We start from the raw sequence: 57671 nt of genomic DNA on the forward strand, positions 1-57671 counted from the left end.
CCCGCCGCCGCGCATGCGACGGTTACCCAATAGATGACCTGTGCCGCTTTCGACGGCTGATAGACCGGAAAGGCACGTTGCTTCGTGTCCGCGATCATGTACGTGGCGAGGAGGAGAGCGGCGATCGGTCCGGCAAGGGCCCAGCCTGCGACAGCGAAACCCGCGGAGCCGAGCGTGAGTGCGATGATCGCCAGAACCAAGCCCATGACGGCGACCGCGCACGCCGCGACGACACGCCCGACGGGAGTCTTGCCCTGCGAGAATCCGGACGAACGCACCGGTTGTTCGGAAGCGAACACATCGGTGGACGCGAATGCCGGCGAGGACGCTCCCGGCCCGAACGGATCCGGGTGGGAGCCGAAGGTCGGAGCGCTCCCCCATGCAGGTCCGCTCGGGGTCGTCGATGGTGTGTCTATCCCGTCTCGCGAACTCGAGTACTCGCTGAAATCGAACGGGTCGGACGGTGACTGCACAGGCTTCTCTCGGGGGCTAGCTTCGGACCGATTCCTGAGCGAGCGCACCCCGGCAGGTATCGGCGTTATTGATACTTCAATCGGGGGACACCCACACCCCGTTACGAGCGCTAATGGGATCGTTACCCCAACGTAATATCGTGCGCAGTTGGTCCCGTCGATGCAGAGGATTTGGCCCCTGCGGACGCTGAGATCTCGACGATTCGCCCCTTTTCCTCCCCATCCGACCGTCCATGCCATTCAGGCGGGACCGGTGGTTGATTTGTCCGGGTCGAGTGGCACACTGTGCCGACCATACGAAGGAGAACTCATGGTCCTACCTCTGATTCCGGCCGCGCTGATCGCCATCGGCGCCGTGACGGGCGGCGGCGGCGTCGCACTCAGCGGCAAAGGCATCGCCGACCGCAAGAAGGCCGCGGACCAACTGCGCAGGGCCCACGAGCAGTACACCAAGCGCCGCGACGCGATCGTGGAGCGCGTCGGGAAGACCAATGCCCAACTCGAGACGCTGGGCGGTCAGCAGCAACAGGCGTTGACCGACGTTGTCATCCGCATGGCGGAGTTCTTGCGTCGACACGAGAAGCAGGTACGTGAGAACGAGCGGCTGTTGGCCGACGGTCTCCAGGCCGGCATCACGCAGGTCGACGGACCGAACGGCCTCGATCTGAATCTGGGAGGCTGGCTCGGTGGAGCCATGGCATCGGTTGCGACCGGTGTCGGCACCGCATCCGCAGTATCGGCGGCTGCCACGAGCTTCGGTGTTGCAAGCACAGGGGCCGCCATATCCGGTCTCTCGGGAGCAGCCGCACAGAGCGCCGCAATGGCATGGCTCGGCGGAGGCGCACTGTCGGCCGGGGGTGGCGGTGTGGCACTCGGCGCAGCAGCGCTGAATGTGGTGACGATAGGCCCCGCTCTCCTTATCAGCGGCTTCGTCATCAAGGGGCAAGGCCAGAAGGCACTCACCGAAGCAGCCGCGTTCCAAGCCAAGATCGACATTGCGAATGCCGAATTGGGCACCACCGACACTCTCCTGACCGCTGCCGACCACCGCATCGACGAATTGCGCTCCGTGCTCGGCACACTGACCGTCAAGGCAGTCGCAGCCCTGGACGTACTCGAGTCCGAGCCCTTCGATGCACGCGCTCATGCGTCGCGCTTCCAGAAGGCGATGGCGCTTTCCGTAGCCGTCCGGGACGTCGCCGCGACCCCCATTCTCGACGAAGACGGCGAGCTGACCGAGAACAGTGCGAATCTGACCGTGCGGTACCGCCCGATGACCGAAGGAGACGACCGTGGCGCCGAACAAGGCTGATCGGAAAGTGCACGAGGGCGAGGTATTGGGCTCGGTGAAACGCAAAATTGCTGCGGTCGACGGCTTCACAGCGCTCTCGCAGCTGGTCACCGCCGCGCAGGAATGCATCGAGATCCACGCTGTCGAACAAACGAAACGCACCCGTCTGCACACCTACGCAACCGCAGAAGTTCAGCGCATCAAGTCGGCCGAGTCCATCGTCAGGAACTACTTCGAGCAGTCCTTCGCCGAACGCCGCACAACCTTCGATGCCTTGTTCTCCCGACTGGATCAGGCACTGGAGCAAGAGAACTCACAGGTGATCAGCGAAGTCCTGCGAGGGATCGTCGACATCGCCAAGACCTCTCCCCTGGCCGACCTCGGTGATCTCGGACAGATTCGCGCGGCGCTCGATGATCCCGATCAGGTGTGGGATCTCTGAGACGTCTCATTGCCTCTCTCAGTCGACCATGACCGCAAAGCGACTCCAATCGGTGAATTCCCAATCCCATCGTCGACATACCCGCTCACGTGAGAGTTCAGGGCGGGAGGGATCAAGGATCATCAGTTTCGAATGACGTTCGGAGCCTACGACGATGGCGAGGAGGTAAGGCGCTGAACTGTTCAACATCAGTGACATCTCGTTGTTAGTCAGCGCGAAGCGAGCATCAAGCGAATCGACCTTTTTGACCTCGATATTCACCCGCTGCCCTGATGGGTCTGTACCTTCCAGGTCGTAACCGACGTTCTGTGTGCTCACATCCCGCAGCGACCAACCTCGCCCGTTCAGGTACTGCATCGTTGCGACTTCGGCGGTACGCCACTGTGTCATCACTGCGCCCATAGAGTTGGTTGCCGACGCGAGAGCGGAAGGACGACTCGCCACGACCTCACTTATCACGGACTGCGACTCCTGAGCGGGGAGCAATTCCACCAGCGCTTGTTCTGTAGGTGTCAGCGAGCGCCCATGAACCCGCGCCAAGTCCTGGAAATGCTTACCGAGGCGCGTACGCAGCTGTTCCGATAATTGAGAGGCGACTGGCCCGTCAACAAGTACCGACAGATCAAGCGTTTCCAACCCGAGAACTGCTTTGAAGGTCCTCGCCGCCGCTTGATTTGCAGCGGAGTACAGCGCTGCAGGCGCCCCGCTCGGGAAGATCGTCGATACATCTTCCTCTTCGAGAACAACGCTGGAGTACTTGAACGACGGTCGATGCTGCATCATCGCATCGCGCAGCGAACTCAGTAAGACTTGACTCGCACTTCCGCTCGCAGATACCAACAGGCTCCGGATGTCCTCGCCCTGCAGGATGAGTTCCCATAGCCGCTCGAATGTCGACGTTCCCGGATTTCTCAACGCATAAGCGATCGCTCTGGCGGCATCGCGCAAGACTCTGGTTGTCGACTCGTCTGCTACGACAGCGTGGGTTCTCGAGGGGTCGGTCAGCATGTCGCCGGAGATGATTACCGGAAGTCCCACTTCGTCATTGAGCGGCAAGAAGCATGCCAACCGCCCGCGGACCCTGGTGAGTGCGAGTGCGCGCGCATTCATGGGGACAGCTACGGTCGCGGTGCCCTCCCTCAAGATTGCGAAGTCGGCATCGCTGCCCGCGCTACGGACCACCACCCGGTCATTGGCTCGTTCGATGCTGACCTGCATTTCATCATCGCGAGACCGAACCAGAACTGTGCGCACGTTTCGGAGGAAGAGCAGACTGATCGGGTCGAGCTCACCCATGCCATCACCGGCATCAGGCATCCTCGTGACTGTGAACGATGCCCCTCCCAACCATGGGGTCCGTTCGATTCCTACTGGGATGCGAATCAACGGCACCGAATCGAGCGCTTGCTCGCTCAGCAACTCGGCGGCCAACACCTTATCGAAGCTGAAAGTGACGTCACCTGAACGAACTTCAATTTTGGAAGCTACCGCAGCCAGGGATTTGAAGCCGATTCCGCGATATCCGATGGCGGCCTCACCGCGAGTCTTTGTGGAGCTGGCACTTCGGCACAAAGACTCGATGTCGGCTCCGTCCATAACACGGCCGTCATTACTCCAGGAGAACGTGCCGTCAGGACTTTCGACGACTTCGACTGTCGAGGACCCGGCATCGTCGGAATTCTGAAGGAGCTCGTACGGAACTCGATTCCGGTAGGTCTCCGCCAAGAGACCCTCCATTCGAGCGATCTCCCGAAAGAGGCCCGGTGCCTGTAGGTGTTCGTCGATCAAAGTGTCCTGCAGCTGATGCAGGAACAAGTCCGTGGCACTCATTCGTCGGCATCCACGATGCGAACGACAACGCGGGTGGGCTTTCCGGACATGTCCTCCACATCCAGGTTGTCCTGCGCGACCCAACGAGGCGGTCGGCCCGGCAATTCACCGCCCTTCTGTACCCGGATATGCGCATAAGGTTGAAACCCGCTGGTGGCAACCAGGAACCCTTCGCCGTCGAGGACCTCGACTTCGATCTCAGGAACTCCTACCTCGAACGGGCACTCCCCTTCCAATGTAGGAGCCTCGTCCCGCCAATCGTCGTCGGCCACGTAGTCGTCGAGCAGCTGTTGTGCAGTACCGAATTCGAACACCCCCTCCATGTGAACGCGAAGAGTTTTCGAATAGCTTTCAGGAACGATCTGCGCAGCGACGTTCGACACCCGCGTCCTTACACCCACACGAGTGGTGTCGTCGATGAGGTTGACTTCTACTTCTGCACCCTCCCCCGTCGGGAGTTCGAAGTTGGAATCCACCTCCGAGATATCGAAAGCTGTGAGCCGAAGATGCAGATCGACAGGACTCAACGGCTTACTGCAGTCCCATTCTTGACTTGTCTCGGAGAACCTCAACGGACGTTTCCGCGCCTTCTTCTCCGTCTCGAAAAGGGCGCGCTCATAGGTAGGCGGAGTATTGCTGCCTTTCCGGCCGAACACCAGAAGGGGCGGCGGGGCATAGTCGCTATTCGTGAACTTGTCCGACCGATCCTCAGGTAGGAATCGCATGGTGCCGGACACAACGACCTCTTGTCGATGGTCCTTCTTGCCGTAGGTCTTGGTGACCAGTCGAGCCTGGACCTCGTCGACCTGCCACCCCACCAGGGACAGGGCCAGCTCATCCACCTCGACGTCGAGCGGTTCAGCACTCTTGTCTTTCCCCAAGGCCGTTCTCCTAGATCTATCCCGCCGGCAATGACTAGCGGATACTCCGCTTTGTCCGGCACCAACGACAGCGGCAATTCCGGTCGCGGATAACCTACGCAACTCCCGCCGGAATGACCAGATCATGTTCAGACTTCGAACGGAGCAAGCCGATGACAGGACGTCCCCACTTGGAACGAATCCCTGGAAACACGGATGACCGGTGGAGCCCAGGGTACGGACCAGGCGCGCACCGACTTTGAAAGATGAGTTTGTGGGTAGGCGGCGGAACCCGGTATCCGGACGTGTAACGCCTGAGTTGCAGATTGTGTCCCACTGACATGCCCCAATCAAGCGGAGGGTCGATAGTCGGCGTACACCTTCCGTATTAGCCTCGATCTTTCGTGCGGGTGACGCGCCGGCCTGAGCAGTTCAGATTGGGTGTGGAAACCTGCGGATCCGGTGTGCGGCCACGATCGCCTGCCCGACACGGTCGGGTGACGCCGGGGTCCACAGCCCCGAGTTGAGCGTCCTTTCGTCTCGATGAAGAAGATACGTGCAGGTCAAGCGGGTGCAGGTAGCGCCGTGAGCCTGTTCAAGCCGGCCACGAGAACATCGACGCCAGGAGCCGTCGCGGCCAGCCGCAGACGAACACGGCGGGCATGCCGGGCGATCTTCCCGGCGATCGACAGCAACCGCAGCCGTAGTCGTTTCGGTTCCCACCGCCGCGCTGGAACCTCGGTGAACGCGAGCATCTGCATCCACGCGGTCAGCTCGCATGCGAGTTGCACCAGCGCCAACCAGATCCGGTTCTGGTCGAAGCCGTGCAGCGGAAGATTCTGTAGCCCGGTGACTTTCGCTGACCGGATCCGGTCCTCGCACCGAGCTCGACGCCGGTGCCGCAACTCCAGGTCCGGGAGTTGCCCGCGGCGGGTGTTGGTCACGAACGCGGTCAACCGCAGCCCGTCACGGTCGGTGAACCGCAACTGCGCCCCCGGATGCGGGCGTTCCTTCCTGACGATCACGCGCATGCCTTTCGGCCACGTCGACAGATCGAGCAGGCCGGTGAGCTCGGTGACCCAGGCGCCGTCGCGGACCTGCCCGTCGGAATCGTAGGCTGGGGTCCACGCCTGTTCGGGGACCAGATCGAGGGCGGCGGTCATCGTGTCGGTCAACCCGAATCCGACCGAATACGAGAGTCTGCGCTTGGTCAGGTACTCGATCAAGGAGTGGGTGCCACCGGCTCCATCGATACGCACCAGCGCCTTCTTCCCGACCCGATATCCCGGGTCGAACGGCAACTGCGCGAGGGCGTCCTGTACGACGGTGATGTGGTCGGCGGCGGTGTTGGAACCGGCGTTACCGGGGCGCAGCAGCATCGCGACGGGTTCACCGGTGCCATACTCACCGTGGTCGACGAATGCGCACAGTGGATGAAACCCGTAGCCGCGTTTGAAGTTCGGGGCGGCGTGTTCTTTGTCGGAGTGGGCGGTGACGAGGGTGGCATCGATATCGATGACCAGTGGTTTTTGCTCGTCGATGGTGTGATCCGGTGCCGTGGAGCCGGCAGCGGTCCAGGCGTGGGAGCGGGCGGTGGCGCGGGCGCGGCCGATGGCAGCGAGAGCGGTGTCGGCGTCGGCGGCCAACACGCTGATCAGCCGGGAGACGGTCGGGTCGGAGGCAACCGTGCCGAACAGTTCGGGGTGAGCCCGCAGTTGTGCGATGTCGGCGAGACAGTCTCCGCCGAGTGCGAGGGAGACCGCGAGGTCGAGGAGGATCTTGCCGGGATCGTGGCGGGCCAACGGTTTGCGGAACGGGCCGAGTTCGGTCGTCAATGCCGTGATGAGGCCGGTTTTCTCCGCGGTGCGCAGCAGCAGGACCGCGCCGGCCTGCGACACGAGGCTGGTTCCGGTGGCCGATGCGGACACGTGTGGGTAGGGGGACGTAGACTTGCTCACCGGAATGGTGCCTCTCGAACTGTTGCGGACATGACCTTAGACAAGCCATATCTTCGCAGTTCAGGGCACCATTCCTTGTGTTCGACACTCGGCCGGCTCGTTATTTCCGTGAAAGCTCCGGGTTAGTTACTGTCGCATCGTGACCGCTCACGCCACGCCCCTTGAAACCGACGAGTCGAGTACTGACACCCGACGCCACCTCTCCGTCTTCGGCCTCGACTTCGTCGGTCTCGTCGCCGCCCTGTTCTTCTTCGCGTGGAGCCTGAGCCCCTCCCTCATCCCCCGCGAATGGTATTTCCAGGGACTCATCAGCGGCGTGACGGGCATCGTCGGGTACGGCATCGGCGTGCTCGTCGCCTTCCCCGCGCGGCGGTGGATCGCCCCGCGTCTCACGTGGTGGCGACGCCGCCACACGGTCCGGCGCATCGCCGAGGTGGTCGTCGCTCTCATCGCGGTGGGAACACTTCTGGGGAGTCTGTTCGCCGCAGCGGGATGGCAGAACGAAATCCGTGCCCTCATGGGCATCGAGACCACAACGGGCTTCGCGTATCTCCGCACCGGTCTGGTGAGCGTCGCGGTCTTCGCTGCCCTCCTCTACATCGCACGCGGATTACGGTGGGTCGGACGACGCTTCGCGGAGTTCCTCGCGACCCGCCTGCGTGTTCCGGTCGCCGCGGCCGGTGTCCTCGCGCCGGTGATCCTCGTTCTCGCGGTGGTGGTATTCGTCGACCAGGTTCTGCTCGCGAGCAGTTCTATGGCGGCACGCATCGTGTTCGCCGACGACAACAACAGCACCGACCCCGGTGTGGAGCAGCCCCAGATTCCCGAGCGGTCGGGCAGCCCGGCGTCGCCGTCGTCGTGGGAGAGTCTCGGCCGTCAGGGACGCACGTTCGTCGCCGGTGGGATGGACGCCGAGCAGCTGACCGAACTGAACGGCGCACCCGCCCTCGAACCCATACGGGTGTACGCGGGACTTGAAGCCGACGGCACCACCGACGAACAGGTACAGCTGATCCTCGACGAGCTCGACCGCACGAAGGCGTGGGAGCGCGAGATCCTCGTGGTCGCCGGCACCACCGGAACCGGGTGGGTGAATCCGTTCGCCGCCGACTCGATCGAGGCGATCTACAACGGTAATTCCGCAATCGCAGCGATCCAGTACTCCTTCCTGCCGAGCTGGATCTCCTTCCTCGTCGACGGCTCCGCTGCCAAGGCAGCCGGCAATGCCCTGATCAACGGGGTTCACGAACGCTGGTCGCAACTGCCGGAGGACCAGCGCCCGCAGCTGGTGGTCTACGGCGAGAGCCTCGGCTCGCAGTCTGCCGAGGCGGCCTTCGCCGACCTCGCCGACATGCGCGGCAAGATCGACGGCGCGCTGTTCGTCGGACCTCCGAACTCGAACCAGCTGTGGCGCAGCATCGTCGACCATCGTGATCCCGGCAGTCCCGAGGTCCTGCCCGTGTACGAGGACGGCGTCGCAGTGCGGTTCGCCTCCGACCTGCAGACGCTCGAGGACCAGCAGGGACCGTGGAACGACCCGCGGGTGCTGTATCTGCAACACGCGTCCGATCCGGTGGTGTGGTGGGGACCGGGACTGCTGTTCGAGCGACCCGACTGGCTCGCCGAACCTCCGGGCGCGGATCGCTCACCGTCGATGCGGTGGTACCCGATCGTCACCTTCGCTCAGGTCGCGGCCGACATCATGGTCGGCACCTCGCCACCCGTCGGTCACGGGCACAACTACGAGGACCTCATCCCCTACGGCTGGGCCGCCGTGACGTCCCCAGAGGGGTGGACGCTCACCGACACGCAGCGGATCGCCGAGGCCGTCGAGCAGTTGAACACCGCGGACGAGTAGTCGAACACGGCACGCTGCCCGAGGCTCTGCTAGCTTCTCCCCTACGGCTTCGCATTCCGTCTCTTCGCCATGCCTTCCTGCGTCCAGGTACCGACGAAAGCGACCGCCGATGACCACGACCCTCGATACACCGCCCGCACCTCCCGAACCATCCCCATCGTTCTCCGCTCGACTGAAGGACGGGATCCTGCGATGGTTGGGACGGTTCCATCCGGTCGGCCTGGCCGTTGCGCTGCTGTTCTACTGCTGGTCGCTGTCACCGTCCCTGCTTCCCCGCCCCTGGTACCTGCAGGGCGTCGCGACCGGCATCAGCGTCATCACGGGCTACGGCATCGGCGTGCTCCTCGCGTGGATCGTCCGCAAGTGCGGCTTCGAGACGAACTGGTCGGCGACCGTGAAGAAGGTCGGCTGGTGTTTGCTCGCGCTGGTCGCCGTCGTGGTGGTGCCGACCTTCCTCGTCCTCGGTTCGTGGTGGCAGGACATCAGCCGCGAACTCGTCGGGATGGAACCCGGCAGCAGCTGGGACTATCCGGGTGTGCTGCTCGTCGCCGTGGTGGTGACGCTGCTCCTGCTCGTCATCGGCCGTGGTCTACGGCGCGTGGCGCAATGGGTCACCGGACTCGTCGTCCGCGTCTTGCCGGCTCCCCTGGCGCGCATCGTGAGTGTCGTGCTGGTCGGGCTGATTGTGTTCTGGGCGGTGGAAGGTCTGCTGTCCGTGGAGATCGCGCGTATCGCCAACGGATCGGCGATGGCAGTGGACGAGGGCACCGCCGACGGAGTCGAGCAGCCGCAGGCACCGGAACGATCCGGGTCGGACGCGTCGCTCGAACCGTGGGATTCGCTGGGCCGTGAGGGCCGGACGTTCGTCGCAGGCGGTCCGTCTCCGGAGGAGATCACCGCGGTGACCGGTGAACCCGCGATGATGCCGATCCGGGTCTACGCGGGTTACCGCTCCCTCGACAGTCTCGACGGCTACACGGAGTTCGACGAGATGGAGGTGCTCGCCTCGCATGTCGTCGCCGAACTCGATCGCACCGGCGCATTCGACCGCGAGTATCTGGCAGTGGCCACGACGACAGGCCGTGGTTGGGTCAACCAGAACGTCGCCGCTGCGCTGGAATACCTCTCGGACGGCGACTCGGCCATCGCGGCGATGCAGTATTCGTTCCTGGCCAGTCCCCTGGCCTTTCTCGCCGACCGGGTGTCACCGCGCAATGCAGGTCGCGCGCTGTTCGAGGCGGTGTACACGAGGTGGAGTGTTCTCGATCCGGAAACCCGGCCGAAGCTGCTCGTCTTCGGCGAGTCGCTGGGTTCGTACGGAGGCCAGTCGGCGTTCGCCGGCGTGCAGGACATGATCACCCGCACCGACGGCGCATTGTGGGTGGGCACTCCGAATTTCACGGAACAGTGGCGTCGCATCACGGATTCGCGTGACCCCGGAAGCCGCGAGATCCTTCCGGTGATCTACGGCGGCCAGAACGTGCGATTCGCTGCGACTCCCGACGACCTCACCGATCTCGATGGCCTGCGCGACTGGGAATCTCCCCGCATCGTGTACTGGCAGCATCCCAGCGATCCAATCGTGTGGTGGTCCTCCCAGCTGGTTCGGCACCGCCCGGATTGGTTGCGCGAGGAACGCGGCGCCGACATCGACAAGGGGATGACGTGGATTCCGTTCGTGACGTTCTGGCAGGTCACGCTGGATATGGTGTTTGCCGCCGAAGTGCCCGGTGGCCACGGCCACGCCTACACGACCGAGGCGGCGTTCTTCTGGGCCGACATTCTGGGAATCGAGGACGAGGTGCGCGTGAAAGCGGTCTTCGACGCATTGTCGTCCGGCGGATGACGCCGCACATTCACCCTCCTACTTAATCCGACCCAACCGAGTTTCTTCCGCGTTTCTCGCACCACCCGTGATAGAACGTCGGTACTGCTTGTGAATCGACACAGGAATGCGAACCGGAGTACGTCGATTCACGGGTAGCGGAAATTCGTTGACGCGGACTGCCGCGGAGAGGTTGCGCACATGTGCACGTGAGTGTGGATCGGTCCATCCGAGCGGGACCGGCAAAACCGTTGCTTCGCAGCCGATCCGACAATCGGTAGCCGAATTCTCCATCCCGCGTTGCGTGTTGGATCTACCGCACGTCCTGGCGTCGCGTGGGCAGACTTCGACGATCTCGACATCCCGACAGCGCGCCGCTGAGCGCGCCGAGCCCAACTCCGCAAACACGAAAGATCCCCGAAGACAATGACTTCGGGGATTCTTCGTCGCTCGCGGACTTACTGGCCGCTGAGGCTGCTGATGCTGCCGATGAGCTCCATGAACGGGCCGAGCAGCTTCGCCAGCTCGATGAGGGTCTGAAGTTCTTCCATGGGGGACTCCTGTCACAGGGGGAATTACGCGCAACGAGACTCGCTGCGCATCAATAAATATCAGGAACCCGTGTACTTCGCTGAAGAAAGCGCGTGAAAAGACGCACTGTAACGTTCCCAATCGAGAAACGATGTGACCGAGTCGATTCAGTAGTCGTCCGGCCCCGCAATCATTCGCGTCCCCACATCGGAGATTCACCGACAACCGTTGCGTCCGTCCGACCGGCGGATTCGACGAACTCGTGCGACTGTCCGTCGGTCCGGAACTCGATCGACGGCCGGGACAGTTCGGGCGCAGGAGTATCCACGCGACCGGGCGTGATTCCGCGACGCTCCAGCTCCTCCCAGAGTCCCGACAGGGCTGAGGCCGGGTCGAGGTAGTACTCCGATTCCCGGACCCGCCAGAACTTCCAGCCGCTGCGGTGCAGTTCGCGCTCCCGCTCCAGATCGGCGCACTGCCGCTCGGGGCTCGTGTGCCACTGCTCGTCGTCGCAGGCAACTGCCAGCTTTCCTGCCGCCCCGGTCACGACCAGATCGATGAAGTGGCCGTTCACCTCGACGCGCGGGTTCACGTGATAGCCGCGGGCGGCGATGTCGAGGAAGACGTCCTGCTGGAAGAGGCTGTCGAATGCCTCGTGCCGCTCGTCGCGTGTCACGCCGTCGGGCATCGACTCGGCCGGCCGCGGGGACGTCGTCCGCATGTGGGTGAGCAACGAGTACCGCAGGTCGGTGCGCCGCAGCGTGTCGATGGTCCTCGAATGGAACAACCACAGCTGGTCCTGGGCACGCGAGGCCGCCACGTTGAACCGTCGCTGGTATTCGGTCCGCGTCAACGCCGCGATGTTCTGTTCGGGCGCGACGACCATCGACAGGAACACCACGTTCCGTTCGTCGCCCTGGAAGTCCGGGGGTGTGCCGACGCGGAGCCTGCGCTCCTCCCACTGCTCCGGGGTGAGGCGGTCCAGCAGTTCGTTCTGGATGATGTCGACTTGCAGCTGCCCTTGCAGCACCACCACACCGAAGGTCTTGCCGTCGTAGGCGGGATCCTCGACGCACTTCACGAGCGTGTCGACGAGGGCGTGAGCCTCGGCGTAGTTCGTCAGCGTCGAGTTCTGGCCGGTGACGGCACCGTCCTCGACAAGCGTGGTGCGCAACGGCTGCAGACGGTCCGAGCCGTACTGCCGCATGGGGACCAGCGGGTCGTCGGCGTAGAACTGGTCACTGGACCACGCGATGATCTCCGGCATCGACCGGAAGTGCTCGCGCAGCCGGACGATGCTGCCGAACCGCGACCGCAGCAACGAGAACAGACTCGATCGCGGAGTGAAGCTGTCGCGCAGGTAGTTCGGGATGTCGGGCAGATACGAATCGAGACGGCTGAACACCCCGTCGAGCGCACCCAGCGACACCGCGCTCGGCGCACACTGCTTGTCGTCGCCGACGACGATTACGCGCGGCGCCAGCCACAGCAGGAACAAGCTGCTGATGTCGGTCTGACTCGCTTCGTCGACGATGACGACGTCGAACGAATTCTGTTCGGGCGGAATCGAAGCCAGGACCTGCTGCAACGGCATCACCCAGGCCGGCACCGCACCTTGCGCGACCTGCATGGCCTCGCGCGCCGCCGCCCGATAACGCTCCGCGTAGCGACCGGTTCCCTTACCGATGCTCGCGATGTGATCGCGGTAGGAGTGGAGTGCCTGCACCTGCTCGGCCGTGGTGCGGTCGAGACACGCGCTCCACGCCTTCTCCTCGACGAGCTCCGTCGTAAGTCGCGCGATGTCCGTCTCGAGTGCGTCGAGGTCGCGTTCGAACTGCCCGTCGTCGCTGCGCTCGTGGAAGCGACGGACCCACTCGTCCGCGCGTCGCCACGCCCACGCGTCGTCGATGTCGGCGAGGCGAGCCGGCCAGGCCAGGCTCAACGGATTCTCCGCGAGCGCCTGCGCGAGTGCCGGTGCCGCGGTGGTCAGGCGCGCGTGCAGGGAGACGAGTTCCAGCTCCTCACGCTGCTCCCCCGCCGCCCGGTCCCACGCGTCCAGGGCCGCATTGATGGCGTCGAAGTCGGCGTCGTGGAAGGCGCGGGCCAGCGCGCGCCCTTCGGGCGACGCTCCCCCGGAGATCTGACCCCGCACGTACATGCCGATGGATTCGAGCCAGTTCTTGCTCGCTTCCGCGGTGCCCGCTGCGGCGATGGTCCGTGCCGACTCGGCGGTGGACCGCGCCTGCTCGATGCTCGTGATCCGCGGCGCCCCCGGATGGACGTCGCGCAGTGCCGATTCGACGTCGTGCACCCGCGCCACGAGATTGTCGACGATGGCACGGTCCCGGTCGAGGAACGCGAGGGTGCCGACGGCGCGGCTGCGCGACTCGTCGAGCTCGATGTCGATACCGAGGTCACGGAGGACGACCCGCGCGACCCGGATCGCCTCGAGCGCACGGAGGTGTTCGGCGACGATGCGCGCCGTCTGGGCGGTAGTGGCGGCGACGCCGTCGACGGTCGCGATCTCCCCGAGCGCTTCGACGGCGGATTGCTCGTCGCTGCGCCGGAACCGGGTGAAACCGCTGCGCCACGTGTCGCCCGCCTCGAGCTTGCGGGCGAGTGCGTCGTACGCCTCGAAGGCCTGGCGTCCCGTCACGGAGATGTCCACCGAGCTGGCACCGACGATCCGGTCGGCCTCCTGCGCGGCCTGCACGAGCCCAGCGAGCTCGGCGGTCTTCCCCCACAGGTGCTGGGCCCGGCCCGAGAGGACGTCGTCGGCGACGCGCTGGATCCGCGCGTCGAGTCGATCCGCGTCCTCGAGGGCACCCTGCAGCTGCTCGCACAGGTCGCGGATGCGGCCGAGTGCTTCGAGCGATGCACCCTCGAGGATCCGCAGCAATCCCTGCGTCTCCCCGTTGGTCGTGCCGCTCGACGCCTGGGAGACGGCGGCGCACGCGTACTGCAGTTCTCTCTGGGTGGGCAGGGACAGTTCGGGGAAGCGCTGCTGGCGGCGGCGCGCGCGCTCGACGCTCGACCGCTGATGCAGCGAGTGGAGGGTGACGAGCTCGTCGACCGTCAGCGGTGGGGTGTCGGTGAGCAGAGGCGCGGGCAACCACGCGTACTTGGCCTCGTTCGCGCGGACCCGTCGGACGATCGACGCGGCCGTCCCCTCGTAGCCGGCGGCGACATCGGCGTGGGCCTCGGTCTCCTCCGCACGCGCCTGCCGGATCTGTTCCATCAACGTCGCGCGACGCTCGAGGGCGTCGTTGCGTTGTGCGGTGAGCTCGTCGATGCGTTCTTGCGCGCGTCGAACGTTGAATTGTGCTTTGCGGATAGCGATTTCGCTGACACTGCGGGTGAGTTCCACCGTGCCGCCGTGCACCGGGTCGGTCACGGCCACGCACAGTTCCTGCAGCTCGGACGGAAGCTTCTCCCGGAGCACGCGCAGCGCCTGCGCCTTCTCACTGGTGACGAGCACCCGCTGCCCACGCGCCAGCAGCGCCGCGACGATGTTGGCGATGGTGTGGGTCTTGCCGGTACCCGGCGGACCCTCGACCACGACACCGCTGTCGCCGGCGAGCCGGTCGATGATGTCGCGCTGTTCCTCGTTCGCGGGCAGCGGCAGCAACTGCTCGCCGGTGAACTCGGTCGACGGCGTGCCGATGCGGTCGAGCCATGCGACCCGGTCGGCCGGTTCGATCGCTTCGACGAGCTGTGCCAGTCCGAGCGGCACCGGATTCGACTCGTCGGCGGCCGCCTCGGTCATGCGGCTGTAGTACTCGATGAGCGCATGCGCGCCACGCTTGCGCAGCACGAGCACCGGCGACGGCGTCACGAACGCATCCGACGACGACGCTTCGTCCGCACGATCGACGACGTCGACCGGCACGGTGAGCGCACGGTCGGCCCAGCTCTTCAGGAACGCGCGGGCCGCGGGGTCGAGAGGCGACGCGACCTGAGTGACGAGGGCATCGTGCAGCTCGCGGACACTCGTCGGGTCGAAGACCTCCAGTCCGGTGAGGAGCTGGACGTCCTCCAGCGACGGCCCGGCGCTGGGGCTCAGCCGGACCACCAGGTCGCCGGAGTCGCCCTGTCGCTCGATGAGCGCGGCCTGCGTGATCAGGTGCGTGTGGACCCGCGCGCCCGCCACACCCTCGGAGAGGTGCAGCAGACCCGACGCGACGACGAGCTCCAGCGATTCGGGCTGATCCTCGAGGTCGAGCATGGCTCGCTGCAGGAAGGAATACAGATGCGAGGCGGCCTGTCGCTCGCGGTCGACGACCGCCCACGTCCGCCATTCCGTCAGCCAGGCGTCGAGCCCCTCGATACCGAGGGCCTGCGGGTCGACTTCGGGCTCGACGGCGGAATCCGCGATGTCCCCGTGCACGTACTTCGCGAGCTCGGCGGGCGGGCGCGGGGGCTCTTCGAGCTGAGCGCGACGCGCGCGCAGGACGATGTCGCCCGATGCGGCATGAGCTCGCAGGCCGGCCCTGATGTTTCCCTCTTCGAGGGACATCACGGCACGGTGTTTGTCGACGACTCGGACGGGCGCGCTGCGGGCCTTGACGAGCTCGGCCAGGAAGGCAAGCAGGCGCTGCACGCGATCCCTCAATTCGGGTTCGCTCTCGCCTGACTCCACGCGCACTCCACTCACCCTTGCGGACGTCCTTCCGCCCGTCCACGGGGACGGGTATGTCCACCTTAGAAGTCTTGATCGACATGCGCGTTTCCGGACCCGGACGACGCCCGCCGGTGTTTCCGCCGATCCTCACCTTCGAGGCGCTGACCTGCAGAAACTGGGTGAGGGTGGAATGTCAGGGGATGATGATCGTGCGCGAGGCCGTCGGCGCGTGGTTGGTCGCGCCGAGTTCGCGTGCCGTCTGCCGCGGCGGCACCCGATCGAGCGCCCACCGCTCGACCAGCAACGTGATCTTGGTCAGCATCTCGCTGCGCAGGCGCTGGAACGAATCCTCAGGATCGGTCCCCACCCACCCGAGGAGCACCCACCACGCCCACGCGACCGCACCGGCGTTGGCGACGAAATCCGGGATCACCGGGATGCCGCGGCCGGTGAGCACGGCTTCGGCGTCCGGCGTCGTCGCGGAGTTCGCGGCCTCGATCACGACCCGTCCGGCGACCCGGCCGACGTTCTCCGCCGTGATGGCGTAGGAGATGGCGGCGGGGACGAGGATGTCAGCGGGAATGCCGATCACCGCGTCGCGTGGCAGTTGCTCGACATGCGACGGGACGCGGGACCGGTCGATCTCCCCGTACTCGTCGCGAAGGTCGAGCAGTACCGGGATGTCCAGTCCGTCAGCGCAATACAGCGTTCCGGCGGCATCGGCGACCGCGGTGACGCGCATGCCCGCCTCATGCAGGTACCAGGCGGCGCCGCCGCCCATCGTGCCGATCCCCTGGATCGCGACGGTGGTCTCTGCCGGCGCCCAGCGATATGCGTTCGCGGTGGCGATGCAGGCCTGCGCGACGCCGTAACCACCGATCACGTCGCCCAGCAGGAAGCCGCCGTCGACCGGCGCGTTCAGGGAGGTGCGTACCCGGTCGAGGGTGATCGTCGGGTCCGCCGCGCGACTGATCGCGGCGTGGAAGGACTGGTGCAGACCGAGCCGCTCGAAGACCTCGTCGAGGAGGTGCTGGGGAACGCCCAAGTCCTCGGCGGTGACCCAGTGCGCGTTCAACCAGGGACGCATCGCCCGGCAGAAGCGCTGCAGCACATCGACGGCACGGGGGTCCTTCGGGTCGAAGTCGACCCCGCCCTTCGCGCCGCCCACCGGCAGGTCGAACACCGCGGTCTTCGCGGCCATGCCGCGCGCCAGGTCCTCGACCTCCGACATCGTGCACCCGGCCCGCATGCGGGTGCCGCCGGTCGCCAGATCACCCACCAGGGTGTGGACGACGAGATAACCGTGCGCACCTGTCACCGGGTCGGTCCAGGTGAGACGCATGAAGGGTTCGCCCCTGCGGGTATCCACCGCGTCGACGCGTGCTGCCATGGTGGTCATATGCGGTCCCCCGTTCGTCAGAGCCGTCGTTACGTCGATTCGGCCGGTGACGCCAGCGTGCCCGGGGCTAGCGCGGGGCGTCCAGTTACGAAACTCGAAGGTGAGAGTTCACGATTTCTACACAACGCGAGCTCACAGCGGTTGCAGGTCCCCGGACGCGCCCTACGCTGACGGCATGGAGTTGTCCCTGCGCCGGTTACGGATGCTTCGAGAACTGCATCGCCGAGGTACCGTCACGGCCGCCGCGCTCGCCCTGCACTACACCACCTCGGCGGTCTCACAACAGCTCACCCAGCTCGAACGGGACGTGGGCGCAAAGCTTTTCGAGCGCCGGGGACGTCGGGTCCAGTTGACGGAGGCGGGCGTGCTGCTCGCCGAACATGCCGAGGAGATCCTGCAGTCGGTCGAGCGGGCGACCACCGCGCTCGAACAGACCCGCGACGGGGTCAGCGCGCGCCTGACCGCCGGTGTGTGGGCCTCCGTCGCATCCACTCTGATCCCCAGTGCGCTGGCGTTGTTGGCCGACGAGCACCCCGGCATCGAGGTCCGCACGAGAGAGCTCGCCCCCGAGGAGACCGCCGGCGCCGTGCGGGACGGTTCGCTGGACTTCTCGTTCGTCATCGAATACTCCGGCTACCCGATGTTGTGGGATCCGGAGCTGACCAAGGTGGTGATCGCGGTCGAGCGCCTGCACGCAGCGGTGCCGCCCGGGACGGTGCCGGCCGGCACCATCGCGCTCGCCGACCTTGCCGAACATCCGTGGGTGCTGGCCGGTCCGAAGTCGCACTTCGGTCGCGCGGTGAGCCTCGCGTGTCAGCGCGCGGGGTTCGAGCCCAGGATCAATCACGAGGTCGGCGAGCAGGCGACAGCGCTGTCGATGGTCGCTGCGGGGTTGGGCGTCACGCTCGTCTCGGATCTCGGGCTGACGTTGAGCCCGCCCGGAGTCGAGGTGGTGGCGTTGACCGAACCGCTCTTCCGCACGATTTCGATCGCCCATCGCGGGATCGCGTCGGAACGGCCCCCGCTGCGCCTCGTGATCGACGCGGTGCGCACCGCGGCAGCAGAACGGGGACTCGCGGCGCAGTAGCCACGAGCCCCCGTCTGTCGTCTACTGCGCGAGCTGCTTACGCAGCACGTACTTCAGGATTCCGCCGTGCTGGAAGTACTCGGCCTCGGCGGGAGTGTCGATGCGCACGGTCGCGTCGAACTCCGTATCTCCCGCCTTCACGTGCACGGTCTCAGGGATCTCGTCGCTGTCCGCCAGACCGGTGATGGTGAATTCCTCCTCCCCCGTCAGGCCGAGGCTCTGCGCCGACTCGCCCTCCGGGAACTGCAGCGGCAGCACGCCCATACCGATGAGGTTGGAGCGGTGGATGCGCTCGTACGACTGCGCGATCACCGCCCGCACACCCAGCAGCAGTGTGCCCTTGGCAGCCCAGTCACGCGACGAGCCCGACCCGTACTCCGCGCCCGCGAGCACGACCAGCGGCGTGCCGTCCTCCGCATACTTCTGCGCGGCGTCGTAGATGCTCATCTGCTCGTCGCTCGGCAGGTAGCGGGTGACGCCGCCCTCGACGTCCGGCACCAGCTGGTTGCGCAGCCGGATGTTCGCGAAGGTGCCGCGGATCATCACCTCGTGGTTGCCACGTCGCGACCCGTAGGAGTTGAAGTCGGCCTGCTCGACGCCGTGCTCCTGCAGGTAGCGACCCGCGGGGCTGTCACGTCGGATCGCACCGGCCGGTGAGATGTGGTCGGTGGTCACCGAATCACCGAGCAGCGCGAGCACCCGCGCGCCCTCGATGTCGCGCAGTGCCTCGGGTTCCGACGACATGTCCTCGAAGTAGGGAGGTCGCCGCACGTACGTCGACTCGTCCTTCCACTCGAACACCTCGCTGTCGGGCACGTCGAGGTTCCGCCACGTCTCGTCACCGGTGTAGACGTCCTGGTAGCCGGTCTCGAACATCTCCGCGCGCACCGCGTCGTCGATGACCTCCTGGATCTCCTGCGTCGTGGGCCAGATGTCGCGCAGGTAGACGTCGTTGCCCTCGCTGTCGGTGCCGAGCGGGTCATTGAAGAGGTCGACGAGCATCGAACCCGCCAGTGCATACGCGATCACCAGCGGCGGCGACGCGAGAAAATTCATCTTCGTCTGCGGATGGATGCGTCCCTCGAAGTTGCGGTTGCCCGACAGGACGGCCGAGACGTTGATGTCGTGCTCGTCGATCGCGGCTGCGATCTCGTCGGGAAGCGGACCCGAGTTGCCGATGCAGGTCGTGCAGCCGTAACCGACGAGATTGAACCCGAGCTTGTCGAGATACGGGGTCAGACCCGAACGTTCGTAGTAGTCGGTGACGATCCGCGACCCCGGAGCCAGCGACGTCTTCACCCACGGCTTGCTCCGCAGCCCCTTCTCGACGGCGTTCTTGGCGAGCAGCGCCGCACCGATCATCACCGACGGGTTCGACGTGTTCGTGCACGACGTGATCGCCGCGATCACCACGTGACCGTTGTCGAGTTCGAACTCGTCGCCGTCCCCGACGCGCACCGGAACCTTCTTCGACGGCGGAGCCGAGGTGTCGGCTTCGTCGGGCACCGGGTCGCGCGGCTCGTCGCGGGAGTCCTCGCTGCGCACCGACACCGGGTCGCTGGCGGGGAACGATTCGAGCACACCCTCGTCGACACCCGAGTCCTGGACGCGGGAGACGACGTCGGGCACCTCCTCACCGTTGAGCAGCGAGGTCACGGCCTTGGGGGCGAGGGCGACGGGGATGCGGTCCTGCGGTCGCTTCGGGCCGGCGACGGACGGCCGGACCTTCGACAGATCCAGTTCGACGACCTCGCTGTAGTCGGGTTCACGATCCGGGTCGTGCCACAGGCCCTGCTCCTTCGCATACGCCTCGACGAGGCGGATCTGCTGGTCGTCGCGACCGGTGAGGCGCAGGTAGTCGAGGGTGGCGTCGTCGATCGGGAAGATCGAGATCGTCGAGCCGTACTCGGGGCTCATGTTGCCGATGGTCGCGCGGTTGGCGAGGGGCACGTTGGCGACGCCGGGGCCGAAGAACTCGACGAACTTGCCGACCACGCCTGTCTTGCGGAGCATCTCGGCGACGGTGAGCACGAGGTCGGTCGCCGTGGTGCCCTCCTGCAGTTCACCGGTGAGCTTGAAGCCGACGACCTGCGGGATCAGCATCGACGCCGGCTGGCCCAGCATCGCCGCCTCGGCTTCGATGCCGCCGACGCCCCAGCCGACGACGCCGAGGCCGTTGATCATGGGGGTGTGCGAGTCGGTGCCGACGAGCGAGTCGGGGTAGGCGACGAGCCCGCCGTCCTCGTCCTCCCGCGTGAAGACGACGCGGGCCAGGTACTCGAGGTTCACCTGGTGGCAGATGCCGGTGCCGGGCGGGACCACCTTGAAATCGTCGAATGCTCCCTGTGCCCAGCGCAGCAGCTCGTAACGTTCGCGGTTGCGCTGGAACTCGAGGCCGGTGTTGATCCGGAAGGCGTCCTCGGTGCCGAAGACGTCGGCGATCACCGAGTGGTCGATGACCAGCTCGGTGGGGATCAGGGGGTTGATGCGCTTCGGGTCGCCGCCCTGCTGGGTCATGGCGTCGCGCATCGCGACGAGGTCCACGACGCACGGCACGCCGGTGAAGTCCTGCATGAGGACGCGTGCCGGGGAGAACTGGATCTCCGGATTGTGCTCCGACTTCGGATCCCATCCCGCGACGGCCTCGATCTGCTCCCGCGTGACGAGTCGCCCGTCCTCGGTGCGCAGCAGGTTCTCCAGCAGGACCTTGAGGCTGTAGGGCAGCCGCTCCGAGCCCGGGACCTTGTCGATGCGATAGATCCGATAGTCGGTGTCGTCGACCTTCAGGGTGTCGCGTGTGCCGAAACTGTCGTCACTCATGAACGTGCCTCCCGACTGCGATGTTTCCGGTGGTTACCCGAATGGGTAGCCCGTTCCGTCGCTCGGCAATCACAAGGTCAGGTGGTCGTGCGGTCGACCTCGTCAGTGATGAGAGAGATGCCGTCGGCCGGTTCCGTGACGCCGAGCAGGGCGGACTGTGCGAGGCCGTTGCTGAGTGCGACGAGGCGCGTGGCCTGGTCGGGTGCTTTCTCGGGTGGCATGCCCAGTTCTTCGAGGAGTCGTCGGGTTTCCTCTGCTGTGCCTTGTGTCGACTCTTCCAGGAATGCGCGGATCCAGGGATCGCTCGCGGACTTGGCGAGATAGGCGTACCAGACGGACACCCCGAGACGTCCGGCCTCATCCGTCGGGACTGGTTGAACGAGTAGAGCGACGAGGGCCGCCCGCGGATCGGATTCTGCTCGCTCGTAGCGTTTTTCGGCTTCGGCGACCATGTATTCGGCGCCCGTGCGGATGAGGTGTTCCTTGGAATCGAAGTAGTGCTGGATCCGGCCGATCGACACTCCCCCGGCGGCGGCCACCGCCTGGAAGGTCACGCCGTCGATCCCTCGCTCGTGGATGACCGCCCACAGCGCGTACACGATCTCCCGACGGCGTTGCGCATGGTCGACGACTCTCGGCATGATCCAACGATACAATATGAACATATTGCAACGTCGACGATCGGTGGTCCTGATGACCCAGCACATTCGATCGAGCAGGTTCTTTCGGCGTGCCGGCACGGCGCTGGTCGCAATACTCGCGGTCATCGGTGGTGTCGCCGTCTACCAGTTCTTCTTCGGCGCGCCGGGCGTCGGCCACTTCCGCAGTGATTCCGGTCGGGCCGGTTACGTCGCTGCCTACGAGCGAGCGATGTCCGCGCTGCCGCCACCTTCTGCAGTTCACGACGTCCCCACTCGGTTCGGCACGGTCCGCGTCTACGAATGGACGTCGCCTCGGACAGCCGACTCCGTGCCCGTCGTTCTCGTCCCGGGCCGCGCGTCGGGTGTGCCGATGTGGGGTGAGAACCTTCCTGGCTTCCTCCCCGAGCACCGAGTTCTCGCGTTCGATGCCCTCGGCGACGCAGGACTGTCTGTCCAGGCCGCACCGTTGACCTCTACCGACGACCAGGCGCTGTGGATCGACGACGTGCTCTCAGGGCTCGGCGTGGAGACTGCGCATGTCGTCGGACATTCCTTCGGCGGGGCAAGCGCGGCGTCCTACGCGAAGCAGTTCCCCGAGAAGGTCCGGTCGCTGACATTGCTCGAGCCCGTGTTCACCTTTGGCTATCCCCCTGCCCGAATGTTGTTCTGGGCGTCGGTATCGACACTGCCGGGCCTCCCGACCAGTTGGCGGGACACCGCACTCGCGAAGGTCGGAGGTGTCGACGACTACGATTCCGACGACGCCATGGCGGCGATGATCTCGGAGGGCTCGCAGCACTTCTCCGCCGCCCTGCCGACCCCGTCACCGTTGAGCGACGACGAGCTGAGGGCTTTGGCCATGCCCACCTATGTCGCTATCGCGGAGCGTGATTCGCTCGCCGGAGGTGAGAAAGCAGCAGCTCGGGCACGGCAACTCGCCGATGCCGAGGTGCTGGTCTTCCCCGACACGACGCACTCGCTGCCCATGCAGGCGAAGGATCGACTGAACTCGGAGCTGCCCGAGTTCTGGCGCGGGTCGGAGCAGGACTGACTCGGCAGCAGCGCGCGAATTGGTCGTCGGTGCGCGTTGTTGCGCGCTCCGATGACCGTTTCGCGCTCTCGGTCGGGGGCTGTGTGTAACGCGGGTGGCAGCAGGCACGACACCCATACGGTCATTCCATACAGAACGGACATTGCATTGAACCTGCCCGCCGGCTCGCGGCCGCCTCATCCCCGGCCTGCCCCCGAGTCGACGAGGACGGATTTCAGTGCGCAGCCCTCTGTGTTCGGAAGCGCGATCTCGTGGAGGAGTCGATGACCCGCGGCCATAAGCCGCCACGTCACCGCCCTCCCGCCCCGTCCGCATACGGACTGCAGCCCACATCCTGGGCGGGGTGCGCTCGATCGGCAGCATTCACACAAGGATTGGATTCAATGAAGAAGTTCATCGGAACGCTCGCTGCTGCGGCAACTCTCGCCACGGGTACTGTCGTGCTCACTGCACCTGCAGCTCAGGCAGCGACGATTTCCGGCAGCGCGGTCGAGTACGTGTTCTGCAGCGCTAACCAGCACAACAACGAAGTCACCTACTACGACCGCTACGGCATGGTCGAGAAGATCGTCAGCCTGCCCGACTTCGACGGGAAGGTCTACTGCGGGGCGATCGAGGTCGGCATCGAGTCCGATTCGTATGTCTGGTCCTCGATTGCCAACGATCACTCGCACTACGTATACGCGGCGATCTACTCGGTGTCCTACCCGCTCTTCTCGGGAAGCACCGGCGCCCCGCCCAACCGGACTCTGGTTGCGCGGGAGGAAAGTCGCGATCGCTCTGGCGGCTTCAACTACGCCATCGCTTCGTAGCGAGCAAATGATCCCAGCGAATGCCCCCGACTCCGCAAGAGTCGGGGGCATTCGTGTAGGTGGTAGCACCCTCGGCGACGTCTCCTCACCGCCGGCGCACTCTGTGTTAGCGTCTGCCCGACAATCGATCGGGGGGTCGCATGGGCAGGTGGGGAATCGTCGCGCTCGCAGCAGCCGCAGCAGTGGTGACGGCGTGTAGTCCGAGCGTCGCGGACGACGCCGCAGGCGACGAGACAACGACATCGACGACCCGAACCCCGCGCATCACCGACGACTCCGGTCGACCGCCAGTCACCTTCGATCCCTGCTACGACATCCCCGACGACGTCATGAACGCGGCCGGGTACGACGCGGCAAAGAAAGAACTCGCGGACATGCCGATGGGGACACACACCTTCCTCGGATGCACATATGACAACAGGGACCATATCCCGGGAGTCAGACGTGGATACGGCCTCAATATCCTGGCTGGCAATGTCACTCTGGAGGAGGAGTTCCAGAAGAACGCACACGTCGCTGACCAGACAAGCATCAACGGCAGACCCGCACTCCTAGAAGTAGACCCTGACGCACGAAACGGTTGCAAGTACGCCCTACAGACAGATTTCGGAGTGGTACTCGTTACTCGAATTCTCTACGCCGACCACTCGGGTCCTGCACCTCAAACCGATTGGTGCGTAGGTATGGAAGACCTCGTCGCCTCGGTCGAACCCTCCATCGCGAACTGAGATCGGACAGGACCAACATGCCGGAGTTCAGCAGGCTCGAGCCCCACGTCGTCGCAGAGATCCTGAGAATCTGCAAGACCATGCTGGATGAGTTCGACCAGTCGTACAAACAGACTTTCAAGCTGACCGACGCCCGAGGCTTCGGCGACTTCGACTCCGCTCAACAGTTGGCCGCAGGCTATCGACGCAAAGCCGCAGGCACACCGGAGTCGGCCAGAGAACGCGTCGAGCAGTTCATCGACGCCCTCACCCAACTCCGCGACGCCTTCGCAACCGGCGGAGAAGCCTTCCTCGACACCGAATCCGATTGGGCCCGCCAACTCGCCGCCACCGACCCCGACAGCGGAGCGGGAAGCGGGCATCCGAACGCGCAATAACGCGCACCTTGACCACTTCGCGCCCGAGCAGTTGTGTTGGCATCCGGCCGACCGATCGGGGTCGAACAGGCAAGGGGAACAACTGATACGACGTCCATCCGCTCGCCGGTTCGTCATTCGCTACAGTTACGACAGGTGCGAATGGCAATTTCGCGAGCGGATGCAGTGAGAAGATGCCCAGCGCCATCACCGACCCCGGCAGCGAAGCGCGAAACGGTCACCAGCGCAATAACGCGCACCTTTGACCACTTCGCGCGCTCGAGCAGTAGCGTTGGCGTCCGGCCGACAATCGATCGGGGGTCGACTGGGTAAGGGGAACAGCCGATGCGACTTCCATCCGCTCACCGGTTCGCCATTCGCTACGGTTGCGGCGCGTGCAATTGGCAATTTCGCGAGCGGATGCAGTGAGAAGATGCCCCCTGCGCCGCCACCGACCCCGACAGCAAAGCGCGAAATGGTCACCAGCACGCGCAATAACGTGCACCGATGACCATTCCGCGCTCCTACGACTGCACAGAACCGAGTACTAGCCCTGCGGACGGCGGTGACCCCAGTAGTGGGCGGAACCGTAGCGGGTGGGGAGCCAGTTCTCGTCGTCGATGAGAATGCCACCGACGCCGTACTCGATGCCGAAACCCGAAGGGCTGCGGACGTAGAACGAGATCATCTTGTCGTTCGTGTGCTTGCCGAGGGTGGAGAGGATCGGGATGTCGCTGTCCTCCACCTTGTCCCACTGGCGACCCAGCAGATCGAGGTCGTCGATCTCGAACATCAGGTGCCCGATGCCCTGATTCCGGTGCGGCGCATGGGCGAACGCGAACGAGTGATGGCGCGGGTTGCAGTGCAGGAAGGTGCCCACCGAGCCCGGCATGTCGATGTGGTCGCTGAGCCGAAAACCGAGGATTTCGCGGAACAGACGGTCGTAGACCTTCGCATCACCGTGCAGCGCCTGGAAGGCGTGCCCGAAACCGAGGTCGCTCGCGACGAACTTCGCGCCCGTCGGTGAGACGAACTTGTCGATGGCGTTGCGCAGACCCCAGAACAACTCGTGGTCGAGGACGTCCTCGGGGTCGCGGAAGCGGACGAGGTCCATGACCTGCCGCTCCTCGATCACCGAGGAGTCCACCGACTCGACGTGGTAGCCGGCATCGACGAGGCGCTTGGACAACTCCTCGAGGGCTTCCGGTCCACCGACGTCCCAGCCGAGCGCGGTGACACCCGGATCGTCGGAGCGACGCACGTCGAGGCGGTAGGCGTACTCGTCCATCCGCAGCAGCATCCGGTCGTCGTCGCGGTAGGCGACCTGCAGGCCGAGGAGTTCGGAGCCGAAGGCGACCCACTCATCGAGGTCCTTCGCGCGGACGACCGCATATCCCAGTGCCCTGACTCGAGCGTTCATCATTTCTCCTTGGTCGATGGGGTGCGCGCGGCGAGAGCCTCGGCGGTGTCGGCGGCGACGGATCGCAAATCGTCGATCCAGCGCAGCACCTGGTCACCGGACGCGGCGCGCGGAAGCCGGGACAGTCGCAGTGCGATGCGGGTGCGTCCCTCGGGGTCGGGGACGGGGACGACGACCGAGTGCAGGTCGTACGTGCCGTCGGGGTCGATGTCGGGTTCGTACAGCGACGCGGTGCCGGAGATCATCTGCTTCATCCGGCGGTCGTGCTCGGGCAGGACGTCGCATCCGGAGTAGTCGTTCATCACCGACACGCGAGCGAGCTCCGTCTCGGGCATGAGCGACATCGAGTAGCCGCGTTCACGAACCTTCTCGAGGTTCGACACGAAAGCTGCTGTGTCGTCGTTTCTTCCGGCGCGGCCGAGCCACTGCTGCACTTCGTCGTCGGAGGCCTGACTGTGAAAGACGGTGCCGAGCGGCGGAATCAGCGGGATCCGCTGTCCGATCTCCACGGCATCGGGATCACCGGAGTGGTTCTCGGTCATCACGAAGACCGCTTCGTCGCCGACGCGGGCGAGCACACCGCAGTCCGCGCCGACGCCGGCGGCGAGCGCTTCGAGTCCGTCGCGGGCCGCCTCGGCCATGCGCACGCCCCGGATGAGTTCCGGATCTGCGGGTGCGACGGAGGTCGGGAGGGAGAACCTGCCGTATCCGCCCTGGAAGAACAACAGCGGCAGCGTCGGGCGGGCCACGTCGAGGTCCTGCACGCGACCCATGACGATGAAGTGATCGCCACCTTCGAGTTCGTCGGCGACCTCGCAGTCGATCCACGTGACGGCTCCGTCGAGGATGGGGGATCCCGACGGTGCCGGCGTCCACTCGACCCCCGCGAACTTGTCGTCGCCGCGGGCGGCGAACCGCCCGCAGAGTTCACGCTGGTCGGCGGCGAGCACGTTGACGCAGAAGTGGCTGCTCGTGCGGAGCCGCGCGTAGGTGCGCGACTCGCGTGTGGGCAGGTACGCCACGATCGGTGGGTCCAGCGACACCGAGGTGAACGAACCGACCACCATGCCTACAGGCTGCCCGTCGGCGTCGATCGCGGTGATGACCGCGACGCCGGTCGGGTAGTGCCCGAGGGTCTGGCGGAAGCGCGAGGGGTCGATCGTGCCGTGGATCTGCATGACCTCTCCCCTACGCGGTCGCCGGGTTGCGGATGAGGGTATAGACCTCGGCGCGCAGGTCGGCGAACTCCGGCAGGGCCTTCGTCGACAGCTGGTCGCGCGGCTTCGGCAGGTCGATCGGGAGCATCGCGGTGACGCGCGCGGGACGGCCGGACAGTGCGAGCACCGTGTCGGCGAGGTAGACGGCCTCGTCGATGTCGTGGGTGACCAGCATGACCGTCAGTCCGAGATGGTCACGCACGCGCAGCACGAGATCTTCGAGGTCGGCGCGGGTCTGCGCGTCGACGGAGGCGAACGGCTCGTCCATGATGATCGCCCGCGGGTTCGATGCGAGGGCGCGCGCGATGGCGACGCGCTGCTGCATGCCGCCGGACAGCTGCCACGGATACGCCTGGGCGACGTCGCTCAGGCCGACCTCGACGAGCGCCTGACGGGCTTGCGCGAGGCGTTCGGCCTTCTTGACGCCGGCCGAGCGCAGCGGCAGTGCGACGTTGTCGATGACCGACAGCCACGGCATCAGCGACCGGCTGTAATCCTGGAAGACGATCGCGAGGCCCTCCGGCGGCTCGGTGACCCGCTTGCCCTCGAAGAGGATGTCACCCTGGCTGGGTCGCAGGAGTCCGGTCAGGCACTGCAGGAGCGTGCTCTTGCCGACGCCGGACGGGCCGACGATGCACACGAATTCACCCTTGCCGACGGTGAAGTCGAGGCCTTCGAAGATCTGCGGTCCGCCGTAGCTGTGTCCGAGACCGCGCACTTCGAGCACCGTACCCGTGCGGGTCTCGGGCTTGGTCGCTTCGGTAGTGGTCATCATTTGCCTCCACGGTTGTGCGCGGTCATGCCCGCATGCCAGGCCAGCACACGACGTTCGACGAGCGCGAAGAGCTTGTTGAGCAGGTAGCCGAGGATCCCCAGCGCGATGATGCCTGCCCACATCGAGGTGATCTTGAATCCACGTTGTGCGTCGAGGATGTAGTAGCCGATGCCGCCGGGGGTACCGACCATCTCGGCGACGACCATCGCGACGATGGAGATCGCCAGTGCGGTGCGTGCACCGGCGAAGATCTGCGGCGACGCGGCGGGCAGGATCACGAAGCGGATCCGGTCCGCGAGCGTGATGCGGTAGCTGGCGGTGACCTGGTGCAGGACGGGTTCGACGGAACGGACACCGTCGATGGTGTTGAGCAGGATCGGCCAGGTCGCGACGAGGGCGATGATGGCGATCTTCATCGAGTCACCGAGGCCGAGCAGCAGAATCATCACGGGAAGGATCGCGACGCCCGGTGTGGCACGGAGGAATTCGACGATGGGTCGCACCGCATTGTCGACGCGGGTCATCACGCCGAGCGCCAGTCCGAGGCCGACACCGACGACGCAGGCGAGTGCGAAGCCGACGAACAGTCGCTGCAGGCTCGGCCAGATCTCGGTGCGGATCCCTTCGAAGAACCACACGTCGGCGAACTTGTCGAGGATCTCCGACAGCGGCGGGAAGTAGGGGTCGGTGCTGGTGGCGCTGAAGATCGCCCACAGTGCGATGAGCAGGACGGGGAGCCACAGCTCCCACGCGAGGCGGCGTACGACGGTCACGGCTTGTTCACCCTTTCGGACGGGTGCCACCACAGCACGCGGCTCTGCGCGAGAACGAGAAGACGGTTCAGGCAGATACCGAGTACACCGGCGGTGAACACGTAGACGAACATCCGCTGGGTGTCGTCGACGGTCAGTGCCTGGTAGAGGCGCTGGCCGATGCCGTCCGCACCACCGAGGAACTCCGCGGAGATCGTGATCAGGAGGCTGATGGTCGCAGCGATACGCAGACCCGTCATGAGGAACGGCATCGACGACGGGAGGTAGATGTCCCGGATGCGGCTCACCGGCGACAGGCGGAACGCCCGGGCCACCTGCTTCATCTGCGACGACAGCTGCTGTGCTGCGTAGGTCGACTGGACGAGGATCGGCCAGACGGCGCTGAACATCACCAGGACGACGGCCATGGTGCGGGTGCCGCCGAACAGCAGCAGCACGAGCGGCAGGATCGCGACACCGGGGATCGTGCGTCCGAAGTCAACGACGAACGAAGTGCTCTGCTCGATCTTGCGGTAGGTGCCGTTGACCAAACCGAGCGGAACGCCGATCAGCACCGAGAGCCCGAAGCCGATCAGGGCGGTCAGCAGGGTGTTGCCGACGGCGTCCCAGTACTGGCCGGTGACGACGAGCTCGGCGCCGGTCTCGATCAGCTGGAGCGGCGTCGGGATGCCCGAGGCCTTGCCCGGTCCCGTGACGAACACGTGCCAAGCGACGACGACGATCGCGAGGGCGACGAGCTTGCCGGCAGCGGAGGTGAGTCGCGCGGACATCGTCTTGCGCTTGCGCGCTGCGGCACGTCCGATCGAACCGGCGGGGCGCGGAGCGGTCACCTCCCGAGCTGCCCCGGGCGCATTCGCGGTGGCGGTGGGACTCATGTCAGCCACCCACGATCATGTCGCCGGGAGCGGGAGCGTCCGCCTCCTGGACCAGGCCGTAACGGACCATCCGGTCGAGGGTGGAGTCGATGTTGTCCTCGGTGATCGGGGTCGTCGGGAACTTCGGGTAGATGGCCTGCGACAGGATCGCGGGATCGACCTCGATGTAGGTCGCGGCGACCTCGGCGGCGAGACCGTCCTGCTCGGCGAGCATGGTGTTGGCCTCGACGACCGCGTCGCGGAACTTCTCGACGTTCTCGGCGTTCTCCGCGGCGTAGCGCGGCGTGGTCACGTAGGCGTACGACAGGTCGCCGCCGGCGTTGACGAAGTGGTCGAGGACGCGCAGGTCCGGATCGTTGAGGGTGGCGGTACCCGAGGGCTCCGCGGTGGTGACGACGTCGACGCTGCCGGAGCGGAGTGCGGCGAGGGTGTTGGGGACCTCGACGAACTCGGTCTTCGACGAGTCACCGCCGGCGTTGTCGATGGCCTCGCGCACGTCGAGCCACAGCTGGCCCTTGGTCTGCGGGATGCCGAAGGTGGCGTTCTCGAGGTCGGCAACGCTCTGGATGGGGCTGTCCGCCCGGACCCAGAAGCGGCCGCTGGTCAGACCGTCGTCCTTCGCGGGAGCTCCCAGGGCTCCCGGAGCGGCCATCACGAGGTCGACGCCTTCGGTCTTGGCGATGATCGGGCTGACCATGTCCATGAGGGCGAAGTCGATCTTCCCGCCGAGTAGCTGAGGGGTGGCCTCGCCGGGCGTCGCGACGGTGACGAGTTCGACGTCGAGGCCGTGCTTGTCGAAGACTCCTTCGAGGTCGGCGGTGCGCGGTCCGAGGGCATTGAAGCTCGGGAACACGGCGACGCGCACGGTGCCGTCGCCGGCGGTGTCGGCGTCGCTGGATCCGCCGCACGCAGTCAGCGCGAGCGAGGCCAGTGCGCCGAGGGCCAGCACCTTGAGCGGGCGCGGGAAGTTCGTGATGTTCATGGGGCTCCTTGGGAAGAAGTCGCTGTACAGGTGGGGAACGGGCGTCGAGGGGGGCGGGACTGCTCGTCCGTTCGTCGACATCAGGCCCGGTCGGCACCGGCAGCACCGCAACGAATGCTGCTGAATCTGCCAGGGCCGGGGCGGCGGGGGAACCGAAATTCCATTGGGTGATTGCAACCACGAAATCCGGGTGGGCCGCCCCTTAACGTGGACCGCATGGCAAGCGATTCGATCGTGTCCATCGCTGAGTGGAGGAACCGTTGACCGTTCTCGACGACACCCCGAACGGGGCCCGCGAGGAGCGGGCCGGCCGCCAGATGACGTCGGTGGCGAAGGCCCTGCAGTTGCTCGACGCATTCCGCAAGGCACGCGCCGACATGAGTCTGAGCGAACTCGCGCGTCGCGCCGATGTGCCGAAGTCGACGGCCTTCCGTCTGCTCGCCGAGCTCGAACAGTCCGGTTTCGTCGCCCGCAACGGTACGAAATACCGGCTCGGACTGTCCTGCTTCGAACTCGGCGCACGTTACAGCATGTGTCGTCCGAACGGTCTGCGCGACACGGCAAGTCATTTCCTCAGTCACCTCCACACGGCTACCGGTCTCACGGCTCATCTCGCTGTCCTCGACGGCCCCGAGATCCTGCACGTCGAGAAGGTCCAGGGCCCGAACAACCCTGTGGTTCTCACGATGCCGGGCCAACGCCATCCCGCATCCTGCACGGCACTCGGCAAGGCACTTCTCGCTTTCGGCAGTTCCGAGGACGTCCGTACCGCGCTCGACGCCGGTCTGCCTCGTTTCACGCCGCACTCGATCACCGACCCTCGTCGTTTCATGTCCGAGCTGAAACGGATCAGGGAATCGGGCGTCGCCTACAACCGTCAAGAGCTCTCGCGCGAACTCGTCTGCGTCGCTGCCCCGATCATCGTTCACGGGGCGATCGAAGCGGCCGTGTCGGTGTCCGGACCGACCGCGGGTGTCCGGTGGGACCGGACCGAGATGCTCGTTCGTCGTGCAGCAGCGGATATCTCGGCTGCTCGCGGTCGGAACACGAGCTCGCAGATCTGAACTTTTCTCGAGGCGGGGGACGGTGCGCACCGTCCCCCGCTTCGTCACATCCGGACGTTCTTGGGGGGTTCGCCACCGAAGGTGACGGTGCCCGCGGCCTCGTAGATCGGCTCGGCGACGTTCGCGCCGTGCCCGAGGGCGATGTGCATGTCGCGCCAGAACCGCTGGATCGGGTTGTCCATGCGCATCGCGGAGCCGCCGGCATGGGAGACGAGCTTGTCCACGGCAGCACCCGCGCGTCGGGACACACGCGCCTGGTTGCGTCGCACCTCGGCCCGCAGAGCGATGTCGATCGGCTTGCCCGACTGCGCCACCTCGTACAGGCGGTCGATGTCGGCGAGGAACTGCATGCGGCTGGCCTGCAGGTCCGATGCCGCTTCGCCGAGGGCGTGCAGCTGACGCGGGTCGGTCGCAGCGGTGACGCCGCGGGCCGACACACGGGTACGGGTGTAGTTGATCCAGTGTGCGAGGGCGCCTTCGGCGGCGGCGAGCGTGCCGGCGGTGATGGCCCCGCTGAACATCGAGTGGAACGGCATCCGGTACAGCGCCACGTCGCCGCGGCCTGCCTGGCTTGCGGCTGCTCCGGATCCGAGATCCTCGGGGTCGATGATCCGGTGGTCGGGCACGAAGGCGCCGTCGATCACGACGTCCTTGCTACCCGTGCCCTTGAGGCCGACGACGTCCCACGAGTCGTGGAGGATCGTGTAGTCCTTGCGGGGAATGATGAAGTGACGCAGACCGTCCGGACGGACATTGCCGTCGTCGTCGGTGAGCATGCCGCCGAGGACGACCCAGTCGCACAGGTCGGTGCCCGACGAGAACGGCCAGCGGCCCGAGAAGATCCAACCACCCTCGGTGCGACGTGCCCGCCCGATGGGAGCGTACGGCGAGGCCACCCAGGTGTCGGGATCCTCGCCCCAGATCTCCTCCTGGACCTGACGCGTTCCCTGCGCCAGTTCGAAGGAGTGGACGCCCACGACCGACGAGACCCATCCGGCAGACGCGTAGCGGCTTCCCACCGCCAGCACGGCCTCGAAGAACTCGCGCGGGTGGAGTTCCGATCCGCCGAAGTCCTTGGGCTGTAAGGCGCGGACGATGCCGACCTCACGGAGGGTCTTGTGGGTGGGTTCGGTGAGGTGACCGATCTTGTCGGATTCCTCGGCCTGGGATTCGAAGAAGTCGGCGAGTTCCTCGACCCGCTGCACCAGTTCGCTCATCGTTGTCTCTCCGGTCTCAGGCGTTCGGGGCGGTGTTGAGGATGAAATCGCGCACGACGCGGTTGAATTCGTCGGCATGCTCGAGCTGCGCCCAATGGCCGCACCGGTTGAGGAGCAGCAGACGCGAGTCGGAGATCATCGACACCAGGCGGAGGCCGGCTTCGAAGTGCACCACTCGGTCGTCGCGACCGTGGATGACCAGCGTGGGAGCCTTGATCGACGCGATCTCGTCCATCGACGCCTCACCGCGGCGCGGGCGACCCAGTCCGGCAGCGAAGTTGTCGAGGTGGTCCTGGCGTGCGCGTGCGTTCTCCGAGCGCTGCAGAACCAGCTCCTCGGTCGCGAACTCCTTGTCGAAGGTCATGATGTCGACCAGCGCGCGCATCGTCTCCGGCGACGGATCGAGGTAGCCACGGTGCAGAACCTTGAGACCCTCCGAGGGGCCGTTGCCGGGGCTGAAGATGCGCGGGCCCGGGGCGCCGGCACCCATCGAGACGACGTGCGACACGCGATCGGGATGGCGCGCAGCAACCTTCAACGAGGTAGCGCCGCCCATCGAGTTGCCGACGAAAGCGGCCTTCTCGATTCCGAGGGCGTCGAGCAGGTGGATCGCGGAGGTGACGTGGTCGCGATCCTCGTAGGTGACGGAATCGGACTTGCCCCAGCCCGGCATGTCCGGCGCGATGACCTGGAAGTCCTCGGCGAGCTGCGCCATGTTGGGGTTGAAGTTGCTCCAACCGGTGGCCCCCGGGCCGCTGCCGTGCAGCATCACGATCGGATGTCCCGCACCGGCCTGATGCAGGTGGATCTTCCCGTGGGGAGTGTCGATGTACCGGCTGGTTTCGGCCTCCGAGAGGTGGGCTGGCATGACTGCCCCTTTCGTCTCAGCTTGTGTGCCGCAAGAAGAGGTGCGCGGCTCTTGGTAAGGAGCGTCACATCCCTGCCGAAGCCCTTCCATCGGATCGTTCCGATATGCGGCACATTTCGAGAGATTGCCGAAATCTGTTCCGGCGACACCATTCAGGAACTGCACAAAGCGATCTCGCGGCAGGCATCGACGACGAGGCCGCGCACCTCGTCGTATCTCTCCGGCGCGATCCTGGTGGTGGCGCCGGCGATGGCCAGCGCCGCTGGTACTCCCCCACCCGGTGCGGAGATCGGCGCGGCGAGAGAGGTGAGTCCGTCTTCCATCTCGTCGACGGACACGGACCACCCTCCTGCCCGGATCGTCGCGAGATCATCGGACGTGGGCAGAGTTCTGTTGCGGTGCACCGGGAACTGTTGAGACACTCTGCGGACGGTCGCGTCGTCGGCATAGGCGAGGAGCAACTTCCCCGCCGCCCCGTAGCCCAATGGCAACGCCCTGCCCAGGACTACCACCGGGCGCAGCGCGTGCGGGCCCTCCACGGCATGGACGCAGACACGCGAGTCACCGTCGCGGACGTAGAGGTGCACGCTCTCGCGGACCTGGTCGCGCAAGGTCGCCATCACGGGGGCGGCGACGTCGCGGATTCCGATGGACCGGTCGGCGAGTCTCCCCCACTCGACCAGTCGGTACCCCATCGTGTACTCGCCGTCGCCACATCTGCGGACCAGTCCGTGACGTGCGAGTTCGACGAGGAGCCGGTGCGCCGACGACTTGGGGATGGAGATCTCCTCGGCGAGCGCCCCGAGACGCATCGGTCCGGGGGCGCGGCCGAGGGTGTCGACGAGCTGCACGGCCTTGTCGAGAACGGACACCTCAGCCGACCGAACGGAGAGAGGGAGGCAGACCGTCGCTGACGGCGCGCGCCGTGTCGACCACGGCATGGACCAGCGCACCGATGTTGAACCGAGGACGATGCACCGCGATGCACACGACCGACCGCACCTCCCGGGGCTTCGCGAAGACCGGCGACGCGATCCAGTACATACCGTCGGCGCTCTGGACGACGGCTGCGCCGGTGCGCCGGATCTCGCACAGTTCCTGCCGCAGGCGGAAGGCGTCGTTGTGGTCGTGCTGGGTGTGAGCGGTCAGCTCCGACACCTCGTCCGGGGACATGTAGGCCATGAAGACCGATCCGGGCGCCGAGTTCACGAGGTCCAGGCGCCGGGGAAGGATCCGACCCGTGCGAGTGGAGCTGCCGGCAATGACATCGGCCAGCACGATGCTGCCCCCGTCGCGGGAGGCCAGGGCCACGGCCTCTCGCGTGCTGGTGTGCAGGTCGACCAGGTGCGGGCGGGCGACGTCCTTGAGGGTCCGCGCGCCGGGGACACCCCACCCGAGACGCCACAGGCGCATACCCAGGCGGTACTTGCCGCGTGCCGCACGCTCGACGGCTCCCCACTCCACGAGGCTGGCCAGCATGCGGTGGACGGTCGCCGGCGGGAGGCCGGTGGCCGCGCACAGCGACCCGATCGTCTGCTCCGGCTCGGCGTCGGTGAAGCACTCGAGGATGTCGAATGCGCGCCCCAAGACGGATCGACGGTTCTCGTCGGTGGTGACAGCGGCAGAGTGGGTCATAGCGGCCTCGCAGTTCGGAACGTCGTTCTACTATTCGGAACGATGCAGACAGTAGATGCGATTGCAGTCACAATCAAACTGATCTTGTGAAGCAGAGCACCGTTGCTTTGTCTGCGCGCGGAGCGGGGATCGGTCATCGGAACGCACAACAACGCGCTCTTGTGACCACTTCGCGCGCCGGAGTGCCCGACCGATCCGTTGTGTTAGCGTCTGCCGACGAATCGATCGGGGGGTCGCATGGGTAGGTGGGGAACGGTCGCGCTCGCAGCACTCGCGGTCGTGGCGACGGCGTGCAGCCCGAGCGCTGCAGACGACGTGATGAGCGACGAAGCATCCACGTCGACCACCCGTACCCCGCGCATCACCGACGACTCCGGCCGACCACCGGTCACCTTCGACCCCTGCTACGACATCCCCGACGACGTCATGAGCGCATCCGGGTACGACGCGGCGAAGAAAGAGCTCGCGGACATGCCGATGGGGACGTACACCTACCTGGGGTGCCGATACAAGGGCACTATCAAGATCCCGGGGGTGCTCGCTCGCTACGACCTCACTTTGTTGTCGGGAAACGTGTCTCTCGACGAACAGCTTGCGGAGAATCCGACCGGAGCGACACCGACGACCATCAACGGTCGCCCTGCTGCGGTGAGGGTCGATCCCGATCGAAGCCTCACTTGCAGCTACCTGTTGCAAACGAGCTTCGGGGCCGTCATCTTGAACAGGCTTTACCACCCGGATTACCCCGGGGGTCCGCCGATCGAAGAGTGGTGCACCGACTTCGAGGAGTTGGTGTCTTCGATCGAGCCGTATGTCACCGATTGAACTGTCGAATCGTCAGGAGACAGCATGTCGTCGCCCTTCGTACGGCTGGAACCGGCTGTGGTCGCGGAGATACTTCGAATCTGCGAGGTGATGCTGGATGAACTCCGAGAGTCCAAGACGCTCGCGGACGGACTCTACGACGTGCGTGGATTCGGAGATTTCGAGTCCGCCAAACAGCTTGCTGCGGGCTATCGCCGCAAGGGCGCTGGAACGCCACAATCTGCGAGCGAGCGCATGCAGCAGTTCATCGATGCCCTCACCCAACTCCGCGACGCCTTCGCCGCCGGTGGAGAAGCCTTCCTCGACACCGAATCCGACTGGGCCCGCCAACTCGCCGCCACCGACCCCGACAGCGGAGCGGGAAATGGTCATCAGAGCGCGCAATAATGCGCACCGATGACCATTTCGCACGTTCGAGCAGTTGTGTTGGTGTCGGCCGACAATCGGTCGGGGCCGAATAGGCAAGGGGCGCAGCTGATTCGACTTCCATCCGCTCGCAGGTTCGTCATTCGCTACGGTTACGGCAGGTGCAGATAGCAATTTCGCGAGCGGATGCATTGAGAAGGTGCCCCAAGCACCGACACCGAACCCGACAGCGGAGCAGAAGTCAGTCGTCGACATCCACCCCGTATCGGCGTGCGAGGGCCGCGAGGTCGTCGTCGTACCCCTGCCCCACCGCGCGCAGCCGCCATTTGCCGGCGCGGCGGTAGATCTCGGCGAGGACCATGGTGCGTTCGGTGGTGCCGGCGTCGAGCACGAACGTCGCGGCGGTGCCGCTGTCGCTGTCGACGCCGACCGACACCGCGCCGAGTTCGCCGAAGGTGCGGTTGCCGTCGATGGCCGCGGCGATGGCGATGCGTTCGCATTCGGCGGGGAGCTCCGCGAGGTCGACCCGGATGCAGTGCTCGCTCGAACCGTCGATGGTCAGTTCGACGACGCCGTCGTCGTAGAGCGGGTTGTTGTAGAAGACGAAATCGTCGTCGGTGTCGACCTTTTCGTCGGCACCGAGCAGGAAGGCGACGACGTCGAGGTCGAACTCGTCGCCGGCCGTCTCGGCCCTCCACGCGACGTTCACAGCCCAGCGGTGACTGTCGGACGGCAGGTCGATCACCTCGCCGCGCGACAGCACCGGCGCCGTCAGCCACGACTCCACGCGCATGTGCGGGGGCACGATGCCCTTCTCCACCGCGGAGTCGACATCGTCGGGCCGGAGGACGGGCAGCTCGCGCGCGGCGACCCGCGCCATCCGCTTGTCGGCCTCTCCTCCTTCGAGGACCAGCACGTCGGTGACGGCGGCCGTGAAGTTGAGGGCCGGGCGTGCACCGAGCTGGGTGAGTCGCGAGCGCATCATGACGGCCTGCAGGTGCGTGCCGCCGAGCAGCAGTACCTTGCGTCCGGTCCACAGCTTGGGCTTCTGTCCGGTCAGCGGCCGGACCGGGGGCGCCACCGCGACCTGCGGTTCCGGCGGCGGAATGATGTCGACGACCGTCGCGACCTTCGGTTCGCCCGGTCGCACCCGCGTCAGGAGGTCCTCGAGCTGCTGCTCGCTGATCACGGGGATGCCTTCGGCCATCGCCTTGCGGACCTTGGCGGTCTGCACCGTGGGGTCGTTGCACACCACGACGCTGGTCTGCTTGCTCGCATTGTTCATCACGTCGAGTCCGGCCTCGGTCAGCCGGTTCGCGAGCGCGACCCGTGGGGTGACGGTGGAGCCGCTGATCACGACCTTCATGCCCTGGACGAGGCCGTCGTCGTCGAGGCGACCCGGGTTCTTCCACTGGCACGCGACCCGCGGGACGGAGGCGGGATACACCGACTTGCGGCTGCGGCAGTTGACGACGGGCAGCGGCAACTGCAGGTTGTCGGCCATCGCGGCGCTACGCAGGAAGATCTCCGACAGGACGCGCGCGTCGTCGTAGGCGTCGTGCTCCTGCAGCTGCTGGACCTGCCAGTGCTGCGCGAGGGTCGCCAGCCGGTAGTTGGGGACGTCGAGTTCGAGCCGGCGCGACAACGCGAGCGTGCACAGGCGATGCTCGGCCGGGAGCGAGGTGCCGGCCCGGCGGAACTCGGCGTCGAGGAACCCGTAGTCGAACGACGCGTTGTGGGCGACGATCGTGGCGCCGTCGAGGATCCCGGCCAGTTCACCGGCGATGTCCTCGAATCGCGGCGATCCGGCGAGGCGCTCCCGTGTGAGGTTGTGGACGTGCACCGGTCCCGGATCGCAGCCGGGGTCGACGAGGGTCGAGAACTCCCGCTCCACGGACCCGTCCTCGCGCAATACGAGGGCGGCGACGCTCAGGACCCGGTGGGCGTTGGGACGCACGCCTGAGGTCTCGACGTCGACCACCACCCACCGATGGTCGCGGGGCAACATCACAGCCCCCTCCGCGGGCGCGTGCACTTCGATCACGTACTCCTCCGATCGCTTCGTCCCCCGACGAGAACCACCACGATCGGACATTCTCAACCTGCCTACCGACAGGATCGAAACCGCCCTCCCGCTGTGACGCCTTCTTCGACGCCACCGATATCGTCCGTCCTTGCCGAGGGTTATGGTTCAGCGGACCGACCCGTCCGAAGGAGCAGCATGACCGACCGCTCACCCGTCGAGATCGTGGCGCAACTGACCGTCGAGGAGAAGGCGTCGCTCATGAGCGGCCTCGACTTCTGGCACACCGAACCCGTTCCGCGCGCGGACATTCCCTCGATCATGCTCACCGACGGTCCGCACGGCGTACGCAAGCAGACCGCGGCGGGCGATCATCTCGGCTTGAACTCGTCCGTCCCCGCGACCTGCTTCCCGCCCGCCGTCGCGCTGGGGTGCTCCTTCGATCCGGAGCTGGTCGAACGGGTCGGCGCAGCGTTGGGCGCGGAAGCCACGGCGCTGCAGGTCGCCGTACTGCTCGGACCCGGCATCAACATCAAGCGCTCGCCACTGTGCGGGCGGAACTTCGAGTACCTGTCGGAGGACCCGCTGATCTCCGGCGTCCTGGGCGCCGCGCTCGTGCGCGGCCTGCAGTCGCAGGGCGTCGGTGCGTCCCTCAAGCACTTCGCGGCGAACAATCAGGAGACCGACCGGATGCGGGTCTCCGCCGACATCGATCCGCGGCCGCTGCGGGAGATCTACCTGCGCGCCTTCGAAAGGGTCGTGCGCGACGCGCAGCCGTGGACGGTGATGTGCTCGTACAACCGCATCAACGGCGTGTTCACCTCCCGCAACCCGTGGTTGCTCACCGACGTCCTGCGCGACGAGTGGGGTTTCGAGGGGCTGGTCGTGAGCGACTGGGGTGCCGTCGACGACCGCGTGGCGTCCCTCGCCGCCGGTCTGGATCTCGAGATGCCGTCGACGGGAGGTCGTACGGACGCCGAGATCGTCGCGGCCGTCCGGGCGGGCACGGTCGACGAGTCGGTGCTCGACCAGGCGGCTACACGAGTGATCGAACTGGTGCAGAAGGCCGTCGCTGCGGCCGATCCCGACGCAACCTTCGACGCCGATGCCCACCACGCCCTTGCCCGCGAGGTGGCCGGCCAGAGCATCGTCCTGCTCCGCAACGAGAACGACCTGCTCCCCCTCGCCGCCGATGCGAACGTCGCGGTGATCGGCGAACTCGCCCGCACGCCGCGCTACCAGGGCGCCGGTTCGTCCCGTATCGAACCGACGCGCCTCGACAACGCGCTCGACGAGATGCGCTCGCTGTCCGGTCGCGATGTGCCCTTCGCTGCCGGATATGCACTCGACGGATCGGACTCGGCCGAACTCGTCGAGGAAGCAGTCGCGCTCGCCGGAAAGGCGGAGATCGCGGTCGTCTTCCTGGGTGTGCCCGCCGAACTCGAATCCGAGGGTTTCGACCGCGACGATCTCGAACTCCCGCACAGCCAGATCGCGCTGCTCGACGCGGTGCTGGTGGCGAATCCGAACGTCGTCGTCGTGTTGTCGAACGGTGGTGTCGTGCGGTTGAGCGGCTTCGCCCATCGTGTTCCTGCGATCGTCGAAGGGTGGTTGCTCGGGCAGGCCGGTGGCGGTGCCGTCGCCGACGTCCTTTACGGGCAGGTGAATCCGAGTGGGCGCCTCGCGGAGACCGTCCCGATCCGTCTCGAGGACACCCCGGCACACACGAACTTCCCGGGCGAGCACGGCCACGTACGGTACGGCGAAGGGCTGTTCGTCGGATACCGCTCGTACGACGCGCGTCGCCTCGACGTCTCGTTCCCGTTCGGTCACGGCCTGTCGTACACGACGTTCGAATATGCCGATGCGACAGTGCAATCCGACGGTGATCTCACGGTGCACGTCACCGTCACCAACACCGGTGAGCGTCCGGGTGCCGAGGTCGTGCAGGTCTACGTCGGTGTGCCCGACTCCTCGGTTGCGCGGGCACCACGAGAGCTGAAGGGATTCACCAAGGTCCGTCTGGATCCCGGTGAATCGCAGCGGGTCGCCGTGCATGTGCGATGCGACGACCTCGCCTACTGGGACACCCGCGTCGATTCCTGGGTGGTCGAAGGTGGCACGTACAGCCTCGAGATCGGCGCATCGAGTCGCGACATCCGGAAGACGCTCACCGTCGACGTGGAGGGCGACTCGGTGCGGATTCCGCTGACGATGGAATCGTCTCTCGGAGAACTGTTCCAGAACCCCGAGGCCGCCGAGATCGTCCTGCAGGCGTTCGGTTCGATGGGTGGCGACGTCGGGATCGACGAGAGCGTCCTGAAGATGGCGGCGTCGATGCCGCTCGGTCGTCTCGCCGGATTCGCTCCGGGGGTCGAGCCGGAGCAGATCCAGCAACTTCTCGATGTGGTCAACCAGCGAGTGAGTGCAGGGCCGGTCACGAACCGGCGGTGAGGAGCACCTTCAACGCACCGGTTTCGCCGGCGCGGGAGAACACGTCGTAGGCCTGTTCGAACTCATCGAGCGCGAACCGGTGCGTGATCATCGGTGACGTGTCGAGCTGACCGCTGCTCACGAGACCGATGAGGGTAGGCGTCGAATAGGTGTCGACGAGGCCGGTGGTGATCGTCAGGTTCTTGATCCAGATGTCCTCGAGGTGCAGCGTCGCGGGCTTGCCGTGCACACCGATGTTGGCGACGTGCCCGCACGGGCGAGCGAGCGCGACCGCCTGTTCGAACGTCTCCGGATATCCGACGGCCTCCATCGTGACGTCGGCTCCGAGCCCTCCGGTGAGATCACGGACGACCGCGGCCACGTCGTCGCGACCGCTGTTGACTACGACGTTCGCCCCGAACGCCTTCGCTGCCTCGAGGCGGCTGTCGGCGAGGTCGACGGCGACGATGCGGCTCGGACTGAACAGTCGTGCGGCGAGGATGGCAGCAAGCCCGATGGGGCCGGCACCGATGATGACGACGACGTCCGCCGGCCGGAGACAGCCGTTGAGAACGCCGACCTCGTAGGAGGTGGGCAGGATGTCGGCGAGCATGAGCATCTGCTCGTCGCTCACCCCATCGGGAATCCGGTGGGTCGAATTGTCGGCGTACGGAACTCGGACCAGCTCGGCCTGGGTGCCGTCGATCAGGTGCCCGAGGATCCAGCCGCCTCCTCCGAGGCATTGCCCGTAGCGGCTCTCGCGGCAGAACCGGCACGTGCCGCACGCGGTGACACACGAGACGAGCACTCGGTCGCCGGGCGCGAGTGTCTGCACTCCGTCGCCCACTTCGACCACGGTCCCGACGGCCTCGTGACCGAGGATCCGCCCGTCGGTCACCTCGGGGACGTCACCTCCGAGGATGTGCAGGTCTGTGCCGCAGATGGTGACCGCGTCGACCCGCACCACCGCGTCGGTACTGTCCTGGATCGTCGCGTCGGGAACGTCCTCCCAGGATCGTTTCCCCGGTCCGTGAAATACCAGTGCCTTCACAGTCAGACCTTTCGCCGACGGTTTCGGTCCTATTTCAGGGTGCCACGAGCGATACAGGGATCGGAACCTTTCGGGGCAACGAGCATCTCCGGCCGTTTCCTTCGGAGGCTACGATTCGATCGAGCCGATCGGGCGAACGGCCTGCAGCACCATCACACTGCCGTTGACTCCGTAGACATACACGGTGTCGGACAACTCGAACGGGTACGGGTCGAGGCGGACGCGGCGCTCGCCCACGATCAACGGCGAGTCGGCAGGAGACCAGGCACTCGGGTCGTAGACGACGCGGGATATCGGGCCTGTCCGTAGCTGCAGTGCGGTGATCAGGTCGGGAAGTTCGGTGGCGAGGTTGTTCGTTCGCGGCCACCAGGTGGCGTCGATGTAATCCTTCGGGTCCGTACGTAGATGCACTCGCGGGGTCGGAGTAAGCGCGCGCGGCGGTAGGGATGGCGTGGACCGAGGTGCTTGCGTCATGAGACGCTCCCGTCGTGGCCTCCGGGAAGGCCTGCTCGTCGACTCCGGCGACGGCGCAACTGGGTGGTCAGCGCATGATGCCGTCGGATACAGCCGAGCCTACGCCTCCGTGTACGCGACCGGAGTGCAGCAGAATCGACTCGATCCGGATCACGCATCGCCGTGGACACGCCGATCGGCGGTCCATACCGGTTGCAGCATGTGCCAGTCGGCCGGATGGGCGGCATGCACGCCGGTTCACCGACGGCAACCGGAACGCTTCACACCCATAACGCGCGTAGGAGCGCAAACTCGCGCGCACGAGCTCGTCGGGTACCTGCTCCTGGCACGTAGATAGCACACGAGCAAGATTGCGCCGCAACTGAACCGGTCCCCCATCACGTGCCGCTCGATCGGGCCGCAGCCTCGAACAGGCGCATCGCAGGCCTCGGTGGTATCGCGCACCATCCGTCACCCGGCCGCGTACCCGAGATCCCAGACCCGGTCCTTGATGGTCATCGACCACCGCCGGCCGGGAGCGCGAAAGACCGACCGGCCCTGTGTATCGCACAGGCGCTGATTCCGATGCCCCACCGACCGGAAATTCGCTTCCATGTTTGTCACCGTCATCCCGAACAAACAGACCTCGCCGACGGCGTCGTCGGGGACTCAGTGTATTCGTCGACGATTCACCGGCGGGTGATGTTCGAGTAGGCATCGACCGCTTGCGCTCGTGACGAGGGTAGGCTGGAGATATCGGTGAGCATGAGGCCATCCGCTCTCGTTTGCCACCGTCCAATGAGCAGGCCGCTGAGCGGCCTAGTCAGGAGCGTCGCCATGACGCTGCACCACGACCGACTCCGTTCGGATCGACCCATTTCTTCGCCCTCCCACCACGCATCCACGCCTCCGGCGCGGTTGTCGCTGACACCCGGGCACCCGACCACGGGCCCCGTGGACGGGGCTTGGTGGCCGCGCTCGGACGACCTGTCCGCCGAACTCGACGAACTCGAAACGCTGCTGGCGGGCCGAGCCGGCGTACTCGACCGTCTCACCTACTGCATGACTGCATGGCAGCCCATCGAAGGGCGCAGACAAGTCAAGGACCATCCCGTCCGTCTCGACGGGTATCACTATCAGTCCGGCGGCACACTCGGTGTCCGCAGCCTGGACGGAACTCGTCACGTTCTGATGGTCGTACCGCCCGAGACCGACTCGGTATCCGCTCGGGCGCTGCTCTATCGAGCGTCGCAACCGTCGAACATGCTCACTGCGGACGAGTTGTTGAACGCCGCGAGCCGAGCCGTCTCCGGCACCTCCGAAGCACTGCAGAGCTGGGACAGCGAGGGTGGTCACGCCTCACCCACCGAAGCGGACATCGGATGCCTCTACTGACCTCGATCCGTTTCCCGCACCGGAGTGTGACATGACAGAAAGCCCGCGACGCCCGTTCACCGGCCGCGGCCTGGGGCGTTTCCAGGCCGCCGCCGACGGCGGACAGCCCTTCGACGTCCCGACTCGCACGGTGCGTCTGCTTCTCCGCGACCCCGATGAGCACTCCCCCGGCGTCGACGGTGCATGGTGGCCGCGAGGCAACAATCTCACCGCCGAGTTACACGATCTGGTGTCCGCACTGACCCCACGCCTGGGACGAACCGAACGGATCGCGTTCGACTGGAATGCGCTCAGCGTGTCCCAGCGAGGCATCGATGCTCCGGACGGAATCGACATCGTCGGCCCCGCACCGGACCAACCATCCGGCCTGATGTACGTCTACGGCGGCGGCGAACTCTGTCTCCGGCTGCTCATCATCGCGCCCACACTCGACGCCGACCGCGCGTATGAGGACATGCAGAAGGCCGTGGCACCGGATCTCGGAAAGATCTGAGCGCTCTCCGCATTCGACGATCGACCGCCCTCCCTCGAGAAGGGTGAAAATTCGTCTCCACATCGGGAAATGCACGAATTCTGTGACAACATCACAGAACCTCCGTTCTCTGGGCTCCAGATCCCGAAAGCAGACGACCTATGAAGACACTCGCAGCCTCGATCATGGCGGTCGCCCTACTGGCAGCTTCGGCATGTAGCTCCGGCGACACCGAGTCCGGTACGGACCCTTCCTCCACCCCGGTGGATCAGGCGCAACCCGAGTACGTGGCCGAGTTGGAATCGACCGTCGACCGGTTGATGCGCGACAACGCCATTCCCGGCGCGGTAATTCGGATCAGCTCCCCGGACCGCGGTGACTGGACCGGCACGTTCGGCACCTCCACCATCGACGCCGACGACCCGATCTCCGCCGACGATCATTTCCGGATCGGGAGCAATACGAAGACAATGACCGTAACCGCCGTCCTGCAGCTGGTGCAGGACGGTCGCCTGTCGCTCGACGACCCGATCTCGAAGTACATCGACGGCGTCCCGAACGGCGACACGATCACCATCGCGCAGCTCGCCGAGATGCGGAGCGGCCTGTACAGCTACACCTTCGATCCGGAATTCAACGCGACGCTGGACCGCGAACCCGAGAAGGCGTGGACGCAGGAGGAGCTGCTGCAGATCGCGTTCTCCCAGCCCGTGAACTTCCCGCCCGGAGAGCAGTTCGAATACAGCAACACCAATACGGTGCTGCTCGGACTCGTCATCGAGCAACTGACGGGCATGCCGGTCGCGGAGGCGTTCGACGAGCGCATCTTCGTTCCGCTCGGGCTGGGGAACACCTCGTTCCCCGCAATCGACGATGCCTCGATCCCCGACCCACATCCGCAGGGCTACATGTTCGGCACCAATGTCTCCACCATCGATACCTTCGCGCTGCCGGAGGACGAGCAGGCCGCCGCGGTCGCGGGGACGTTGAAGCCGAACGACGTGACCGACGACAATCCATCCTGGGCGTGGACGGCGGGCGCCGCCATCTCTACCGTCGACGACATGACCACCTACGTGAAGGCGCTGGTCGGTGGTGGTCTGCTCGACGAGCAGATGCAGCAGGCCCGGCTCGACAGCGTGCAGTCGGTGGGCGGGGGAACCGCGGGCTACGGCCTCGGCATGGCACAGTTCGGTCCATTGCTCGGACACGACGGTCAGCTTCCGGGCTTCATGACCTTCATGGGCCACGACCCGGAGACCGACCTGACGATCGTCATCGCCACGAACCTGTCGACGGTGCCGTCCGGCGAAGGTTCGGCATTGACCCTCGTCAAGGGCATCCTGCCGATCTTCTACGGTTCCAGTTACCAGCCGCCGGGCGACCCGGCACGGGCTCCCGGAGCGGAGGAGAGCACACCCGCGCCGACGCCGGGAGGCTGATCGTACCGACCGCCGGTGGACAGGCACGTCCGGATCACGTGGTTGTCCACACAGGCATTCGGGTTCTCCACAGATCGAGCCGATCGGAGTGCGACGGCCCCGGAACGGGGTCCGGCCGTGCCCCATGATCGGTCCCATGACCCGACAGGTGTGGACGAGAGCGATGCTCGCCGAGGCAGGCATCTCGGATCGTGCGGTGCGCACACGACTCCGGCACGGCGAGCTCGTCAGGATCGCTCGCGGCACGTACATGACACGGGAGGACGTCGAGGCCCTGGGTCCCGTCGGAGTTCACCTCGCCCGGGCACGCCTCGTCGGCTCGCATCTCGACGCCGACGAGGCGCTCAGCCATGTGACGGCCGCGGTCGTCCACGGCCTCGACGTGTGGGACGCGCCGCTGGGACGGATCCACGTCACGCGCCCGCCGCTGCGCAGCTGCCGGGTGAGCGACGACCTGCACATCCACACCTCCGACCTGGACGGCGACGTCGTCGAGGTGGACGGTCTGCGCGTCACGTCGCTCGCTCGTACCGTCGTCGATGCCGCACGCACGCTGTCGCGTCCGCGTGCTCTCGTCATCGGTGATTCGGCGTTGCGCGCGGATCCGACGGCGGGTCTCGAGCTGCCCCGGATCCTTACTGCGTGTCGCAGTAGGACCGGGATCGTCGCGGCGGAGTCGGTGGCGCCGGAAAGTACACCGAGCGCCACCACCTGCTCGCCGAGAAGGAGCGCGAGGATGCGCTGCGGGATCTTGGGCTGGAGGTGATCCGCTGGAACTGGGCGGAGCTGTCGCGATTCCACATCGTCGTCGATCGGTTCGAGCGTGCACGTCGCCGACAGCAGGCACGTCGGGCTGCTCAGGAGCGCGAAACGGTCATCGGCGCGCGCTACAACCCGCTCCGATGACCGATTCGCGCTCTTCTCCGCTACAGCGCCTTCAGACCGAGCGAGTCGCGCAGGGTCGAGCCGGGATATTCGGTCCGGAACAGGCCGCGGCGCTGCAGTTCCGGGACGACGAGGTCGACGAAGTCGTCGAGAGAATCGGGATAGGCGGGACACATGAGGTTGAAGCCGTCGCAGGCACCCGCGGTGAACCATTCCTCGATGTTGTCGGCGACAGACTCGGGGGTGCCGATCATCGTCGCGTGACCACCACCCGCGGCGAGGTAACCGAGCAGTTCGCGCAGGGTGGGGCGGCGGGTCTCGATGATGCGCTGCACCGTCGCGTAGCGCCCCTGCGGCCCATTGAACTCCTCGATGGGTGGCAGGTCGGCGACCGGCGCGTCGAGGTCGTGGCCGGTGTAGTCCTGACCGGTGAAGACGCCGAGCTGGGTGACGGCGGCATCGAGGTCGAGGAGGGCATCGAGTTCCGCCTTCTTCGCCCACGCCTCCTCTTCGGTGCGACCGACGTAGGTGACGAGTCCGGGCAGGATGGCGACCGTACCGGGATCCCTGTCGGCCGCGGCGATCCGCGCGCGCAGGTCGGTGGCGTACTCGAGCGCCGCAGTCATGTCCCACGCGACGGAGTAGACGGCCTCGGCATGGCGAGCCGCCAGGTTGCGCCCGGTCTCCGACGCTCCCGCCTGGAACAGCACCGGACGGCCCTGCGGGCACCGCGGCACGGTCAGCGGACCGTCGACACGGAAGTGCTTGCCCCGGTGATGGATCGGACGGATCGCGTCGGAATCGAGGAACCTGCCACCCGCCCGGTCGACGAGGACACCGCCGTCGTCCCACGAATCCCACAGCGCGCAGAGCACCTCGATGAATTCCTCTGCCCGCGCGTACCGTTCGGCGTGCGGTGGCAGGGAGTCGAATCCATGGTTGCGTGCTTCCTCGTCGAACATCGAGGTGACGATGTTTGCGCCCACCCGTCCCCCGCTGATGTGGTCGAGCGAGGCGAGCATCCGGGCGGCGTGGAAGGGCGTGAAGAAGCTCGCGGAGACGGTGGTGACGAGACCGATGTGCTCGGTCGCGCGTGCCATCGCCGACAGTGCGGTGAGCGGTTCGAGGAACCACGGGGTGCCTGCCGTGTACTTCGGGTTGACGCTGTGACCGTCGGCGAAGAACACCGCGTCGAGGCATCCCCGTTCGGCGGTACGGGCGAGTTCCTCGAAATACGTGATGTCGCCGATGCGTTCGGCCGCGGAACCGGAATGCCGCCACGCCGACGAGTGGTGCCCGACGCCGTAGAGGAAGGCGTTGAGGTGAAGAGTGCGTGGTCCGGCCATCAGTTCATCACCAGTCCGCCGTCGACCACCAGGTTCTGTCCGGTGACGGCTCGCGACCAGTCGGAGGCGAAGAACAGCACCGCGGCCGCGAAGTCCTCGGGCGTGGTGACCTTCCGCAGCGGCGTCGACGACGCGATGAGGTCGAACACCGCTTCGGGTGTCGCCGACGACGCGTCGGTGGTGCGCAGCAGGCCCCCGGAGACCATGTTGACGCGGATCCCGTCGGGGCCGAGGTCGGCGGCGAAGGTGCGGGTCAACGACAGCAGTGCGGCCTTGGCGGCGGTGTAGTCGTGGTACGGGACGACGGGGTGCTGGAACAGGTTGGTGCCGATGTTGACGATGCTGCCACCGCCGGTTTCCCGCATGCCCGGCAGAGCTGCCTGGATGACGTTGACCGCGCCGCCGATGACGCCGTCGAACTGGGCTCCGAACCGGTCGTATCCGATCTCGTCGGCCTTGGGCCGGGCGTCGCCGTTGAACGAGAAGTCGGGCAGGGCGTTGTTGACGACGGTGGTGACGGGTCGTCCGAAGTGCTCGCGGGCCCGGGTGAACAGCGATTCGACGTCGGCGTGGTCGGTGACGTCGGCCTGAAGCGCGACCGCCCGTTCGGGTCCGATCTTGTCGGCCAGTTCGTGGGCGCCCTCGCCGCTGCGCCGGTAGTCGAGGACGACGGCGGCTCCTTCGTCGGCGAACGCCTGCGCGATGGAGTGGCCGAGGCCGCGACCGGCGCCGGTGACGAGGACGACCTGGTTCTGCAATGACATCTTCTGTGCCTTCCCTGTGTGGGGAAGGGTGCGTGAGGGCGACAGACCTGTGCCCTGTCGCCGGCTCGGCATCCCTTCGCTCGCATGATCGAGATCAGGTTCGACGGGTGTTCTCTCAGCCGTTTCCGGCACCCCGTGTCGAGTCCTGCGGACAGGCTACACCGCGCGGTTTCACCGCTTCGAGAGCCGGTCACGGCAGACTTCACCGGATCGTCACATCCCCGACGCGGGAACTTAGCTCAGATCGGCGTTAAAATGGGCCATTCCTGTCCCGACTCGTGAAAGGAGATTCCGACGCACACGCCGGCCCCCCACAACGCTCCCTACGTCTCCCTTTCCCAGCAGGTCGGAGATGCTCCGCCGCTCGGCCGCGCCACGGTCCGCGGCCCCGCGAGGCACGAGGAGGTGGTGTGGTTCGAGGATCGCTACGCCATCCCGATCACTACCACCACGCCCGACGAGGCTCGGATCGAGGACGCGCTGCTCCTGCGCCGCGTGCTCGACCGGGCGCACATCGACTACCTGCTCGTGCGCGACGACAGCGACCGCCCGATCCTCGCGATCGACCGCGCCGACCGGAAGAGGCTGCGCGCCGCTCTCGCCGAGGGGTGTGCCGACGAGCCGTTCTATTCGAAGGCCGTCGGTTCGAAGCGGCGTCCGGTCCCGGTGGCGGACGGTCGGCTCTCGCGCGACAGGAAGGACCGGGTGTTCCGGCTGTTCCGTCCACGGGTCGAGCTGACCAGCGGGCTGCGGTACGGCGCGTCGAACGGGGTCGACATCGAACTGTGGACCTACACCGACGACGAGGTGATCATGCCTCGCCCGAACGCTCTCACCCGCACGATCGCACTGCGCGACGAGATGCGCCGGACGACGGTCGAGCGGTACGGACAGCTGTGGCCCACGATCGAGGGCATGTTCGACCGCCATCCGGGCGACATCCCGTTCGAGATCGACCTCGTGTTCTCGTGGGTCGACGGGTCGTCGAAGTCGTTCCAGGCCAAGCGCGCGAAGCTGATGCAGAACTATGTCGTCGGCGAAGGTGACGACTCGCCGGCGCGCTACCGGCAGATCAACGAACTCAAGTACGCCCTGCGTTCGGTCCACATGTACGCGCCGTGGGTGCGGCGGATCTTCGTCGCCACCGACTCGCCGCGACCGGCGTGGCTCGCCGACGATCCGCGCGTGACCTTCGTGCGGAGCGAGGAGTTCTTCACCGATCCGTCGGCGCTGCCCACCTACAACTCGATGGCGGTCGAGTCGCAGCTGCATCACATCCCGGGACTGTCCGAGCACTTCCTGTACTCGAACGACGACATGTTCTTCGGTCGCCGGGTGAGCCCGAGCCTGTTCTTCTCCGGCGGGGGCGTCGGCAAGTTCATCGAGTGCGATGTGCGGATCGGCCTCGGACGAAACAACGCGTCGCGCAGCGGATTCGAGAACTCCGCGCGCATGAACCGCAAGCTCCTGCAGGACCGCTTCGGGGTCACCATCACTCGGCACCTCGAGCACACACCGGTCCCGTTGCGCAGGTCGATCATGGCAGAGATGGAGCGCGAGTTCGCGGACGAGTTCGCTGCGACGGCAGCGAGCCCGTTCCGGGCGGCCGACAACATCTCGGTGACGAACTCCTTCTATCACTACTACACGCTGCTGACCGGCCGCGCGGTGCAGCAGACCACGGCGAAGGTGGAGTACGTCGACACCACCGTGAAGTCCGGTCTGCGACATCTGGACACGATCCTGGCGCGTCGCGATCTCGACCTGTTCTGCCTCAACGACGGCAGCACGCCCGAGGTCGACTTGGAGTTGCGCACCGCGAAGGTCACGCAGTTCCTGGAGCGGTACTACCCGATTCCGGCGCCCTGGGAGACCGACTACCCGGGCCGACCGGACGTCGGTTAGACGCGAACGGTGAGGTCGGGGTTCTCGGGGATGCGGATGCCGGCCTCGGCCAGGCGCCGCGCCGCGTCCTCGGCCGTGTGGGGTTGCCCGGCGGTGGCGTAGCTTCCGCTGGGCACCACGGAGTGCACGATGGTGTCGGGATAGACGTGCACGAGGTTGAAGCCCTGCGCGCCGTCGTGTCCGCGCTGCGAGCCGACCGGGACGTTCAGATCCTGGGTGTAGCAGGTCGACGAGGCGACGGACACCGGGATGCCTGCGAAGGTGGCCGAGGTGGAGTAGTGCAGGTGACCGCCGAGGATGGCGCGCACATCGGTGCCACGCAGTACTTCGGCGAGGCCCGCTTGGTCGCGCAGTTCGACAAGGACAGCCATGTCGAACACGCTCGGTACCGGCGGATGATGCAGTGCGAGAACGGTACCGAACGGGGCGGGTGTCGAGAGTTCGTCGGCCAGCCAGGCGAGCTGCTCGGCGGAGACTTCGCCGTGGTGATGGCCCGGAACCGAGGTGTCGAGCGTGATGATCCGCAGTCCGCCGACCATGTGGACTTCGTCGATGGGTGCGCCCACGGGATCTTCGTCGAGGAGCTCCTCACGGAAGGTCGCGCGGTCGTCGTGATTACCCATGGCCCAGACGATGTCGGCACCGAGCGCTGCTGCCAGCGGTTCGACGAGACCGCGGAGCTTGCGGTAGGCGTCGGGCTGGCCGCGGTCGGCGAGGTCGCCGGTGAACACCAGGGCATCGGGACGGACCTGCGACGCACGGATGTCCTCGAGAATCAGTCCGAGGCGGGTGTCGGCGTCGACGGTGCCGTAGAGGAGTTCGTCTCCACCGACGAGGTGTGTATCGGTGAGATGAAGGAGGGTGTGCGAAGGTTTGGGATATTCGGCAATTCGCTCAGGGGCTGGAGAGCTGCCCATGATCTCTCACTTCCATTCGCCCGTTTCGGGGCACTCGATCGCCATCAACGGTAGCGAGTCTGTTTCTACGACTCCATGACTTCTGGATCACATCGAGACCCCGAACCTCCGGCGAACACCTCGTTACTGCGCGGTGACCTGCGGAAACGGACAATCGAACATTCACTGGTGATCTGGGTCACAATCCAGTTCGACGGGCGCACCGGCACCCAATGCATCCTGCAGCACTGCGTCGACCTCGTCGCTCGGGTACATCGGCAGGGTGTGGTGGGTACCGGTGGTGAGTGTGACGACCCGGCAGGACGGCAGGGCCTGCCGGGCAGCGCGTGCCACTTTGTCCGGGTCGTGCACTCGTCCGAACCGCGCGAGCATCACCGTGACATCGGCAGTGCACCGTCCCAACTCTTCGGACGACGGACGCCGGGGCACGATCGTCTTCGCCGTCGGGAAGTGTGCCGCGCCGAGCGCCATCAGGGTGACCCAGTCGGGATCGAGTTGTGCCCCTCGGGTTTCCCACTCGAGGAATGCCCGTTCGCGGGCGGCGGTGGGCCGGACGAGAACCGGAAGTGCCCGCAGGAGGTAGCCGAACCGCATCCCGGTGAAGCACGAGTTGGGGTCGAGCAGCATGAGCCGATCGACCCGTTCGGGAGTCCGGACGGCCGCCGCGAGCGCGATCATCGCGCCGTACGAGTGACCGACGAGTGCGCACCGCGTCGCCCCGAGAGCATCGGCGACGGACCCGAGCCATTCGAGCAGATCGTCGACGTTGCGGACGGGATCACCACCGGCGACGCTGCGTCCGACGTCGCCGATGATGTCGACGGCCAGCACGCGGTGGGTCTCCCCCAACGCCGCGGCGGTCGCGAACCAGGCCATCGACGTGGCGCCGGCACCCGGGAGCAGCAGGACCGGCGGTGCGTCGGGTCGCCCGTACTCGGTGACGCGGGCGGTGCCGAAGCGGGAGTCGAGATCGTGGATCACGGTGCCGCGCGGCCATTTCGCGAGGAGCGCGTCGTACGCGGCGTAGAAGGCGCGGCCCTCGTCTGATTCTGCGAACGATGTGCGTGGTGACCGGAGCATCGGAACCTCCACCCCCGAATATCTCGATGATCGAGATACTAGGTGGGCGAGTAGAGTCTGTCGAGAGGCGGAGGTGACATGACGGACGACGGCAGACTCGACATGATCCACCGGCTGCGCGCGCTCACCGTGCAACTCGATCTGCTCGGCGCCGAATTCGCACAGAAACACGCGCTGCATCCCACCGATCTGCGAGCACTGATCGGACTTCTCGACCGGGAACGGGCCGGGGAGATCGCGACACCCGGCTGGCTCGCCGAGCACCTGCGACTCAACACCGCATCGGTCACCGCACTCGTCGACAGGCTCGAACGGGCCGGTCACGTGCGCCGGGATCGCGACAGCAACGACCGGCGGCGCGTCATCCTGCGGGTAACCCCGGCCGCCGAGAAACTCGGCTGGGATTTCTTCGGCCCACTCTTCGCCCGGGCATCCGCCGCGCTCGAGTCCTTCTCCGAGCCGCAACTGGAGGTCGTGCGGGAGTTCCTCGGCTCCATGACCGACGCCGTCGAGTCCGCGCGCTCTCCGGAGAACACCGAAGGTTGAGGCAGCACCGACCCGCATGGGAACCCCACTGCCCGGCAGAGAGAATTTCTGTTAACTTCCATGCCCATCCACATACTTCGGGGGGATGGGAATGCAGATACGCTCTTGGGTCGCCGCGGCACTCGCGGTCACCTTCACCGTGGTCGGGGCAGGAACGGCAGCCGCCGAGGAGCCCGCTCCTCCCCTGCCCGTCGGAAAAACGTTTCTGGACGGGTTCGCTCACGAGTTCGGCGATCCGAACGGCAGCGCGCTCGGCACGAACGACTGGGACTGCGTCCCGTCGGAGGAACATCCGGATCCCGTCGTGCTCGTCCATGGCACGGTGCTCAACCGGCACAACAACTGGTCGTACCTCGGACCGCTCCTCGCGAACGAGGGCTACTGCGTCTTCGCCCTCACTTACGGCAACCACGCCGACCTCCCCTGGCCGTTGAGTTCCGTCGGCGGACTGCTGCCGATGGAGGACAGCGCGCAGCAACTCTCCGATTTCGTCGACGAGGTCCTCGCCGCGACCGGCGCGGAGAAGGTCGACCTCGTCGGGCACTCGCAGGGCACCCTGATGCCTGTCTGGTACGTGAAATTCCTCGGCGGCAACGAGAAGGTCGACGACTACGTCTCGCTCGGACCGGTCTACGAGGGCAGCCACGCCTTCCTGCTCGCGGCGTCGTTCGAGCTGTTCGAGCACGTCGGTGTACGACAGGACGTGGAGAATCTCGTTCACTTCATCGGGTGCGGTGCGTGCCCGCAGGTCCTCGCCGGATCGGACTGGATCCACACGATCCAAGAGGCCGGCGTCTACGCCGACGAGGTGACGTACACGAACATCATGACCCGATACGAGGAGATCGTCCTTCCGTATACCAGCGGTTATCGCGAGGCACCCAACGCGACGAACATCGTGCTGCAGGACCACTGCGCGAACGACTTCGTCGAACATGCCGGCATCGTCAACGATCCGAACGCGGCATGGTTCGTCCTCGACGCGCTCGATCCGGGTTCGGCAGGGCCGCTGGAGTGCGTCTTCGTGCCGCCGATCCTCGGCTGGAGCCCGGATCCGACGATCAGCAATCCCGCAACCGAGGAGGTTGTGGTCGCGAGTCGCCCCGGCGCGTGAGCCGTTCGCTCCTCGTCACGTCGCGGTGCCTGTCTCGTGAAATGCCGAGATTTTCTGTGACGGATGTTGCACAGTGTCATCGTCGTCATTCATCGGATGGGGAGGTTCATGAACGTGCGAGCTCTGCGTCGGGTAGGAACTGCAGCACTCACTGCGGGCGCGGTCGGTGCAGCCATGATCGCGGCGGGTGGGGTCGCTCAGGCGGCACCGACGTCGACAACGATGACCTGTTCGAGCGCGAACCCGCTGTTCTGGGCGCCACCGTTCACGTGGACCGTCACCGCGTCGTCCGGTGAATCCGCACCGCCCGGCGGAGAGCTCGAGCCGGCCCTCCATCTCTTCGGCGGCAACGAACTGCCCGTGCCGCCCGGCGGCCTGATCCCGAGCATCGGGATCAACTGGTACGGAACCCAGGTGCTCGTCGACTGGCACAACCGCAACACCGGCGAGTCCGGGCGGAGCGTCAGCGACCAGGAGGCATGGCAGCAACATCCGCGGATCCCGGTGAACCGTTCCTGGACGGGACCCGGAACCGTGGACTTCACCGTCACGCTGCAGACCGGAGCGGGCTGGTGGTTCGTCAACACCCAGAATGCGGTGTGCAAGGGAACGATCGACGTCGTGCAGCGCTGAGGGCAGTCGCGTCACGAAGCTGACGCGGTGAACGGGGGCTCGCCCCGCGTGTTGCGGTAGCGAGCCCCGGTTCGACGCGCAAACCGGATCACGTGACGCTTCGGCACCCGGCGCACGACCGCACATGCCTCTTGACGTCCCCGCTCAGCGGGAGTGCCATGGACTGACAGCCGTCCATCCCGCGATACTCGGCAGAACCTCGCCCGCCGAACCGTACTTCACCCCGCCTATAGCACGGGCGAAGTAGGGTTCGGCGGGCGAACTGCTGTACGGCACGGGTTCTCCACAGCAGAGGCATTCATCCACAGAATGCGCCCGCGACCTTTCTGCAGCGCTTCGGCACCCGCACGGGTTGCGACGATCGCCTCATGGGCGATCCATCAATACTCACGACCGCGGTACTGACGGCATCCGGGGTGTCCGAGAACGACATCCGCAGAGCGACCAGGGCCGGAGATCTCGTCCGCCTCGGACGCGGTATGTTCCTGCACCGATCGGAGGTCGAGGCGCTCGGCGAGGTCGGGGTGCACCGGGTCCGGGCACGGCATCTCGGTCGGCAACTCTCCGCAGGAACGGTCCTGAGCCACGTCTCTGCGGCGTCCCTTCACGGGCTGGATCTGTGGAAGGCCTCGCTCGAACACGTACACGTCTCCAGGCCACCGCACCGGCACGGACGGATGACGTCGCAGATCCATGTGCATCCGACCGAACTCGGTGACGACGTCGTTCTCCTCGACGGCCTGCCGGTGACATCGGTCGCCCGGACGGTCGTCGACCTCGCCCGGACGTTGCCGAGAGATCAAGCCGTCGCCGTGGGCGACTCGGCTCTGCGGCTGTATCCGGACACCGCAGCGGACCTGCACCGGGTGCTCGCCGGATCCGGACACAGGCACGGTCTCGCGAAGGCCCGTGCCGTCGTTCCGTTCCTGGACGGCCGGAGCGAGAGTGTCGGGGAGTCGTTGTCACGTCTACGCATTGCGGAAGCGGGACTTCCGCGACCGATCCTCCAGTACGAGATCGTGGGTGGAAACGGGCGGCGCTATCGCGTCGACTTCTTCTGGGAGAACGGCGTCGTCGGAGAGTTCGACGGACGGATCAAGTATTCCGATCCGCGCGATCTGTTCGATGAGAAGCTCCGGCAGGACGCGATCCGCGACGCGGGCTATGAGGTGGTGCGGTGGACGTGGGCGGAGCTGGGGCGGTTCGACGTCGTCGCAGAACGGCTGCGGCAGGCCGCTCGTCGCGCGTCGGCCGTGCATCCGGCCCGCTGAAACGAGGTTCGCCCCTCCTGCAGCAGGGGCGAACCTCGTTTCGGCGGGTGAACCTACACCGCGACCGGCTGCTTCGCGGGGACGACGACGGGTTCCGGGACGGTGGTCGTCGGGACCGGAGGGCGCACCAGCGCCACGGTCACGTACGCGACCAGCGAGACCAGGAAGCCGATGAAGGTCGTCCAGCCGTCGACGCTCGAGGTCACCAGCGAGTTGGGGATGTACAGCAGGGTGTTGTCGACGCCGTAGATCGTCGGGGTGAGGACGAAGAAGCCGGCACGCACCGTGATACCGGCGATCGCTGCGGCGGCCACGGCGCGACCGTCACCGCGGGACCAGAACAGTCCGAGGATGAACGGCACGACCAGCGAGGCGAGCAGCAGGTCGAAGGTGAGCGTGAGCAGGATGCCGGTCTGCGGGACCCGCAGCGCGACGAGGGCACCGAAAGCCGCCATGGGGAGCATGAGCAGGCGGGTGGCCTTCATGACGTCGGACGACATCGCGGCGTTCTCGCCGCCGACGCGGAAGACATTGCGCACCAGAACCGTCGCGGTGGACAGCAGCACACCACTGATCGTGGTCAGCGAAGCCGTCACCAGACCGGAGAGCACCAGGATCGACAACCACTGCGGCGTGTACTCGCCCAGCAGAACGTAGAGGATCGGGGCGTCGGCTGCGCTGTCACCGACGATCGACACGGCCGCGAGGGCGACGAAGGACAACGGCACGCACAGGACGAGGATGCCGGTCGCCGCAGAGAAGCAGGCACGCTGCGCGGCGATCGGGGACTTGGCGGAGAACACACGCTGCATCAGGTCGATTGCGACGAGGTTGCCGAGACCGAGTGCGACGATGGTGGCCCAGTTGATCGCGGCCCCCTGCGCCGGATCGGTGAGCTGTCCGAGATCGCCGATGCCGAGTCCGTCGCCGTGGGTGAAGCCGGGACCGAACGCGACCCACGCGAGGAGCGAGACGATGCCGACCGCCATCACCGCGAACTGCACCATGCCGGTGTAGACGCTGGCGAACATGCCGCCGGCCATCGTGTAGGCCAACACGAACGGGATGATCACCAGCACCGCTGCCGTGTAGTTCAGTCCGAGGAAGTACTGGAGCAGGTAGCCCAGGGCGACGAGGTTGCCGGCGAGGAGGATGCCGAAGCTCCCGACGGTGAGGACCGAGGCGGTGATCTCGGTACCGCGCCCGAAGCGACGCGCGAAGAACTCGGGCAGGGTCACGACACCCGTCGCGCGTAGGCGCTTCGCGAAGAACACTCCGACGAGCAGCACGCTCAGCGCGACACCCAGCGGCATCGCCGCTCCGGCCCAGAATCCGAATCCG

The 57671-nt window shown here is 66.1% G+C and carries 48 protein-coding genes, 1 pseudogene and 1 riboswitch (2 of these 50 only partly in view); of the genes and pseudogenes, 22 read left to right on the top strand and 27 right to left on the bottom strand.

Annotated features, from left to right (window positions below):
* Window positions 1-299, bottom strand: the 5' portion of a protein-coding gene (locus ACWPOC_RS07710) for a hypothetical protein (RefSeq protein ID WP_455408340.1). 49 nt of this gene lie to the left of the window's left edge; 299 of the gene's 348 nt are visible here — the first part of the coding sequence; the start codon lies at window positions 297-299; the stop codon falls past the left edge of the window.
* Between the two features lie 484 nt (window positions 300-783).
* Between ACWPOC_RS07710 and ACWPOC_RS07715 the strand changes: the two genes are divergently transcribed.
* Both ACWPOC_RS07715 and ACWPOC_RS07720 read left to right on the top strand, forming a co-directional pair.
* Entirely contained in the window at window positions 784-1785 is a 1002-nt protein-coding gene (locus tag ACWPOC_RS07715) for a hypothetical protein (RefSeq protein ID WP_455408341.1), read from the top strand.
* Entirely contained in the window at window positions 1766-2206 is a 441-nt protein-coding gene (locus ACWPOC_RS07720; RefSeq protein WP_455408342.1) for a hypothetical protein, read from the top strand. Before ACWPOC_RS07715 ends, ACWPOC_RS07720 begins: the two co-directional genes overlap by 20 nt.
* A gap of 18 nt (window positions 2207-2224) precedes the next feature.
* On the opposite strand, the gene ACWPOC_RS07725 is transcribed toward ACWPOC_RS07720, so the two are convergent.
* The 3 genes from ACWPOC_RS07725 to ACWPOC_RS07735 form a co-directional block, all read right to left on the bottom strand.
* Window positions 2225-4036, bottom strand: a complete 1812-nt coding sequence (locus tag ACWPOC_RS07725) for a sacsin N-terminal ATP-binding-like domain-containing protein (protein ID WP_455408343.1) — start codon at window positions 4034-4036, stop codon at window positions 2225-2227.
* On the bottom strand, window positions 4033-4917 hold the full coding sequence (locus tag ACWPOC_RS07730) for a hypothetical protein (protein WP_455408344.1): 885 nt from the start codon (window positions 4915-4917) through the stop codon (window positions 4033-4035). The genes ACWPOC_RS07725 and ACWPOC_RS07730 overlap by 4 nt, the downstream gene beginning before the upstream one ends.
* Before the next feature lie 542 nt (window positions 4918-5459).
* Complete coding sequence (locus ACWPOC_RS07735) at window positions 5460-6854, bottom strand: IS1380 family transposase (protein ID WP_455408345.1); 1395 nt, start codon at window positions 6852-6854, stop codon at window positions 5460-5462.
* Window positions 6855-6993: 139 nt separating this feature from the next.
* On the opposite strand from ACWPOC_RS07735, the gene ACWPOC_RS07740 reads away from it, so the two are divergent.
* Window positions 6994-8712, top strand: coding sequence for an alpha/beta hydrolase (locus tag ACWPOC_RS07740; RefSeq protein WP_455408346.1), 1719 nt, complete (start codon window positions 6994-6996; stop codon window positions 8710-8712).
* A 109-nt stretch (window positions 8713-8821) separates the two neighbouring features.
* Window positions 8822-10558, top strand: coding sequence for an alpha/beta hydrolase (locus tag ACWPOC_RS07745; protein WP_455408347.1), 1737 nt, complete (start codon window positions 8822-8824; stop codon window positions 10556-10558).
* A 700-nt stretch (window positions 10559-11258) separates the two neighbouring features.
* Here the strand turns inward: ACWPOC_RS07745 and ACWPOC_RS07750 are convergent.
* Complete coding sequence (locus tag ACWPOC_RS07750) at window positions 11259-15668, bottom strand: AAA domain-containing protein (RefSeq protein WP_455408472.1); 4410 nt, start codon at window positions 15666-15668, stop codon at window positions 11259-11261.
* Between the two features lie 214 nt (window positions 15669-15882).
* A complete protein-coding gene (locus ACWPOC_RS07755; RefSeq protein WP_455408348.1) occupies window positions 15883-17088 on the bottom strand; it encodes a Glu/Leu/Phe/Val dehydrogenase dimerization domain-containing protein in 1206 nt (401 codons plus the stop codon).
* 175 nt (window positions 17089-17263) lie between these two features.
* Between ACWPOC_RS07755 and ACWPOC_RS07760 the strand changes: the two genes are divergently transcribed.
* A complete protein-coding gene (locus ACWPOC_RS07760; RefSeq protein ID WP_037215803.1) occupies window positions 17264-18175 on the top strand; it encodes a LysR family transcriptional regulator in 912 nt (303 codons plus the stop codon).
* A gap of 21 nt (window positions 18176-18196) precedes the next feature.
* Here the strand turns inward: ACWPOC_RS07760 and acnA are convergent, their stop codons facing one another.
* Both acnA and ACWPOC_RS07770 read right to left on the bottom strand, forming a co-directional pair.
* On the bottom strand, window positions 18197-20995 hold the full coding sequence (acnA, locus tag ACWPOC_RS07765; protein WP_455408349.1) for an aconitate hydratase AcnA: 2799 nt from the start codon (window positions 20993-20995) through the stop codon (window positions 18197-18199).
* A 77-nt stretch (window positions 20996-21072) separates the two neighbouring features.
* A complete protein-coding gene (locus tag ACWPOC_RS07770) occupies window positions 21073-21636 on the bottom strand; it encodes a TetR/AcrR family transcriptional regulator (RefSeq protein ID WP_455408350.1) in 564 nt (187 codons plus the stop codon).
* A 52-nt stretch (window positions 21637-21688) separates the two neighbouring features.
* Here ACWPOC_RS07770 and ACWPOC_RS07775 point away from each other — a divergent pair, with 52 nt between their 5' ends.
* The 4 genes from ACWPOC_RS07775 to ACWPOC_RS07790 all read left to right on the top strand — a co-directional run bounded on the left by ACWPOC_RS07775 (window position 21689) and on the right by ACWPOC_RS07790 (window position 24604).
* Complete coding sequence (locus ACWPOC_RS07775; RefSeq protein WP_455408351.1) at window positions 21689-22687, top strand: alpha/beta fold hydrolase; 999 nt, start codon at window positions 21689-21691, stop codon at window positions 22685-22687.
* Window positions 22688-23070: 383 nt separating this feature from the next.
* Window positions 23071-23499, top strand: coding sequence for a hypothetical protein (locus ACWPOC_RS07780; RefSeq protein ID WP_159418802.1), 429 nt, complete (start codon window positions 23071-23073; stop codon window positions 23497-23499).
* A 140-nt stretch (window positions 23500-23639) separates the two neighbouring features.
* Entirely contained in the window at window positions 23640-24227 is a 588-nt protein-coding gene (locus tag ACWPOC_RS07785) for a DUF3558 domain-containing protein (RefSeq protein ID WP_455408352.1), read from the top strand.
* Between the two features lie 17 nt (window positions 24228-24244).
* On the top strand, window positions 24245-24604 hold the full coding sequence (locus ACWPOC_RS07790) for a hypothetical protein (protein WP_455408353.1): 360 nt from the start codon (window positions 24245-24247) through the stop codon (window positions 24602-24604).
* 526 nt (window positions 24605-25130) lie between these two features.
* On the opposite strand, the gene ACWPOC_RS07795 is transcribed toward ACWPOC_RS07790, so the two are convergent.
* From ACWPOC_RS07795 to ACWPOC_RS07820, 6 genes are read right to left on the bottom strand one after another with little or no spacing between them, the layout of a single operon-like run.
* A complete protein-coding gene (locus tag ACWPOC_RS07795; RefSeq protein ID WP_455408354.1) occupies window positions 25131-26003 on the bottom strand; it encodes a VOC family protein in 873 nt (290 codons plus the stop codon).
* Window positions 26003-27181, bottom strand: a complete 1179-nt coding sequence (locus tag ACWPOC_RS07800) for a flavin reductase (RefSeq protein WP_455408355.1) — start codon at window positions 27179-27181, stop codon at window positions 26003-26005. Before ACWPOC_RS07800 ends, ACWPOC_RS07795 begins: the two co-directional genes overlap by 1 nt.
* Window positions 27182-27191: 10 nt before the next feature.
* Window positions 27192-27992 (bottom strand): ABC transporter ATP-binding protein, encoded by an 801-nt coding sequence (locus ACWPOC_RS07805; RefSeq protein ID WP_455408356.1) that lies wholly within the window; start codon window positions 27990-27992, stop codon window positions 27192-27194.
* Window positions 27992-28768: an ABC transporter permease gene (locus ACWPOC_RS07810; RefSeq protein ID WP_455408357.1), complete on the bottom strand. Its 777-nt coding sequence runs from the start codon at window positions 28766-28768 to the stop codon at window positions 27992-27994. Before ACWPOC_RS07810 ends, ACWPOC_RS07805 begins: the two co-directional genes overlap by 1 nt.
* On the bottom strand, window positions 28765-29643 hold the full coding sequence (locus tag ACWPOC_RS07815; RefSeq protein ID WP_455408358.1) for an ABC transporter permease: 879 nt from the start codon (window positions 29641-29643) through the stop codon (window positions 28765-28767). The genes ACWPOC_RS07810 and ACWPOC_RS07815 overlap by 4 nt, the downstream gene beginning before the upstream one ends.
* Before the next feature lies 1 nt (window position 29644).
* Window positions 29645-30625 (bottom strand): ABC transporter substrate-binding protein, encoded by a 981-nt coding sequence (locus tag ACWPOC_RS07820; protein ID WP_455408359.1) that lies wholly within the window; start codon window positions 30623-30625, stop codon window positions 29645-29647.
* 260 nt (window positions 30626-30885) lie between these two features.
* Between ACWPOC_RS07820 and ACWPOC_RS07825 the strand changes: the two genes are divergently transcribed.
* Entirely contained in the window at window positions 30886-31689 is an 804-nt protein-coding gene (locus ACWPOC_RS07825) for an IclR family transcriptional regulator (protein WP_145708819.1), read from the top strand.
* Window positions 31690-31733: 44 nt separating this feature from the next.
* On the opposite strand, the gene ACWPOC_RS07830 is transcribed toward ACWPOC_RS07825, so the two are convergent.
* From ACWPOC_RS07830 to ACWPOC_RS07845, 4 genes are all read right to left on the bottom strand, one after another.
* Window positions 31734-32906 carry an acyl-CoA dehydrogenase family protein gene (locus ACWPOC_RS07830; protein ID WP_145708818.1) on the bottom strand — a complete coding sequence of 391 codons (1173 nt, stop codon included), beginning with the start codon at window positions 32904-32906 and terminating at the stop codon, window positions 31734-31736.
* Between the two features lie 16 nt (window positions 32907-32922).
* Window positions 32923-33774 (bottom strand): alpha/beta fold hydrolase, encoded by an 852-nt coding sequence (locus ACWPOC_RS07835; RefSeq protein ID WP_016694251.1) that lies wholly within the window; start codon window positions 33772-33774, stop codon window positions 32923-32925.
* A 152-nt stretch (window positions 33775-33926) separates the two neighbouring features.
* The gene (locus tag ACWPOC_RS07840; RefSeq protein WP_455408360.1) at window positions 33927-34646 is read right to left on the bottom strand and encodes an IclR family transcriptional regulator; all 720 of its coding nucleotides are present in this window, start codon (window positions 34644-34646) and stop codon (window positions 33927-33929) included.
* A 1-nt stretch (window position 34647) separates the two neighbouring features.
* Complete coding sequence (locus tag ACWPOC_RS07845; RefSeq protein WP_159418810.1) at window positions 34648-35409, bottom strand: IclR family transcriptional regulator; 762 nt, start codon at window positions 35407-35409, stop codon at window positions 34648-34650.
* Window positions 35410-35646: 237 nt separating this feature from the next.
* On the opposite strand from ACWPOC_RS07845, the gene ACWPOC_RS07850 reads away from it, so the two are divergent.
* Both ACWPOC_RS07850 and ACWPOC_RS07855 read left to right on the top strand, forming a co-directional pair.
* Window positions 35647-36234, top strand: coding sequence for a DUF3558 domain-containing protein (locus ACWPOC_RS07850; RefSeq protein ID WP_272269243.1), 588 nt, complete (start codon window positions 35647-35649; stop codon window positions 36232-36234).
* Between the two features lie 24 nt (window positions 36235-36258).
* Window positions 36259-36621 carry a hypothetical protein gene (locus ACWPOC_RS07855; RefSeq protein WP_455408361.1) on the top strand — a complete coding sequence of 121 codons (363 nt, stop codon included), beginning with the start codon at window positions 36259-36261 and terminating at the stop codon, window positions 36619-36621.
* Between the two features lie 220 nt (window positions 36622-36841).
* On the opposite strand, the gene ACWPOC_RS07860 is transcribed toward ACWPOC_RS07855, so the two are convergent.
* Window positions 36842-38695, bottom strand: a complete 1854-nt coding sequence (locus ACWPOC_RS07860; protein ID WP_455408362.1) for a TerD family protein — start codon at window positions 38693-38695, stop codon at window positions 36842-36844.
* A 126-nt stretch (window positions 38696-38821) separates the two neighbouring features.
* Here ACWPOC_RS07860 and ACWPOC_RS07865 point away from each other — a divergent pair, with 126 nt between their 5' ends.
* On the top strand, window positions 38822-41077 hold the full coding sequence (locus ACWPOC_RS07865; RefSeq protein WP_455408363.1) for a glycoside hydrolase family 3 C-terminal domain-containing protein: 2256 nt from the start codon (window positions 38822-38824) through the stop codon (window positions 41075-41077).
* Here ACWPOC_RS07865 and ACWPOC_RS07870 read toward each other — a convergent pair.
* The 3 genes and pseudogenes from ACWPOC_RS07870 to ACWPOC_RS07880 form a co-directional block, all read right to left on the bottom strand.
* Window positions 41061-42107, bottom strand: a complete 1047-nt coding sequence (locus tag ACWPOC_RS07870) for a zinc-dependent alcohol dehydrogenase family protein (RefSeq protein WP_085470375.1) — start codon at window positions 42105-42107, stop codon at window positions 41061-41063. The two genes, ACWPOC_RS07865 and ACWPOC_RS07870, sit on opposite strands and share 17 nt — an antisense overlap.
* A gap of 108 nt (window positions 42108-42215) precedes the next feature.
* Window positions 42216-42518: a DUF5994 family protein gene (locus ACWPOC_RS07875; protein ID WP_455408364.1), complete on the bottom strand. Its 303-nt coding sequence runs from the start codon at window positions 42516-42518 to the stop codon at window positions 42216-42218.
* Between the two features lie 298 nt (window positions 42519-42816).
* Window positions 42817-43079: pseudogene (locus ACWPOC_RS07880) on the bottom strand (LpxL/LpxP family acyltransferase); the annotation flags it as partial.
* A gap of 318 nt (window positions 43080-43397) precedes the next feature.
* Here ACWPOC_RS07880 and ACWPOC_RS07885 point away from each other — a divergent pair.
* The 4 genes from ACWPOC_RS07885 (at window position 43398) to ACWPOC_RS07900 (ending at window position 46635) form a co-directional block, all read left to right on the top strand.
* Window positions 43398-43955, top strand: a complete 558-nt coding sequence (locus ACWPOC_RS07885; RefSeq protein WP_455408365.1) for a DUF5994 family protein — start codon at window positions 43398-43400, stop codon at window positions 43953-43955.
* Between the two features lie 31 nt (window positions 43956-43986).
* On the top strand, window positions 43987-44448 hold the full coding sequence (locus ACWPOC_RS07890) for a DUF5994 family protein (RefSeq protein ID WP_455408366.1): 462 nt from the start codon (window positions 43987-43989) through the stop codon (window positions 44446-44448).
* A 140-nt stretch (window positions 44449-44588) separates the two neighbouring features.
* Entirely contained in the window at window positions 44589-45869 is a 1281-nt protein-coding gene (locus ACWPOC_RS07895) for a serine hydrolase domain-containing protein (protein ID WP_455408367.1), read from the top strand.
* 136 nt (window positions 45870-46005) lie between these two features.
* Window positions 46006-46635, top strand: coding sequence for a type IV toxin-antitoxin system AbiEi family antitoxin domain-containing protein (locus ACWPOC_RS07900; protein ID WP_455408368.1), 630 nt, complete (start codon window positions 46006-46008; stop codon window positions 46633-46635).
* A gap of 160 nt (window positions 46636-46795) precedes the next feature.
* Here the strand turns inward: ACWPOC_RS07900 and ACWPOC_RS07905 are convergent, their stop codons facing one another.
* Complete coding sequence (locus tag ACWPOC_RS07905) at window positions 46796-48100, bottom strand: LLM class flavin-dependent oxidoreductase (RefSeq protein ID WP_120281962.1); 1305 nt, start codon at window positions 48098-48100, stop codon at window positions 46796-46798.
* The gene (locus ACWPOC_RS07910; RefSeq protein WP_120284102.1) at window positions 48100-48864 is read right to left on the bottom strand and encodes a 3-oxoacyl-ACP reductase; all 765 of its coding nucleotides are present in this window, start codon (window positions 48862-48864) and stop codon (window positions 48100-48102) included. The genes ACWPOC_RS07905 and ACWPOC_RS07910 overlap by 1 nt, the downstream gene beginning before the upstream one ends.
* A gap of 54 nt (window positions 48865-48918) precedes the next feature.
* Window positions 48919-49010, bottom strand: a riboswitch (TPP riboswitch).
* A 262-nt stretch (window positions 49011-49272) separates the two neighbouring features.
* On the opposite strand from ACWPOC_RS07910, the gene ACWPOC_RS07915 reads away from it, so the two are divergent.
* Window positions 49273-50769, top strand: coding sequence for a stealth family protein (locus ACWPOC_RS07915; RefSeq protein ID WP_455408369.1), 1497 nt, complete (start codon window positions 49273-49275; stop codon window positions 50767-50769).
* Here ACWPOC_RS07915 and ACWPOC_RS07920 read toward each other — a convergent pair.
* Together ACWPOC_RS07920 and ACWPOC_RS07925 are read right to left on the bottom strand one after the other, a co-directional pair.
* Window positions 50766-51686 carry a phosphodiesterase gene (locus ACWPOC_RS07920; RefSeq protein WP_455408370.1) on the bottom strand — a complete coding sequence of 307 codons (921 nt, stop codon included), beginning with the start codon at window positions 51684-51686 and terminating at the stop codon, window positions 50766-50768. The two genes, ACWPOC_RS07915 and ACWPOC_RS07920, sit on opposite strands and share 4 nt — an antisense overlap.
* Window positions 51687-51848: 162 nt before the next feature.
* Complete coding sequence (locus tag ACWPOC_RS07925) at window positions 51849-52766, bottom strand: alpha/beta fold hydrolase (protein ID WP_455408371.1); 918 nt, start codon at window positions 52764-52766, stop codon at window positions 51849-51851.
* A gap of 78 nt (window positions 52767-52844) precedes the next feature.
* Between ACWPOC_RS07925 and ACWPOC_RS07930 the strand changes: the two genes are divergently transcribed.
* The 4 genes from ACWPOC_RS07930 to ACWPOC_RS07945 all read left to right on the top strand — a co-directional run bounded on the left by ACWPOC_RS07930 (window position 52845) and on the right by ACWPOC_RS07945 (window position 56330).
* On the top strand, window positions 52845-53312 hold the full coding sequence (locus ACWPOC_RS07930) for a MarR family winged helix-turn-helix transcriptional regulator (protein ID WP_230790715.1): 468 nt from the start codon (window positions 52845-52847) through the stop codon (window positions 53310-53312).
* A gap of 91 nt (window positions 53313-53403) precedes the next feature.
* On the top strand, window positions 53404-54426 hold the full coding sequence (locus ACWPOC_RS07935) for an esterase/lipase family protein (RefSeq protein ID WP_455408372.1): 1023 nt from the start codon (window positions 53404-53406) through the stop codon (window positions 54424-54426).
* Window positions 54427-54534: 108 nt separating this feature from the next.
* Window positions 54535-55059, top strand: coding sequence for a hypothetical protein (locus ACWPOC_RS07940; protein WP_120284096.1), 525 nt, complete (start codon window positions 54535-54537; stop codon window positions 55057-55059).
* Between the two features lie 368 nt (window positions 55060-55427).
* On the top strand, window positions 55428-56330 hold the full coding sequence (locus tag ACWPOC_RS07945; protein ID WP_455408373.1) for a type IV toxin-antitoxin system AbiEi family antitoxin domain-containing protein: 903 nt from the start codon (window positions 55428-55430) through the stop codon (window positions 56328-56330).
* Window positions 56331-56383: 53 nt separating this feature from the next.
* Here ACWPOC_RS07945 and ACWPOC_RS07950 read toward each other — a convergent pair whose 3' ends face one another.
* On the bottom strand, window positions 56384-57671 hold the 3' portion of the coding sequence (locus tag ACWPOC_RS07950; RefSeq protein ID WP_455408374.1) for a sodium:solute symporter family protein. The gene runs 194 nt beyond the window's last position; 1288 of the gene's 1482 nt are visible here — the last part of the coding sequence; its start codon lies off the right edge, out of view — the gene reads right to left on this strand; it ends in the stop codon at window positions 56384-56386.

This window comes from Rhodococcus sp. 5G237 (assembly GCF_053764735.1).

Excerpts from the sequence above, each read along its gene's own strand:
- ACWPOC_RS07715 (WP_455408341.1), top strand. The coding sequence starts at position 784 with ATGGTCCTACCTCTGATTCCGGCCGCGCTGATCGCCATCGGCGCCGTG.
- ACWPOC_RS07725 (WP_455408343.1), bottom strand. The coding sequence starts at position 4,036 with ATGAGTGCCACGGACTTGTTCCTGCATCAGCTGCAGGACACTTTGATC.
- ACWPOC_RS07745 (WP_455408347.1), top strand. The coding sequence starts at position 8,822 with ATGACCACGACCCTCGATACACCGCCCGCACCTCCCGAACCATCCCCA.
- ACWPOC_RS07755 (WP_455408348.1), bottom strand. The coding sequence starts at position 17,088 with ATGACCACCATGGCAGCACGCGTCGACGCGGTGGATACCCGCAGGGGC.
- ACWPOC_RS07760 (WP_037215803.1), top strand. The coding sequence starts at position 17,264 with ATGGAGTTGTCCCTGCGCCGGTTACGGATGCTTCGAGAACTGCATCGC.
- acnA (WP_455408349.1), bottom strand. The coding sequence starts at position 20,995 with ATGAGTGACGACAGTTTCGGCACACGCGACACCCTGAAGGTCGACGAC.
- ACWPOC_RS07770 (WP_455408350.1), bottom strand. The coding sequence starts at position 21,636 with ATGCCGAGAGTCGTCGACCATGCGCAACGCCGTCGGGAGATCGTGTAC.
- ACWPOC_RS07775 (WP_455408351.1), top strand. The coding sequence starts at position 21,689 with ATGACCCAGCACATTCGATCGAGCAGGTTCTTTCGGCGTGCCGGCACG.
- ACWPOC_RS07780 (WP_159418802.1), top strand. The coding sequence starts at position 23,071 with ATGAAGAAGTTCATCGGAACGCTCGCTGCTGCGGCAACTCTCGCCACG.
- ACWPOC_RS07785 (WP_455408352.1), top strand. The coding sequence starts at position 23,640 with ATGGGCAGGTGGGGAATCGTCGCGCTCGCAGCAGCCGCAGCAGTGGTG.
- ACWPOC_RS07790 (WP_455408353.1), top strand. The coding sequence starts at position 24,245 with ATGCCGGAGTTCAGCAGGCTCGAGCCCCACGTCGTCGCAGAGATCCTG.
- ACWPOC_RS07795 (WP_455408354.1), bottom strand. The coding sequence starts at position 26,003 with ATGAACGCTCGAGTCAGGGCACTGGGATATGCGGTCGTCCGCGCGAAG.
- ACWPOC_RS07800 (WP_455408355.1), bottom strand. The coding sequence starts at position 27,181 with ATGCAGATCCACGGCACGATCGACCCCTCGCGCTTCCGCCAGACCCTC.
- ACWPOC_RS07805 (WP_455408356.1), bottom strand. The coding sequence starts at position 27,992 with ATGACCACTACCGAAGCGACCAAGCCCGAGACCCGCACGGGTACGGTG.
- ACWPOC_RS07815 (WP_455408358.1), bottom strand. The coding sequence starts at position 29,643 with ATGAGTCCCACCGCCACCGCGAATGCGCCCGGGGCAGCTCGGGAGGTG.
- ACWPOC_RS07820 (WP_455408359.1), bottom strand. The coding sequence starts at position 30,625 with ATGAACATCACGAACTTCCCGCGCCCGCTCAAGGTGCTGGCCCTCGGC.
- ACWPOC_RS07830 (WP_145708818.1), bottom strand. The coding sequence starts at position 32,906 with ATGAGCGAACTGGTGCAGCGGGTCGAGGAACTCGCCGACTTCTTCGAA.
- ACWPOC_RS07835 (WP_016694251.1), bottom strand. The coding sequence starts at position 33,774 with ATGCCAGCCCACCTCTCGGAGGCCGAAACCAGCCGGTACATCGACACT.
- ACWPOC_RS07845 (WP_159418810.1), bottom strand. The coding sequence starts at position 35,409 with ATGACCCACTCTGCCGCTGTCACCACCGACGAGAACCGTCGATCCGTC.
- ACWPOC_RS07850 (WP_272269243.1), top strand. The coding sequence starts at position 35,647 with ATGGGTAGGTGGGGAACGGTCGCGCTCGCAGCACTCGCGGTCGTGGCG.
- ACWPOC_RS07855 (WP_455408361.1), top strand. The coding sequence starts at position 36,259 with ATGTCGTCGCCCTTCGTACGGCTGGAACCGGCTGTGGTCGCGGAGATA.
- ACWPOC_RS07860 (WP_455408362.1), bottom strand. The coding sequence starts at position 38,695 with ATGTCCGATCGTGGTGGTTCTCGTCGGGGGACGAAGCGATCGGAGGAG.
- ACWPOC_RS07865 (WP_455408363.1), top strand. The coding sequence starts at position 38,822 with ATGACCGACCGCTCACCCGTCGAGATCGTGGCGCAACTGACCGTCGAG.
- ACWPOC_RS07885 (WP_455408365.1), top strand. The coding sequence starts at position 43,398 with ATGACGCTGCACCACGACCGACTCCGTTCGGATCGACCCATTTCTTCG.
- ACWPOC_RS07890 (WP_455408366.1), top strand. The coding sequence starts at position 43,987 with ATGACAGAAAGCCCGCGACGCCCGTTCACCGGCCGCGGCCTGGGGCGT.
- ACWPOC_RS07895 (WP_455408367.1), top strand. The coding sequence starts at position 44,589 with ATGAAGACACTCGCAGCCTCGATCATGGCGGTCGCCCTACTGGCAGCT.
- ACWPOC_RS07900 (WP_455408368.1), top strand. The coding sequence starts at position 46,006 with ATGACCCGACAGGTGTGGACGAGAGCGATGCTCGCCGAGGCAGGCATC.
- ACWPOC_RS07905 (WP_120281962.1), bottom strand. The coding sequence starts at position 48,100 with ATGGCCGGACCACGCACTCTTCACCTCAACGCCTTCCTCTACGGCGTC.
- ACWPOC_RS07910 (WP_120284102.1), bottom strand. The coding sequence starts at position 48,864 with ATGTCATTGCAGAACCAGGTCGTCCTCGTCACCGGCGCCGGTCGCGGC.
- ACWPOC_RS07920 (WP_455408370.1), bottom strand. The coding sequence starts at position 51,686 with ATGGGCAGCTCTCCAGCCCCTGAGCGAATTGCCGAATATCCCAAACCT.
- ACWPOC_RS07925 (WP_455408371.1), bottom strand. The coding sequence starts at position 52,766 with ATGCTCCGGTCACCACGCACATCGTTCGCAGAATCAGACGAGGGCCGC.
- ACWPOC_RS07930 (WP_230790715.1), top strand. The coding sequence starts at position 52,845 with ATGACGGACGACGGCAGACTCGACATGATCCACCGGCTGCGCGCGCTC.
- ACWPOC_RS07935 (WP_455408372.1), top strand. The coding sequence starts at position 53,404 with ATGCAGATACGCTCTTGGGTCGCCGCGGCACTCGCGGTCACCTTCACC.
- ACWPOC_RS07940 (WP_120284096.1), top strand. The coding sequence starts at position 54,535 with ATGAACGTGCGAGCTCTGCGTCGGGTAGGAACTGCAGCACTCACTGCG.
- ACWPOC_RS07945 (WP_455408373.1), top strand. The coding sequence starts at position 55,428 with ATGGGCGATCCATCAATACTCACGACCGCGGTACTGACGGCATCCGGG.